Annotated in this window: 60 protein-coding genes and 5 pseudogenes (1 of these 65 only partly in view); 29 read left to right on the top strand and 36 right to left on the bottom strand. The window is 51.3% G+C overall.

Going from position 1 to position 56585, the window contains the following annotated elements; genetic code table 11:
- Positions 1–1258 carry the 3' portion of a TonB-dependent siderophore receptor gene (locus ED901_RS04760; protein ID WP_122095076.1) on the top strand. The gene continues 860 nt to the left of window position 1, outside the view, so only the last 1258 of its 2118 coding nucleotides appear in the window; its start codon lies beyond the left edge, outside the window; its stop codon occupies positions 1256–1258.
- Between the two features lie 360 nt (positions 1259–1618).
- Complete coding sequence (locus ED901_RS04755) at positions 1619–2539, top strand: L,D-transpeptidase family protein (RefSeq protein WP_056771888.1); 921 nt, start codon at positions 1619–1621, stop codon at positions 2537–2539.
- A 527-nt stretch (positions 2540–3066) separates the two neighbouring features.
- Here the strand turns inward: ED901_RS04755 and tcyN are convergent.
- The 7 genes from tcyN to ED901_RS04720 all read right to left on the bottom strand — a co-directional run bounded on the left by tcyN (position 3067) and on the right by ED901_RS04720 (position 9584).
- Positions 3067–3819 carry an L-cystine ABC transporter ATP-binding protein TcyN gene (gene tcyN / locus ED901_RS04750; protein ID WP_056769950.1) on the bottom strand — a complete coding sequence of 251 codons (753 nt, stop codon included), beginning with the start codon at positions 3817–3819 and terminating at the stop codon, positions 3067–3069.
- Entirely contained in the window at positions 3816–4484 is a 669-nt protein-coding gene (gene tcyL, locus ED901_RS04745; protein WP_056769946.1) for a cystine ABC transporter permease, read from the bottom strand. Before tcyL ends, tcyN begins: the two co-directional genes overlap by 4 nt.
- Before the next feature lie 77 nt (positions 4485–4561).
- A complete protein-coding gene (tcyJ, locus tag ED901_RS04740) occupies positions 4562–5362 on the bottom strand; it encodes a cystine ABC transporter substrate-binding protein (protein WP_122095074.1) in 801 nt (266 codons plus the stop codon).
- Between the two features lie 176 nt (positions 5363–5538).
- Positions 5539–6549 carry a D-cysteine desulfhydrase gene (locus ED901_RS04735; RefSeq protein WP_122095072.1) on the bottom strand — a complete coding sequence of 337 codons (1011 nt, stop codon included), beginning with the start codon at positions 6547–6549 and terminating at the stop codon, positions 5539–5541.
- Positions 6550–6726: 177 nt separating this feature from the next.
- Complete coding sequence (gene fliZ, locus ED901_RS04730; RefSeq protein WP_056769939.1) at positions 6727–7233, bottom strand: flagella biosynthesis regulatory protein FliZ; 507 nt, start codon at positions 7231–7233, stop codon at positions 6727–6729.
- Between the two features lie 54 nt (positions 7234–7287).
- The gene (locus ED901_RS04725) at positions 7288–8010 is read right to left on the bottom strand and encodes an RNA polymerase sigma factor FliA (protein WP_056769937.1); all 723 of its coding nucleotides are present in this window, start codon (positions 8008–8010) and stop codon (positions 7288–7290) included.
- A gap of 290 nt (positions 8011–8300) precedes the next feature.
- Positions 8301–9584 (bottom strand): FliC/FljB family flagellin, encoded by a 1284-nt coding sequence (locus ED901_RS04720; RefSeq protein ID WP_122095070.1) that lies wholly within the window; start codon positions 9582–9584, stop codon positions 8301–8303.
- A gap of 255 nt (positions 9585–9839) precedes the next feature.
- On the opposite strand from ED901_RS04720, the gene fliD reads away from it, so the two are divergent.
- The 5 genes from fliD to ED901_RS04695 all read left to right on the top strand — a co-directional run bounded on the left by fliD (position 9840) and on the right by ED901_RS04695 (position 13433).
- Positions 9840–11270, top strand: coding sequence for a flagellar filament capping protein FliD (gene fliD, locus ED901_RS04715; protein ID WP_122095068.1), 1431 nt, complete (start codon positions 9840–9842; stop codon positions 11268–11270).
- A gap of 11 nt (positions 11271–11281) precedes the next feature.
- Entirely contained in the window at positions 11282–11719 is a 438-nt protein-coding gene (gene fliS / locus ED901_RS04710; RefSeq protein ID WP_122095066.1) for a flagellar export chaperone FliS, read from the top strand.
- A complete protein-coding gene (fliT, locus tag ED901_RS04705; RefSeq protein WP_122095064.1) occupies positions 11694–12056 on the top strand; it encodes a flagella biosynthesis regulatory protein FliT in 363 nt (120 codons plus the stop codon). The genes fliS and fliT overlap by 26 nt, the downstream gene beginning before the upstream one ends.
- A gap of 353 nt (positions 12057–12409) precedes the next feature.
- Positions 12410–13114: an AraC family transcriptional regulator gene (locus ED901_RS04700; protein ID WP_238485097.1), complete on the top strand. Its 705-nt coding sequence runs from the start codon at positions 12410–12412 to the stop codon at positions 13112–13114.
- A 142-nt stretch (positions 13115–13256) separates the two neighbouring features.
- A complete protein-coding gene (locus ED901_RS04695) occupies positions 13257–13433 on the top strand; it encodes a GhoT/OrtT family toxin (protein WP_013575783.1) in 177 nt (58 codons plus the stop codon).
- Between the two features lie 66 nt (positions 13434–13499).
- Here the strand turns inward: ED901_RS04695 and ED901_RS04690 are convergent, their stop codons facing one another.
- On the bottom strand, positions 13500–13658 hold the full coding sequence (locus ED901_RS04690) for a YqaE/Pmp3 family membrane protein (RefSeq protein WP_072158030.1): 159 nt from the start codon (positions 13656–13658) through the stop codon (positions 13500–13502).
- A gap of 71 nt (positions 13659–13729) precedes the next feature.
- On the bottom strand, positions 13730–13984 hold the full coding sequence (locus ED901_RS04685) for a hypothetical protein (RefSeq protein ID WP_056769914.1): 255 nt from the start codon (positions 13982–13984) through the stop codon (positions 13730–13732).
- A 406-nt stretch (positions 13985–14390) separates the two neighbouring features.
- On the opposite strand from ED901_RS04685, the gene ED901_RS04680 reads away from it, so the two are divergent.
- Positions 14391–14666, top strand: a complete 276-nt coding sequence (locus tag ED901_RS04680; RefSeq protein WP_056769912.1) for a hypothetical protein — start codon at positions 14391–14393, stop codon at positions 14664–14666.
- A gap of 90 nt (positions 14667–14756) precedes the next feature.
- Here ED901_RS04680 and ED901_RS04675 read toward each other — a convergent pair whose 3' ends face one another.
- Complete coding sequence (locus tag ED901_RS04675; RefSeq protein WP_056769909.1) at positions 14757–15026, bottom strand: hypothetical protein; 270 nt, start codon at positions 15024–15026, stop codon at positions 14757–14759.
- Between the two features lie 142 nt (positions 15027–15168).
- On the opposite strand from ED901_RS04675, the gene ED901_RS04670 reads away from it, so the two are divergent.
- Positions 15169–15369 (top strand): hypothetical protein, encoded by a 201-nt coding sequence (locus ED901_RS04670; protein ID WP_056769906.1) that lies wholly within the window; start codon positions 15169–15171, stop codon positions 15367–15369.
- 68 nt (positions 15370–15437) lie between these two features.
- On the opposite strand, the gene ED901_RS25040 is transcribed toward ED901_RS04670, so the two are convergent.
- The gene (locus ED901_RS25040; protein WP_162997812.1) at positions 15438–15611 is read right to left on the bottom strand and encodes a hypothetical protein; all 174 of its coding nucleotides are present in this window, start codon (positions 15609–15611) and stop codon (positions 15438–15440) included.
- A gap of 329 nt (positions 15612–15940) precedes the next feature.
- On the opposite strand from ED901_RS25040, the gene ED901_RS04665 reads away from it, so the two are divergent.
- Entirely contained in the window at positions 15941–16405 is a 465-nt protein-coding gene (locus ED901_RS04665) for a GNAT family N-acetyltransferase (protein ID WP_122095616.1), read from the top strand.
- Between the two features lie 48 nt (positions 16406–16453).
- On the opposite strand, the gene ED901_RS04660 is transcribed toward ED901_RS04665, so the two are convergent.
- Both ED901_RS04660 and ED901_RS04655 read right to left on the bottom strand, forming a co-directional pair.
- Entirely contained in the window at positions 16454–16693 is a 240-nt protein-coding gene (locus ED901_RS04660) for a hypothetical protein (protein WP_056771880.1), read from the bottom strand.
- Between the two features lie 114 nt (positions 16694–16807).
- Complete coding sequence (locus ED901_RS04655) at positions 16808–17713, bottom strand: bestrophin family protein (RefSeq protein WP_122095061.1); 906 nt, start codon at positions 17711–17713, stop codon at positions 16808–16810.
- Between the two features lie 670 nt (positions 17714–18383).
- Here ED901_RS04655 and ED901_RS04650 point away from each other — a divergent pair.
- Complete coding sequence (locus ED901_RS04650) at positions 18384–20594, top strand: phosphoglycerol transferase I (RefSeq protein ID WP_122095059.1); 2211 nt, start codon at positions 18384–18386, stop codon at positions 20592–20594.
- Between the two features lie 581 nt (positions 20595–21175).
- Here the strand turns inward: ED901_RS04650 and ED901_RS04640 are convergent.
- Positions 21176–22164 (bottom strand): annotated as a pseudogene (locus ED901_RS04640) (IS3 family transposase); the annotation flags it as partial.
- Between the two features lie 371 nt (positions 22165–22535).
- Here ED901_RS04640 and ED901_RS04635 point away from each other — a divergent pair.
- Positions 22536–23633 (top strand): annotated as a pseudogene (locus tag ED901_RS04635) (IS3 family transposase).
- Between the two features lie 15 nt (positions 23634–23648).
- On the opposite strand, the pseudogene ED901_RS04630 reads toward ED901_RS04635, so the two are convergent.
- Positions 23649–23906, bottom strand: a pseudogene (locus ED901_RS04630) (DNA-packaging protein); the annotation flags it as partial.
- 170 nt (positions 23907–24076) lie between these two features.
- Between ED901_RS04630 and ED901_RS04625 the strand changes: the two are divergent.
- Positions 24077–24616: pseudogene (locus ED901_RS04625) on the top strand (integrase); the annotation flags it as partial.
- A 35-nt stretch (positions 24617–24651) separates the two neighbouring features.
- Here the strand turns inward: ED901_RS04625 and fliE are convergent.
- The gene (fliE, locus tag ED901_RS04620) at positions 24652–24966 is read right to left on the bottom strand and encodes a flagellar hook-basal body complex protein FliE (RefSeq protein WP_056769901.1); all 315 of its coding nucleotides are present in this window, start codon (positions 24964–24966) and stop codon (positions 24652–24654) included.
- 282 nt (positions 24967–25248) lie between these two features.
- Here fliE and fliF point away from each other — a divergent pair, with 282 nt between their 5' ends.
- The 14 genes from fliF to ED901_RS04550 all read left to right on the top strand — a co-directional run bounded on the left by fliF (position 25249) and on the right by ED901_RS04550 (position 37012).
- A complete protein-coding gene (gene fliF, locus ED901_RS04615) occupies positions 25249–26961 on the top strand; it encodes a flagellar basal-body MS-ring/collar protein FliF (RefSeq protein ID WP_122095053.1) in 1713 nt (570 codons plus the stop codon).
- Positions 26958–27950: a flagellar motor switch protein FliG gene (gene fliG / locus ED901_RS04610; protein WP_056769895.1), complete on the top strand. Its 993-nt coding sequence runs from the start codon at positions 26958–26960 to the stop codon at positions 27948–27950. The genes fliF and fliG overlap by 4 nt, the downstream gene beginning before the upstream one ends.
- The gene (gene fliH, locus ED901_RS04605) at positions 27943–28713 is read left to right on the top strand and encodes a flagellar assembly protein FliH (protein ID WP_122095051.1); all 771 of its coding nucleotides are present in this window, start codon (positions 27943–27945) and stop codon (positions 28711–28713) included. The genes fliG and fliH overlap by 8 nt, the downstream gene beginning before the upstream one ends.
- Positions 28710–30074: a flagellar protein export ATPase FliI gene (fliI, locus tag ED901_RS04600; RefSeq protein ID WP_122095049.1), complete on the top strand. Its 1365-nt coding sequence runs from the start codon at positions 28710–28712 to the stop codon at positions 30072–30074. Before fliH ends, fliI begins: the two co-directional genes overlap by 4 nt.
- 77 nt (positions 30075–30151) lie before the next feature.
- Positions 30152–30598: a flagellar export protein FliJ gene (fliJ, locus tag ED901_RS04595; protein ID WP_056769886.1), complete on the top strand. Its 447-nt coding sequence runs from the start codon at positions 30152–30154 to the stop codon at positions 30596–30598.
- On the top strand, positions 30595–31947 hold the full coding sequence (locus tag ED901_RS04590) for a flagellar hook-length control protein FliK (protein WP_122095047.1): 1353 nt from the start codon (positions 30595–30597) through the stop codon (positions 31945–31947). Before fliJ ends, ED901_RS04590 begins: the two co-directional genes overlap by 4 nt.
- 196 nt (positions 31948–32143) lie before the next feature.
- Complete coding sequence (gene fliL / locus ED901_RS04585; protein ID WP_056769878.1) at positions 32144–32644, top strand: flagellar basal body-associated protein FliL; 501 nt, start codon at positions 32144–32146, stop codon at positions 32642–32644.
- A gap of 7 nt (positions 32645–32651) precedes the next feature.
- Positions 32652–33668 carry a flagellar motor switch protein FliM gene (gene fliM, locus ED901_RS04580; protein WP_056769874.1) on the top strand — a complete coding sequence of 339 codons (1017 nt, stop codon included), beginning with the start codon at positions 32652–32654 and terminating at the stop codon, positions 33666–33668.
- Complete coding sequence (gene fliN, locus ED901_RS04575; protein WP_056769872.1) at positions 33661–34077, top strand: flagellar motor switch protein FliN; 417 nt, start codon at positions 33661–33663, stop codon at positions 34075–34077. Before fliM ends, fliN begins: the two co-directional genes overlap by 8 nt.
- The gene (gene fliO, locus ED901_RS04570; RefSeq protein WP_056769871.1) at positions 34077–34508 is read left to right on the top strand and encodes a flagellar biosynthetic protein FliO; all 432 of its coding nucleotides are present in this window, start codon (positions 34077–34079) and stop codon (positions 34506–34508) included. The genes fliN and fliO overlap by 1 nt, the downstream gene beginning before the upstream one ends.
- Complete coding sequence (gene fliP / locus ED901_RS04565) at positions 34505–35284, top strand: flagellar type III secretion system pore protein FliP (RefSeq protein WP_056769869.1); 780 nt, start codon at positions 34505–34507, stop codon at positions 35282–35284. Before fliO ends, fliP begins: the two co-directional genes overlap by 4 nt.
- 114 nt (positions 35285–35398) lie before the next feature.
- A complete protein-coding gene (gene fliQ, locus ED901_RS04560; RefSeq protein ID WP_056769862.1) occupies positions 35399–35668 on the top strand; it encodes a flagellar biosynthesis protein FliQ in 270 nt (89 codons plus the stop codon).
- Positions 35669–35671: 3 nt separating this feature from the next.
- The gene (gene fliR / locus ED901_RS04555; RefSeq protein WP_056769860.1) at positions 35672–36460 is read left to right on the top strand and encodes a flagellar biosynthetic protein FliR; all 789 of its coding nucleotides are present in this window, start codon (positions 35672–35674) and stop codon (positions 36458–36460) included.
- Between the two features lie 138 nt (positions 36461–36598).
- Positions 36599–37012 carry a hypothetical protein gene (locus tag ED901_RS04550; protein ID WP_122095045.1) on the top strand — a complete coding sequence of 138 codons (414 nt, stop codon included), beginning with the start codon at positions 36599–36601 and terminating at the stop codon, positions 37010–37012.
- Between the two features lie 75 nt (positions 37013–37087).
- Here ED901_RS04550 and ED901_RS04545 read toward each other — a convergent pair whose 3' ends face one another.
- The 11 genes and pseudogenes from ED901_RS04545 to nfsA all read right to left on the bottom strand — a co-directional run bounded on the left by ED901_RS04545 (position 37088) and on the right by nfsA (position 48243).
- On the bottom strand, positions 37088–37894 hold the full coding sequence (locus ED901_RS04545; protein ID WP_122095043.1) for a histidine phosphatase family protein: 807 nt from the start codon (positions 37892–37894) through the stop codon (positions 37088–37090).
- 26 nt (positions 37895–37920) lie between these two features.
- Positions 37921–39216: an OprD family outer membrane porin gene (locus tag ED901_RS04540; protein WP_162997811.1), complete on the bottom strand. Its 1296-nt coding sequence runs from the start codon at positions 39214–39216 to the stop codon at positions 37921–37923.
- A 348-nt stretch (positions 39217–39564) separates the two neighbouring features.
- Positions 39565–40722, bottom strand: a pseudogene (gene rlmC, locus ED901_RS04535) (23S rRNA (uracil(747)-C(5))-methyltransferase RlmC); the annotation flags it as partial.
- Between the two features lie 70 nt (positions 40723–40792).
- Positions 40793–41251, bottom strand: a complete 459-nt coding sequence (locus tag ED901_RS04530; protein WP_056769846.1) for a YbjO family protein — start codon at positions 41249–41251, stop codon at positions 40793–40795.
- A gap of 73 nt (positions 41252–41324) precedes the next feature.
- A complete protein-coding gene (gene potI / locus ED901_RS04525; RefSeq protein WP_056769843.1) occupies positions 41325–42170 on the bottom strand; it encodes a putrescine ABC transporter permease PotI in 846 nt (281 codons plus the stop codon).
- The gene (gene potH / locus ED901_RS04520; protein ID WP_056769840.1) at positions 42167–43120 is read right to left on the bottom strand and encodes a putrescine ABC transporter permease PotH; all 954 of its coding nucleotides are present in this window, start codon (positions 43118–43120) and stop codon (positions 42167–42169) included. Before potH ends, potI begins: the two co-directional genes overlap by 4 nt.
- A 12-nt stretch (positions 43121–43132) precedes the next feature.
- The gene (potG, locus tag ED901_RS04515; protein WP_056769838.1) at positions 43133–44266 is read right to left on the bottom strand and encodes a putrescine ABC transporter ATP-binding subunit PotG; all 1134 of its coding nucleotides are present in this window, start codon (positions 44264–44266) and stop codon (positions 43133–43135) included.
- 166 nt (positions 44267–44432) lie between these two features.
- A complete protein-coding gene (gene potF, locus ED901_RS04510; RefSeq protein ID WP_122095037.1) occupies positions 44433–45542 on the bottom strand; it encodes a spermidine/putrescine ABC transporter substrate-binding protein PotF in 1110 nt (369 codons plus the stop codon).
- 428 nt (positions 45543–45970) lie between these two features.
- Positions 45971–46456, bottom strand: a complete 486-nt coding sequence (locus tag ED901_RS04505) for a YbjN domain-containing protein (RefSeq protein ID WP_122095035.1) — start codon at positions 46454–46456, stop codon at positions 45971–45973.
- A 143-nt stretch (positions 46457–46599) separates the two neighbouring features.
- On the bottom strand, positions 46600–47502 hold the full coding sequence (rimK, locus tag ED901_RS04500) for a 30S ribosomal protein S6--L-glutamate ligase (protein WP_056769827.1): 903 nt from the start codon (positions 47500–47502) through the stop codon (positions 46600–46602).
- An 18-nt stretch (positions 47503–47520) separates the two neighbouring features.
- Entirely contained in the window at positions 47521–48243 is a 723-nt protein-coding gene (gene nfsA, locus ED901_RS04495; RefSeq protein ID WP_122095033.1) for an oxygen-insensitive NADPH nitroreductase, read from the bottom strand.
- Between the two features lie 280 nt (positions 48244–48523).
- Here nfsA and ED901_RS04490 point away from each other — a divergent pair, with 280 nt between their 5' ends.
- Positions 48524–48790 carry a GrxA family glutaredoxin gene (locus tag ED901_RS04490; protein WP_056769821.1) on the top strand — a complete coding sequence of 89 codons (267 nt, stop codon included), beginning with the start codon at positions 48524–48526 and terminating at the stop codon, positions 48788–48790.
- Positions 48791–48896: 106 nt separating this feature from the next.
- On the opposite strand, the gene ybjM is transcribed toward ED901_RS04490, so the two are convergent.
- A complete protein-coding gene (gene ybjM / locus ED901_RS04485) occupies positions 48897–49268 on the bottom strand; it encodes an inner membrane protein YbjM (RefSeq protein ID WP_056769819.1) in 372 nt (123 codons plus the stop codon).
- 327 nt (positions 49269–49595) lie between these two features.
- Here ybjM and ED901_RS04480 point away from each other — a divergent pair, with 327 nt between their 5' ends.
- Entirely contained in the window at positions 49596–51278 is a 1683-nt protein-coding gene (locus ED901_RS04480; protein ID WP_122095031.1) for an aspartate:alanine antiporter, read from the top strand.
- A 583-nt stretch (positions 51279–51861) separates the two neighbouring features.
- Here the strand turns inward: ED901_RS04480 and ED901_RS04475 are convergent.
- The 8 genes from ED901_RS04475 to ED901_RS04435 all read right to left on the bottom strand — a co-directional run.
- Positions 51862–52293: a hypothetical protein gene (locus ED901_RS04475; RefSeq protein ID WP_122095029.1), complete on the bottom strand. Its 432-nt coding sequence runs from the start codon at positions 52291–52293 to the stop codon at positions 51862–51864.
- Positions 52271–52663 (bottom strand): polymorphic toxin type 44 domain-containing protein, encoded by a 393-nt coding sequence (locus ED901_RS04470; protein ID WP_056769803.1) that lies wholly within the window; start codon positions 52661–52663, stop codon positions 52271–52273. Before ED901_RS04470 ends, ED901_RS04475 begins: the two co-directional genes overlap by 23 nt.
- An 11-nt stretch (positions 52664–52674) precedes the next feature.
- Entirely contained in the window at positions 52675–53166 is a 492-nt protein-coding gene (locus ED901_RS04465; RefSeq protein WP_122095027.1) for an Hcp family type VI secretion system effector, read from the bottom strand.
- 257 nt (positions 53167–53423) lie between these two features.
- Entirely contained in the window at positions 53424–53645 is a 222-nt protein-coding gene (locus ED901_RS04455; RefSeq protein WP_122095023.1) for a DUF6434 domain-containing protein, read from the bottom strand.
- 28 nt (positions 53646–53673) lie between these two features.
- Positions 53674–54075 carry a bleomycin resistance protein gene (locus ED901_RS04450; RefSeq protein WP_240993867.1) on the bottom strand — a complete coding sequence of 134 codons (402 nt, stop codon included), beginning with the start codon at positions 54073–54075 and terminating at the stop codon, positions 53674–53676.
- 137 nt (positions 54076–54212) lie between these two features.
- Positions 54213–55322 carry a porin OmpC gene (gene ompC / locus ED901_RS04445; RefSeq protein WP_122095019.1) on the bottom strand — a complete coding sequence of 370 codons (1110 nt, stop codon included), beginning with the start codon at positions 55320–55322 and terminating at the stop codon, positions 54213–54215.
- A gap of 600 nt (positions 55323–55922) precedes the next feature.
- Positions 55923–56210, bottom strand: a complete 288-nt coding sequence (locus ED901_RS04440) for a hypothetical protein (protein ID WP_056769791.1) — start codon at positions 56208–56210, stop codon at positions 55923–55925.
- Positions 56203–56585, bottom strand: a 383-nt coding sequence (locus tag ED901_RS04435; protein ID WP_162997810.1) for a GNAT family N-acetyltransferase, incomplete at its 5' end; no start/stop codon positions are given. The genes ED901_RS04440 and ED901_RS04435, both read right to left, overlap by 8 nt.

The following is a 56585-nucleotide window of genomic DNA, read 5'->3' as shown; positions in this document are numbered from 1 at the left end:
TCGTAACCAGTTCAAACGCTGGGAGCAGATCTACAGCTACGAATTCCAGCATGCGTTTAACGACGTCTGGTCCTTCCGCCAGAACGCCAACTACACCCATTCCAATACCGAACTGGATCAGGTGTATCAGGCTGGCTGGAACGCAGACCGCACGTTGATGAACCGCTACTATTCCGGTGAGAAATCCTCACTGGACACCTTCGCGATTGATAACCAGCTTGAAGCCGATTTCGCCACCGGCGAACTGGCGCACAAAGTGGTGCTGGGCTTCGACTATTCTCACTTCGTCAATGATCTGAAATCTGACGGCGCCATCGCAGGCACGCTCAACCCGTACACCGGTGTTGGCAGCGATGCGCTGGACTATTACAGCCTTTCTCGCGGCAAAAACCGTTACGAGCAGATGGGCACCTATCTGCAGGATGAAATGAGCTGGAACAAGTGGTTCCTGACCCTGTCCGGCCGTTACGACACGCTGAAAACCGACAGCCGCAGCTACGAAAGTATCTATGGCAAAGAAAGCAGCAGCGAGCGTAAAGACAGCCACTTCAACAGCCGCGCTTCCCTGTTGTATGCCTTTGACAGCGGGATTTCCCCGTACGTCAGCTACAGCCAGGCGATGACGCCATCGGCCCTGCCAGGCTCTGATGGCACGCTGCTCAAGCCGATGCAGAGTGAGCAGTACGAAGCGGGGATCAAATATCAGCCGGTCGGCACGTCCGATATGTACAGCGCGGCACTGTATGACCTGACGCAGGATGACGTGGGTAACCGCGTAGTGGTCGGCAGCTATTATGAACCTGCGGGTAAGATCCGTTCACAGGGCCTGGAGCTGGAAGCCAAGAAACAGGTGACCGAGCGCTTCAACGTGATGGCCGGTTATACCTACAATAAAGTGCGTATTCGCGATGCCAGCCAGAATAACGGCAACACGCCATACGTGACGCCAAAACAGATGGCGTCTATCTGGGGTCAGTACAATACGCCGGTGGGTGTGGATCTGGGCGCGGGTGTACGTTACATCGGCACACAATGGGCGGATAACGAAAATACCCGTCACATGCCTTCCGCGACGCTGGTTGATGCATCACTGCGTATGAATCTGGTGCAGTTTAATCCGCAGCTGAAAGGCGCATTCGTGCAGTTGAACGCCAATAACCTGTTCGATAAGAAATACGTCGCTGCCTGTTACGGCACCAGCTATTGCTACTGGGGTCAGGAACGTACCGTGGTCGCGACCGTGGGTTATGATTTCTGATAGCTAAACGTGTTGAAAGAACCCTGAGAAATCAGGGTTTTTTTATGCCCTGAAATCGCCTGCCACAACAGACCTGGCAAGCGTTTCTGGCCGCGCAGAACGGCTTAATTGTGAAGGAATTGTGTGAAGATCCACAAAAAATGCCTTCGGCGCAGGGAACTTTTCCAACAGCGTGAGAAAGCTTTGGCCTGTTTGAAATAAATCCTTATAATTAGCGACCCTGAAATGTGATTCGTTACACATACTGAGTCTCATTAAAGTGCCTGTGAACGTACACTGTTCCTCCGGTTGAAAGCAGGCCGGGGGGAAATCAACATCCTGACAACAACTGCCAGTGTGGCATTAACGACCAACGAAAATATGAAAATGAGCATTCGCGCGATAGTTACCCTGGTTTTGGCAGTTGCTGCATACAGCCAGGCATCTTTTGCTGTGGTTTATCCTCTTCCGGCGAACAATGGTCGTCTGATCGGTGAAAATATCACGGTCACTGTTCCACAAGGCAGCAGCCTGCCTCTGGAACATTTTGCAGCGCAATACCAGATGGGTTTGAGCAACATGCTTGAAGCTAACCCTGGCGTTGACCCGTTCCTGCCAACCCCTGGCACTGTGCTGACGATCCCACAGCAGTTAATTCTGCCGGATACGCCGCATGAAGGTGTTGTCATCAACAGCGCAGAAATGCGTTTGTACTACTACCCGAAAGGCACCAATACCGTCGTTGTTCTGCCAATCGGTATCGGCGAACTGGGTAAAGACACCCCGCTTAACTGGGTGACCACTGTTCAGCGTAAAAAAGCCGGTCCGACCTGGACACCAACGGCAAAAATGCATGAAGAATACGCGGCACGCGGCGAATTCCTGCCAGCCGTCTTCCCTGCCGGCCCGGACAACCCGATGGGTCTGTACGCGCTGTACGTGGGACGTCTGTATGCCGTTCACGGCACCAACGCTAACTTCGGTATCGGTCTGCGCGTGAGCCACGGTTGTGTGCGTCTGCGTGATGCTGACATCAAATGGCTGTACGACAACGTGCCGCAGGGCACCCGCGTTCAGTTCATTAACGAGCCGGTGAAAGCCACGGTTGAGCCAGACGGCAAGCGTTATGTTGAAATCCATAACCCGCTGTCTTCCAACCAGGAAGAATTTGATTCCCAGCAACCGATTCCAATCAGCCTGACGGGCAGTTCAAATGCCGTGGCGATGGATCCGAGTGTGAATCAGACTGTGGTTCAGCGTGCGATTGAGATGCGTGCCGGGATGCCGGTTCAAATCAACTAAGCGTAAGGCCTGGAGTGGTGTGAGAATTTGGAAAGCCCCGAAAATTTTTTCGGGGCTTTTTTTTGGGGATTTTTTGCTCCTCCACGGCAAAGGGGAGGAACTGTCCGGGTTGTTTTGAAATGATGGCAAGCTGTTTACTTTTCTCATCCTGAGCAGGTGAAGTTGTGACCTTAAAAGCCTCTGGCCGCGTTCAAAAATCACGCCGCAGGAAGAGGTGGAAAACCGCGAGGATTTTTGCGCGGGTTGTAACCCGACCGGAGGGAACCGCGCAGCGGCGGGATTTTGCGGCAATAGGAGGAGTTTCTGAAACGGAGCCTGGATGCATGGCACGTGTTTTAAAGAGCCCGGGATTCTCAAGGGTGGTGGCGACAGACCACCCTTGAGGCCAGTTTGGGCGGCAGCCCAAGGTCTTGACCTTAAGGCCGGTTTGGGTGGCAACCCAAGGTCTTGACCTTAAGGCCCGTTTGGGTGGCAACCCAAGGTCTTGACCTTAAAGCCAGTTTGGGTGGCAGCCCAAGGTTTTGAATTTAGTGGGCGAGGAACTTCTCCAGAAACTGCTTAGTTCTCGCGTGCTGCGGATTCGAGAACAACTCCTTCGCAGGCCCCTGCTCGACGATCTTCCCCTGATCCATAAAGATCGCCCGGTCCGCTACGTCTCGCGCAAAGCTCATTTCATGAGTGACGATCACCATCGTGCGGTGCTCGAGCGCCAGGGCGCGGATTGTGTTGAGCACTTCGCCAACCAGTTCCGGGTCGAGGGCTGAGGTCGGTTCGTCGAACAAAATGACTTCAGGCTCCATCGCCAGTGCACGGGCTATCGCCACACGTTGTTGCTGGCCGCCCGATAAACGGCGCGGATAAGCATCCTCTTTGCCGCTCAGGCCGACTTTCTCCAGCAGCTTGCGCGCGGCGGCTATCGCTTTCTCTTTCGGTTCACCCTTCACGATGACCGGCCCTTCAATGATGTTTTCCATCACGGAACGGTGCGGGAACAGATTAAAGTTCTGGAAGACAAACCCGACCTGCTGACGCAGTTCACGGACTTTGTTTTTTTGTTTGCTGATGGGCTTGTTGCCATCAATTTCGATGTTGCCCACTTTGATGGTGCCGCCGTCCGGCTCTTCCAGCAAATTGATACTGCGCAACAACGTGGTTTTACCGGAACCACTTGGGCCAATAATCGCCACAACTTCGCCAGCGTTGACCTGCAAATCGATACCGTGCAATACCGTTTGGCCGTTGAATTTCTTAGTCAGTTGCTTAACGTCAATGGTACTCATGAAGGCTCCTGATCCTGACGGTTAACGCGGTCTTCCAGACGGTTTTGCAGGAAGGATAATACGGTCGCCAGCACCCAGTAGATGATCGAGGCGGCCAGATACATGGTGAACACTTCCAGCGTGCGCGAGGTGACCAGTTGCGCCTGGCGGAACAGTTCCGGCACCTGAATGGTCGCCGCCAGTGAGGTGTCTTTCACCAGACCGATAAAACTGTTGCCCAGCGGCGGCAGCGCGGTGCGGGCGGCCTGCGGTAAAATCACGCGGCGCAGCGTCTGCCACGGGTTCATGCCGATACTGGCAGCAGCTTCCCACTGCCCTTTTTCGATCGACGAAATCGCCGCACGCAGGGTTTCAGAGGTGTAAGCCGCGGTATTAAGCGACAGGCCGATCATGGCAGCCGGAATAGGATCCAGCTCAATGCCAAACTGCGGCAGGCCGTAGTAAATCATAAACAGTTGCGCGATAAGCGGCGTACCACGAAACACGGACACGTAAAAACGTGACAGCCATGACAGCGGCCAGAAACGCGAAAGGCGCATCAGCGCCAGCATAAAGCCCAGTAATAACCCGAAAATCATCCCGCCGAGACTCAGCTGGAGCGTAAACAGGGTGCCCTTCAATAAAAATGGTGCTGAATCCAGCACCAGTTGAATACTTTCTTGCATCCGATAAAGACCTTCTGGATGTTCGCTCTGAATGGATCCGGGGCGGCGTTATATGCCGCCCCGGTCATAGTGAGCGATTATTTGGTGACGTCAGCCCCGAACCATTTTTCAGAAATCTTGGTCAGTGAGCCGTCTTTCTGCATATCAGCAATGGCTTTGTTAATCGCAGCCAGCAGTTCCGGGTTGTTCTTACGCAACGCCACGCCTGCTTCCAGACGGGAGAACGGCGCACCCGCAACGGCTAAGGTATTGCCGGTTTTCTTGACCAGATCCAGCGCGGCCAGACGGTCCACCAGAATGGCGTCGATACGGCCTACGCGCAGATCCTGGTATTTTGTCGGGTCATCATCATAGGTACGAATATCCACGCCCTGAACATTTTCACGCAACCACTGCTCGTAGTTACTGCCCAGACCCACGCCTACTTTCTTACCTTTCAGATCTTTAGGTTTAGCAAAATTGGCCTCATTGCCTTTTTTGGTCAGCGCCTGAATGCCGGAAACGGTGTACGGCGTGGAGAAATCATATTTCTTCTGACGCTCCGGGGAAATCGTCACCTGGTTAATCGCCACGTCGATACGTTTAGATTCCAGGGAAGCCAGCATACCGTCCCACTTGGTCGGTTGCAGCTTAGCTTTCACGCCCATGTGCTGCGCCAGCGCATCTGCAAATTCCACTTCAAAACCGGTCAGTTTGCCGTCTTCACCCTGAAAACTGAACGGAGGATAGGTGCCTTCCAGCCCGACGATCAGCGTGCCGCGCTCTTTAACTTTCTTCAGTAAACCTTCATCGGCGAAGCTGTTGCTGACCATACCGGCAGTCAGCGAGACGGCGACAGCACCCAGAAGTAAACGACGACGCAGTGTAGAAAAAATCATATTCACCTCATTTATAGTTAATTATAAAACGTTATATACCCAATGAATTTGCGCACAGTAGCACCCGCCGCAACAGTTATCAGGAATATAATTCTATAATCTTAGCTCAAAATGGAATAAGCACACGTTAAGCCATCAACACCCTCTTTTCCACCCATCACAACGATAAGTCATGCCTATACAAAAGGGTGATAAGCAAAGAGTGCCGGAGCCCCGCCGGTGTGAATAAACAGGATCGGGCCTTCGTCCGGGAACAATCCGCGCTCAATACCGTCAAGTAGCCCCGCCATCGCTTTGCCGGTGTAAACCGGATCAAGTAACATCGCTTCCTGTTCTGCCAGCAGTTTGATCGCCGCCATTCCGGCGTCATTAGGCTCACCGTAGCGCGGCGCAAAATACTCATCCCATAAAACAATCGTTGGCGATGTGTCGTCAAACTCTAAACGGGCCGCCACTTCCCGCGCAATGGCCTCGACTTTCGGACGTTGCCCATGCGCTTTACGTGACACTGTAACGCCAATCAATGCCGTGTCCGGCATCAGATGGCTGAGGGCGACTGCCAGCCCCGCGTGAGTTCCGGCGCTGCCGGATGCAACCACGACGGCGCTGAAATCCACAAAACTGGCCGAGGACTGCTCGGCGATTTCCAGCGCACACTGAACATATCCGAGCGCACCCAGCGCGTTCGAGCCGCCCACCGGCACGATGTACGGACGAAAACCCTGGGCTTCCAGACGCTCTGCCTGCTCTGCCAGCTGCGCCATCGGGTCGTGCAACGCATCGCACATCACCACTTCGACGTTAAACAGATCCAGCAACAGACGGTTGCCATTGGTCAGATAGTTAGCTTCTTGCGTGCCGATAGGATTTTCCAGCAGCGCGACGCATTTGAGGCCAAGCTTCGCTGCCACAGCGGCGGTCTGACGAACGTGGTTAGACTGAATCGCGCCTGCGGTGACTAACGTATCTGCGCCTTCTGCCAGCGCATCGGCCACCAGATATTCCAGTTTTCTCAGCTTGTTACCGCCCATCGCCAGCGGCGTGACGTCATCACGTTTGATGTAAATATCGCGCCCCAGATGTTCTGAGAGGCGGTGTAATTTCTCCAGCGGGGTGCTGTTACCCAGTAAATCGAGACGATCAAAGGCATCCAGCCGGTTTTTAAGCAATGAAATTTTAGCAGGCACAATGTTCCCCTGACGCGCAGCCGCATCGCTGAGCGAAACCGTAAATGTGGATTATTAGGATATGAAAGGAGCGTAATGATGAAGTATATAAAGAATGTATACAAACTGTAGACAAAAAAACAGGCTCCCGGAGGAACCTGTTTGTGGTGTTACTTCGTCAGTCTGTGCTGAACAGTCTCAGGCTGATTTCTGCCAGGCCAGATACTGATCGTATTTGCGCAAGGCAATACGGTAGTTATCATGCGCCGCCACCGGCAGATCACTGATGATCCGCTGGTGGATACTGTCCCCTTTCAGTTTATCGAGAGGATAGTTATTGGCAGACAGGATGTCATCCAGACGGCGGAGGCGGACAACGTATTCGCGCACCGTGCTGTGATTCATTTCAGTCTGTTCAAACAGATATTGCTTAAACGCCATAATGTCAAAATACGACGAATGGCTGTTACAGCTAATCTCACTGCAAAAACGACACAGAGCGGTCAGTTCTTGCGACAGGTTTTGCCACACGTCATCATCAATAGGCTGGTCCATCTTAGCGATGGCCTCTTTATTAATGATTTGCCCGCGAAACACCAGCGCCATCCTGTCGAGTTCTTTTGCGCACTGTGAGCAGTGAGTCTGACTGTGTTTAAAATCTTTAAGATAACGGCTTAAAGGCCTTGTTTTGATTCCCGCTGGCATAAATTTATTCCTGATAAGGGACATAAAATGTATAACCGGCCAGGAAAAAGCGGATCAGTGGTCGTTAGCCAGGCGCGTTCGCAATCGCTTAATCGCCTGACTGTGCAGCTGGCTTACGCGGGATTCCCCGACTTCCAGCACTGCCCCGATCTCTTTTAAATTCAACTCTTCCTGGTAGTAAAGCGTAAGAACTAACTTTTCCCGTTCTGGTAACGCATCGATAGCTTCCATCACCCGGTGGCGTAAATTGCCCTCCAACAGATGATGTAACGGGTTGGCCTCTTCGTGCCCTTCCATCAATGCCTCGGCTGAATCGCCGTGCTCTTCACGCCACTCGTCATAAGAAAACAACTGGCTGCTGTTCGTATCCATCAGTATTTGCCGGTATTCCTCGATGGGAATATCCAGCGCCTGCGCCACCTCTCCTTCACTCGGTGGTCGCCCTAAACGTTGTTCTGCGTGATGCATCGCCTGGGAGACTTCACGCGCATTGCGTCTGACGCTGCGCGGCACCCAGTCGCGGCTGCGCAGCTCATCGAGCATCGCCCCGCGAATTCGCTGGACGGCGTAAGTGGTAAACGCCGTACCCTGCATTGCATCAAAACGCTCAACCGCATTTAACAGGCCGATGCCCCCCGCTTGCAGTAGATCATCAAGCTCTACGCTGGCGGGAAGCCGTACCTGCAAACGCAGGGCTTCATGGCGCACCAGCGGTACATAGCGCTGCCACAAAGAATTTTTGTCTATCACGCCGTCGGCGGTATACAGATCGCTCACTGTCGTAACCTGTAAAATTAAGGGTCTGTATCATTGTGACAGTGGAAACCCTGTTCAATCGGCAGAATAAGGACAAAAAAGCGCGGCTATTTTGATTATGTCTCGAACATTGTCCTCGCGGCACCCTTTTGTACGCCGCTCACAATAGCTCATTTTGTGATCAAAACATAAAGATTATCCTAAATTATACCAGCCGGCGCGAAGAAGGGATTCAGAATAATCGTAAGTTTTGGTTAAAAAAAACCCCGCCGAGGCGGGGTTGGACTGTGTTTTTCGGGTTATCCGAAAAATTAGCCTTGCAGCAGGGTCAGTACGGACTGAGGAACCTGGTTAGCTTTAGACAATACTGAAGTACCAGCCTGTTGCAGGATCTGCGCTTTAGACATTGCAGAAACTTCAGTCGCGTAGTCAGCATCCTGAATACGGCTCTGTGCAGATGCCAGGTTAGTCGTGGTGTTGTCCAGGTTGGTGATGGCAGAATCGAAACGGTTCTGAACCGCACCCAGAGATGAACGGAAGGTGTCCACTTTAGCGATTGCAGCGTCGATTGCTTTCAGTGGGTCTGAAGTTGCAGTACCGGTATAAGCATTGGCGTTAGCAGCATCAGAGATATCACCGATGGTGCTGGCAACGTTTGCAGTACCGGTAGCGCCGCCGTCAACGATAGCAGCAGCTGCAGTTTTGTAGTCTTTACCCTGTACTGAAACATAACCCACTGCTGCGCCAGTAGCATCAGCGCCAACTTTAACCAGTTTGCCAGTCTGAGTACCTGCAGTCACACCGTTAGTCGTGTCAGTGTAAGAAACATCAGTGGTGTTCAGTGTTACAGCACCAGTAGTATCATCTACAGAAGCTGCATAGTTGTTGGTACCATCAGAAACAACGTAAGTTGCAGTCGCTGCGCCAGCTGCAGTCTGAACGTTTTTCAGAGACAGTTTGCTTGCGTCCAGGCCCAGAGAAGTTGCAGCAGAAGACAGGTTAACATCTTTCAGGGAGCCGCTTGCGCCAACCTGAGTGATAGCATCGCTGGTTTTCAGTGCGTTTTTAGAAACAGAGAAACCGTTCAGACCCAGAGTAGTGGAGTCAATTTTCTGCAGGTCGATGTCGATAGTCTGACCGTCGTTTGCGCCAACCTGGATTTTCATGGTCTGGTTAGAAGCCAATACGTTCACGCCGTTGAACTGAGTCTGACCAGATACGCGGTCGATTTCAGACAGACGGGATGTGATTTCGTCCTGGATTGAGGTCAGGTCGGAATCGGAGTTGGTGCCGTTAGCAGCCTGAACGGACAGCTCACGAATACGTTGTAAGTTGTTGTTGATTTCGCTCAGTGAACCTTCAGTGGTCTGCGCAACGGAGATACCGTCGTTGGCGTTACGTGAAGCCTGAGTCAGACCGTTGATGTTTGAAGTGAAGCGGTTAGCAATCGCCTGACCCGCTGCATCGTCTTTCGCGCTGTTGATACGCAGACCAGAAGACAGACGCTCGATTGCGGTGCTCAGTGCAGACTGGGATTTGTTCAGGTTGTTCTGAGTCATCAGAGACAGCGTGTTGGTATTGATTACTTGACCCATGAGTGTATTCCTTCAAAGTCTGGTTAAGGGGTTCGGGCTTATTGCCCACGGCGTTCATCACCGTCCAAACTTGTATCGGCGATACTCCAGCAACCTTTAGAATTATTTCTCAAAAAAGCTCACTTTCTTACTTTGAGAATTACCCCTCCTTATACCGGCTATTCACGCCATTACTTTTTGTTGCAATCCATTAAACTTTTTCTCCGTCGTGCCGATAGGGCTTAAAGACTCTTATACAACCCGTAAAGGATACATATGGCCACTATTTCTTCATTAGGCATCGGTTCAGGCTTAGACCTTAATACCCTGCTTGCTAACCTGACGACCGCAGAAAAAGCACGCCTGACCCCTATCAGCGCCGCGCAAAGCAGCTACAGCGCCAAATTAACAGCCTATGGCACGATGCAAAGCGCATTGCAGACCTTTGCTGACGCTGCGACCGCGTTGTCATCGACGAATACTTACGGCGCGACCACAGCCACATCGAACAACACAGCGGCATTCAATGCCACGACGTCCGCCGGTGCCGCCCCAGGCAAATATTCCCTGTCTGTGACCAGCCTCGCCTCGTCTCAGTCTTTAGTTTCTGCCACACAAGCCAGCAACACCACTGCGCTGGGCGCCACGACCACCGGTAACTCCCGTACACTGACCATTAGCCAGGGCGATGGCAGTAAACCGCTGAGCATTAACCTGACCGATTCACAAACCTCCCTGACCGGTGTTCGCGATGCGATCAACAAAGCCGGCGGCGGTGTAACGGCCAGTATCGTGAAAGTCACCGACAGCAGCTACAAATTAGTGCTGAGCGCGAATAACACCGGTACCAATTCAGAAATGACCGTCAGCGTGACCGGCGATGACCAGTTGAATAACATTATTGGTTATGACTCTTCCACCGGCACTGGCGCGATGACGGAGAACGCAGCCGCAGCTAATGCGAAACTGACGTTCAATGGCATCGATCTGGAACGTCAAAGCAACACCATCAGCGACGCGCAGGACGGCATTACCTTAAGTCTGACCGGTACGACCACCACGCCAGCCACACTGACGGTGACCAAAGACACCGGTACAGCCACCACCGCGATCCAGACCTTTGTTGATTCCTACAATGCGTTGCAGGATACCTTCACCAGTCTGACCAAATTCACCGCGACCGCGACTAACTCGGACACCGCGGACACCACCAACGGCGCCTTGCTGGGTGACAGCGCCCTGCGCACTATCCAGACACGTCTGAAATCCGCGCTGGGTGCGGCTTCCGGTTCCGGCACTATCACTTCCCTGTCCAATATTGGTATCACCACCGATCCGGATACCGGCAAGCTGGAAATTGACAGCGCAAAACTGAAAACCGCGCTGACCGATAACACCAGTGCTGTGCAGACGATGATGGTGGGCGACGGTAAAACCACCGGCGTGATGACCAATATCACAAACCTGAACAGCGGTTTCCTGAATGCCAGCACCGGCACCATCGCCAACGCAGAAACCGCGGTTAACGCCACGCTGAAAACGCTGACCACCCAGTACAACAAGGTCAACGACAGCATCAACACCACCATTGCCCGTTATAAAACGCAGTTCACTGCGCTTGACGTTGCGATCCAGAAGCTCAACAGCACGGCGGATTATCTGACCAAGCAGTTCGATGCAATGTCCACGTCCAGTTCAAGTTCGTAAGGAAGAAGATTATGTATAACGCTAAAGGAACCCAGGCCTACGCACAGGTAGGTTTAGAAAGTGGCGTAATGAGTGCCAGCCCACATCAGTTAGTGGTGATGTTATTTGACGGGGCGCGCAGCGCCCTTATCCGTGCCGGCATTTTTATGCAGCAGGGAAATATTGCCGATAAAGGCAAAGCGCTCTCCAAGGCCATTAATATTATCGACAGCGGACTGAAAGCCGGAATGAGCCGTGAGAAAGGCGATCCTGATTTAGTGGATAATCTGGAAGCGCTCTATTCCTATATGGTTCGTCGTTTATTACACGCTAATTTACACAACGACCAAGAAGCCATCACGGAAGTGCTGGGCTTACTTGAAAATATAGCCGATGCCTGGCGGCAAATCGGCCCAAACTATCACCCGTCGCAGGACCACTATAATGGATCAACATCAGTATCTGGTTAATGAATATCAACTGATCCTGACTTTAAGCGAGCAGATGTTGCGGCTGGCGAAAGAAGAGAAATGGGATGAGCTGGTCGAGCTCGAAGTCAGTTATCTGAAAGCCGTGGAAGCGACCACCACGTTGCCGGTATCAGAAAGCACATCAATGGTTATCCAGTATGAAGTACGCCGATATTTGCGTCAGATTCTGGACAATGAAAATACCATTAAAACGTTATTACAAGCGCGGATGAATCAACTGACCGAGCTGATTGGACAGTCGACAAGACAACAACAAGTGAATATGACTTACGGAAAGATAGATCTCCGTTCGATCGCGTTTGGCGATCGCCAATAATTATTACTTTTGTTTTATTTTATATTGTTCTATTTTATCCAATATTTCTTGTACATACTAAGGTTTCAGAGGCAGAGAGCACACAGCTGCCAGGGCTAATTCTCTCTGTCTCCTTCCCTGACTTTCGCCTCAACCGGTGACCGGTTTGTATTAGTAACAAAGTCGCGCAACGTTTGTTTATTACAGACAGCAGGTCGCCGTCGTCGTCATATTCGGGCATCATCAACATGGTACGTAAAATAAAAGTCACCCCAGGAATAGGATCGACCTCGTTGCTTATTCAGCACAGTGAACTTTTTATTCAAGATGTGTATATCGACAAACCGCAATTACTCCTGATTCAAAATGGAAGTATGACGATAACTTACCAGGATCAGGAAATTTCGCTGCAAACAGGTGAAATGCTGGTGCTCAACAGCGGGCAAACGCTGGGTCTGAAACATCAGTTATCCGATAACGGCCCGTTCAGCTGCGCCATCATGGCATGGGATCCGACGCTGCTGGCCGATGCCGGCCTGCACACTCAGGCATTTAAACCGCCGCTGATTACCGTCGATCATATGCAGGTGATCCCCCACGTCCCCAGCGCCTTCAAGCAAAGTTTCACCGATACCCATAACGCCATTTTGTGGCATCACGGCCTGCCTGCGCCGATCACCCGCCACCGGATGCTGGAACAATTATTATGGCTGTCACAACTCGGTGTGCGCTATTCCCTGCATCACAGCGAAAGCGTGACCCAGCGGGTGCGCGAATTGCTGGTGAATAATCTGCATAAAACCTTCACGGCGGCAGAGGTGGCGGAACAACTGATGATGAATGAGGTGATGCTGCGACGCCGTCTGGCGGCGGAAAACAGCGTATTGCGCAATGTGATGATAGACGTGCGTATGACGCATGCCCTGCGCCTGTTGCAGTGCACGGATCTGGCGATTTCACACATCGCGCATCAGGTCGGGTATGAAAGCGGCTCACGCTTTGCAGAACGCTTTCGCAAACGTTTCGGTTTCGCGCCTACCGCCATCCGCGGGCATTTGCGCGCCTTGTCAGTGCACTGATCCAGCACAAGTCATGTTCAATAACAATTGATGTCAAATGCTCACAACGCAAATCCATGCGTAACATCACACAATAATTGATTACCAGATGTTAACGGATTACCATACCCGCCGGTTTTTTGTGAATGGTCAGGGGTTGGTTGTGCATGTTTGGTGGGAAGTGATTAAAACGATTTACTGGGGCGGGCTGGGTATCGCCGTGCTGTTCACCCTGCTGGTGAGCCGCGATACGATTAAGATCAGATTGTTAACGTCCGGCATTATTGGATTTACCTGGCCGATGAGCCTTCCGGTGGTACTTCTCTTCTCTCTGTTCTGACCTTCCAAAAAGAAAACCCGGCATTCACCGGGTTTTCAGAAACATACTTTTTGAATCTGTGTGCTGTTATTTGCGCGTCTGAACCCAAAAACCGTGGATCAGACCCGGGAAGTAGCCCAGCAAAGTCAGTAAAATGTTCAGCAGAAATGCCCCGCCGAAACCGTTACCTATCAATACGCCTAATGGCGGCACCAGAATGGTGATCAATACTCTCCAGAATCCCATTTTTTATCTCCCTTTGGTTATCATGATGTTAATGATAGCCCAGCAAAGATATTGCAGACATAAGAAGAAACCTAATTGATCAGTTCGAGCATCACTTCCACATCACGCCGGGTCTTTTCCAAAATCTCCACATCACCCTGACGGTATTCTGCATCGCTCACCTGATGGATCTGGCGCATCTGCCATCTCACCTGATTTTTCTGCTCTTCGGTCATGCTCCGGCACATCACAATAATAAAATTGCGCAGCATCAGATGTTGCATAGCCGTTTCTTCAACGTGTTTATTGACCGACATGACCAAATCGACAACCTGATTCTCTGCCATTGCTGTTCCTGCTGGAGTGAAAGATTCAACAGCGCCACAGTAGCATGGCGGATCCCGCGGCAATGCCGGTAGCTGAGACGATTAACCCCGCTAATTCGGCGCGTAGAATTTACCGGCGATATCGAAACCCACAAGAAAAAAACCGGCAATTTCAGCAGCCTGAACGGTTTAAAACACATCACAAAAATCATCTAAAAATAAAAAAGTGATTCTCATCACATTTCGGCGTTTTTCTCGGCCCAATGCTGTGATCTACTCTATAGTTTACGTATAAAAAATAGGATGTCCGGGCGGTACGTTACGCCTCTTGTTGTCTCTCTTGTTTTGCTTTTTGGGTACGAAATTCCAGGTAGATCCCTTGTAGTCAGGACAATTACCCCATCATATTTGGGGTTCAGGAGGCAGTATGTCGGAATATCATTATTTACTGGTTGGCGGAAGCCGCGACGGACAACGGCATGTTGATGCGTGCCATCAGTTCTCGTTGTGTTTCTGGGAAGATGCATCACAGCACAGGGATCGTGAGTTTTACGGAAAGCGTAACGAACGTTACAAAGTGAATCCGGAGAAAGGCGTTGACGGAAAATGGTACCTGGTCGGTTATTGTGGCAGTTGCTCGAAAATTCCTGCCGATGAACTGACAAACCAGGCACACACCAAACACGTTAAGCCAATGATGTAACTGCGGTTATATCAGATGTGACGAGTGCAAAGTAAAATGTAAGCAGTCCCTTAAGACCCCGCCCTGAAAGCGGGGTTTTGTTTTAGGGGTTCAGGATGCAGTCCCCTGAATATTACCTGCAAAGAACGCCACCTGCCCGCCCAGCTTAAAATGCCCCTCCTCGTGCCCTTGCCGGCCAAGCGGGGCAATACGCACAATCTCCCCTTCAAATTCACCGTCCAGAATACGGGTGATCGCCACATCCAGCTGATAGCTGGCAGGATGCACGCCCACCGGGAAAGTGAGTAATTTCACACGATCACCCACCTCAAAACGGGTTAACAGCGGCAAAGGTGCCTGTTCGAATAAGTCCTGATCCATCGGTGACTCCTTGTTTTTCAGTAGGATTAATTAGAGGATAGGCCATGTTGCGTCGTTTTGCAGAAACCCGGCGTGAGGCACTTCTCTCTTTTAACAACTTTTCAGAAAACGCTTTTCAGACACTCAGCGTAAGGAACGTAACGTGACCAAATTGACACCCCAGCAATGCATCATCCTGACCGGTTTTACCGGCATTCTGCACGGAGAGTTTGAATGGTTTCACGAGGATCTGGAAAAACGTCTGGGTCGCGATGTACAGACCTCAGAACTGGGTTATCCGGAGTTTATTCAGGAATGCCGGGAATTGTACGAGGAAGATTTTAACGCGCTGATGCCGGACTGACGGCGGTAACGCAGAACGTCGGTGAGAGGCCGGGCGGGCAGCAACGTGCGCCCTGCCCGGCCATGCAGTTAAGGTTTTATTATCCCGCGAATATAGTTCTCATTCACTTTGATAACATTACCTGTTTCCACATTCATCACCTGATATTGCACGGGTGATACCTCAGTCAAAATTGCGACAACTTCAAACAAACCTGGTGTAAAAGTAAGCGTGACAAAAACGCCAACAGGATAGACGGTCATGATTTTATCCTTTATTCAAACACTTATAACGTGTTTCATTTATCTCACAGCGCCATTTTAACGTGAATTACTCACCGTGAGTTATTGCATTATATCCGTTTATTACAGTGGAAGAATATGAGGTAAAAGAGACGGGTAAGACAGATAAAATGCTCATGATTTGATCAATTCAGATAACTCTGACAGACGTGGCGAAGAGTTCCTCATATATGACCGTTTTCTTACATTACCCTGTCCTGCACTCAGGCTGCTGCCCTGCCAGTCCCTTGTTTTCGGTGCGATTTCAGTTAAGAATATAAATCCATAATGTTGCAATGAGAGCCCACGCCGTGAGTGCCCAGATTTTCGAAACCGATGTCGCCCACCCGCATTTAGCCCGTCTTATCGCCGAACTGGATGCTTACCAGTACCCGCTCTACCCGCCGGAATCCTTTTACGGGGTCAACATCACGGAGCTCAGTGAAGGGGAAATCACCTGTTTTATGGCGCGCGTCGATGATGACTGGGCGGGTTGCGCCTGTCTGTACATCTCCAAAAATAGCATTGCGGAAATGAAACGGGTGTACGTGAATCCGCTGTTTCGCGGGCAAGGTGTTGCCTCGTTGCTGATCGAGGCCATGGAGAAAAAGCTCAAAACGCTGGGGCATAAAGATCTGTATTTAGAAACCGGCGTGTTTCAGGAAAAAGCCATCACGCTGTATGAGAAACTCGGGTATGCACGCACGGAGGCATTTGGCGACTACCGGCAGGCACCGGATCCGCTCAGCGTGTTTATGATGAAAACGGTGGCGTAGCAAAGTGCTCCATAACACTGTCAGCATGGCAGTGTTATGGAGACTGTATCACATCAGTACGTTGCTTTTGGTGGCAGGCAGGTCATTGGAGGGAATGACCCATTTCTTGAGTGTGATAATAAAAAAATTCTTACCCTTGGTGATTTTGGCACCGCGGTCGCCGCATTCCAGCGCGAGTTTAAAAAACTCATCACTGTTAATACTAAAAGCCAGTTCGACTTTTTTTACCATACCGGAATTCAGCAGGTCTTCGGCTTCGTGCAGGGATTTGGCCTGAATGACTGACATAAATACCTCGAGATAGCTGACGGACATTGTGAAGTTGCCCGTCTACGCTATTTCATTTTTGTTGCGTATTTATGACAGTCTTATGAATATTGGCAGAACCGTGACACAGACAAATTATGTCAGACGGTAATGCGCATCCGGCATCGGCGTGTCCGGCAGCTGCGTCTGGTTATTCATCTCAAGTAAATTGATTTCAATGTTGGTGCACATCGCGTCCATCGGCAGATGGTTATTGGCGTAACCAAACGGCATCTCCAGCTCTTCGGCCAGCGTATCAAGAGAAAGGAACGTGTAGGAGATAAAGCCGGACACCAGCAGCGTCATGTAATGTAAGTCCACCACCAGCGCGAACGGCAGCAAACTGCAGAACAGATACACCGTGCGGTGCAATAGCAGGCCGTAAGCAAAAGGGATCGGCATACTGACAATACGCTCGCAGCCGCCGACGACCTGAGAAAGCTGTAACAGCGTGGTATCCATATGCGCATACACCACATCCGACATATCCCCGCTGCGCCGACGCTCCGCCAGCCACTGCGACAACCGCAATTGCACCATATTGGTCGGTGCGCGCCGTGAAAGAATATCCTCGGCATCCTCCCCGAGCAGACGCTCCAGATCGGGGCGGGGATCGCTGTGCCGCAGCTGATGTTTGAGGCTGTAGCAGAAAGCCAGCAGCAGCGCGGTAACCCGCGGCGCTTCACCCGGACACACTGCCATCATCTGACTTTGCAGTGTGCGACAGGCAATCAGTAACCCGCCCCACAGCTGACGCGCTTCGATATAACGCGAGTACGCTACACTATTTCTGAACCCCAAAAAGATCGCAATCGACACGCCGAGCAGGCTGAAAGGGGCAAGCGTCAGCTTCACGCCCAGCGTCTCATACCAGGGCAGGCAGAGAATGGCGGCCAGTGACATCAGCAGATTTAAACTCAGGCGGAACATAATGCTGGGCAGCACGGAGCCGTGCCAGACGAACAAACGCAGGAACCAGTGACGCGGTGGACGGATTATCATGTTAGACAGGTGCTTTTTGCAGGTGGGACCATTTTTTTGCGATTTTGGCAAATAAACCTGCACAAGCAAAGGACAATTTTGTGACACAGGTAACATATTTTCTTGAATGGTCTAACAATCCATTACATTGAAATAATAACGCAACTAAATAATTTGCAACAATTCTTCACGGCAACTCAAGTTTTGCTCTGATATTGTCGATAATACAGGTGTGTAATTATTCTTAACCAAATGTTTTTACGTTCGTCTGTAACATTCGAACAATAGTCTATGAACAGCAACCGAGAACTCATAGAAAAATTTCAACATTCTAGAAAGGAAATGAGCTTTGATATACCTAGTCCTCATCATAGCTTTTGTCGTTTTCATAGTTTGGTACGTACTGAGAGCGGCAGTGAAAGACATCGATAACGATTATTGATAGTTCTTGCATTGAACGCCCTTTGCTGTCGGTGCAATGTGGTTTGTCAGCACTCATTTATGCTTTTCAGTTTTTTCCATTCAGCCCCCCCTTTCTTCCCTTCTAAATTTGTAAGTTTCTAATACAGATTCCCTATGTATCTGAAAAATTCACATGCTTAAAATCTGCACAAATAATGCTTAACATTTATTTGATAAACAAAGTTGTGGCATACTGTCATAATTCCTTAACAAATGTTGAACCGCTAGAATGACTTACTCACTATTAGCTCTACTGATTTTATTTACAATTTCATCACCAAAACTCATAGTTACCAAAACAACTGTGACGATAGTCGCACTACTGGCCTTCGCCTTTTGGTATATATCAAATATGTTCACAGGCAACGGTGTTAATGACGCTGTCTTTTACCATTTACAAAACAGTTCAGAAGGTGTTTCAGTAGATGATCTCATCCCCAAAATTAAAGTTGCCTCTTTTTTTATAGTTATAATTTTAGTCCTTACAATCTACTGCATCCTTACCAAGCTTAAAAAAATAAAATCGCTAAATCTGCCAATGTCGTCCTTTTTGTATTTGGTGGCACTTGCTTCTATTTTTTCCTCGTCATTTTCAATAAATATCTACAACGCAACGAAGGAATCTTTCTTAAGCAAGGGCAACCCAGAAGCAGTTAAAAACGAATATATTACCCCAGATAAAAGTCTGGATAAAAAATATAACTATGTTTTCATCTATGCTGAAAGTTTAGAACGTACATTTCGTGATTTAGAAGGTGAAAATTACCTGCCAAACCTCAGTGCTCTGGCTGACAATTATGCAGACTTCACCAATATAATCCAACCAGCCAACAGGGGTTTTGGCTGGACAATGGCCGGCATGGTCAATACTCAGTGTGGTATACCCTTAGTCATGGCACAAGGAAATGCTGGGGGGAATTTATCAGAGTTTCTGAATAAAGCTAACTGTGTGGCGACATGGTTAACGAACCAGGGATATAACACAGAATTTCTTAGAGGTAGTGATAAGGAATTTGCAGGCGGTGATAAGTTCTTTTCGCAACATGGCTGGAACAGACAGGACGATCTTAATTACTTTGTCAGTAATGGTCTGGCGTCATCTGAACAGATAAGTAGTTGGGGGGTTCATGATGATGTTCTCCTTAATCATGCATGGATGGAATTTAATCGTCTGTCCAAATCCCAGCAACCCTTCCTTTTATCATTTCTGACTGTAAATACACACTCACCTGATGGCTTGTTCCTTTCCGACTGCAAAGATAAAGTTGGGATCAAGACAGACTACGCGATGTTATCTGCAGTTCAATGCTCTGACTATTTGCTTTCTGATTTCATAAAAAAAATAATCAACAGCCCATCTTTTGACAATACGATTATTGTTCTCGTATCAGACCATCTTATGATGGAAAATGATGCGAGCGCACTGCTCGATAAAAATAAAGACCTGAGAAGAAACAATTTCATCATCATTAAAAAGGGGCTTAAATCCTTAAAAAACAATACGGCCGGTACTTTGATGGATGTATGGCCTACGGTACTCGATATTTCTGGATCTGACACCAAATCTCTTGGCTTCGGCAGGAGCCTAAATGAAAATGAAGAAAACCAATATGTAGCTGATTATAAATCAGGGAAGAATGCGGACTACTTAGCCTTTGCTTCAAAATTATGGGGTGTAACATCCCTCAAAGACAAGACACTCCAATCTGGGGATAAGCTTCAGATAGGGTCGCAAAAGTTTTCACTACCCATTTATTCTCCGATAAGTGAGGGCAAACTCAATTCATTGTGGTTTGAAGCCTTCGCAAAAAATATATTTAAAATAACCTCAGAAGACAACTCATTTTTCTATGCAAACGCCTGCAAAAACATAGGAATAGATGATAATGCCATATGTGGATACGTTGTTTCGCCAGAAAATATCATAAAACTAAGAATCACCCCACAGGGCATAGTCTCGAGTAAACAGTCGAATTATCAGTCTATATTTTTCAAACGGGATATTGAAGGGATATCTTCAGCGCCTTACTTTATAGAAAGCGGCTTCTCCGCTTCCGACACTAACAATAGTCTTCCAAGCGGAATCAATTTTCTCTCTCCGCAGGGATTATCTTTCAAAGTCGAACAAAATTATCAGACTTGCACTGGTGCTGTAGTTGATGATAGTGCGGTACAAAATATTATTAGAAAAAATAAAATTTCGATAATTGCTTCAAGTGATTCCATTGTCTGTAGTAATGACAATGGTTATATAAGTCTTAATGGCGTATTAAAGAGCGATGTATTTACGTCAGTACAATTTAGACAGCAAATTATCGGAGTGGTTAAGGATGGTAAAAGCGAATTCATCAAAGGTTTACCTGGTATTCCTTTAGATGCTTTTATTGATACAGATAAAGGTCATCTGATAAGCGTATGCAAAGCGTTTGATGACTGCTGACACAGTGAATTAGCTTAATGGCCAACAAAAAGTTGGCCATTGCTATCAATGAGTAAAATTAAGACAATCATAAATCATTATTCAAAAAAACTGATTAATGAGAAATACAATCCCCATCACAGATAAAGGGGTGTTGTTCCATGCATGCCTGAAAGAATAAAAATCAAAGCATTTATTTAAAACAACCAACTCCCCACTTGCACCGACACCTTCATCATATGAGGCTTAATATTCTGAAAATAAAGAATAACTGTTAAGAGCAGATAACATGCTGATAAGTAACCCAAACCAAAATTCGTTGCAGGATGGAGAATGTAAGTTCGCGTTGATTTTTTGCCTCAACCATGCCCCATCACATTTTCACTCACTCTTCAGCATGAAGTTATTCAGACTGTTATCGAACCGCTCGATGTCTTTATGCTGACCCGCAACTGTCTTCAACACCTCCATGCCATATCTGAGAGATACCGGTTCCTCGATCACGAAGTTGAACCAGTTATCGTAAAACTGACCTAGCCAGTAGTCGCCACCGTGTTCTTTGAGTCGTTGGAAGAACACGTACTTATGTAAGTATCCCAGCTTTAGTTCCACACACTTTTTGAGATTTCCGTGTTCTCGGCCATCAGACGGTATTCTTCCGGCGTCAGGTTATTCAGGGATTCATGGGGCCGCTCACTGTTGTATTCATTCAGCCAACGTTCCGTTATTTCCCGTGCTTCATTCAGCGTTCTGAACAGATAAAAATCCAGTATTTCGGTCCGGTACGTTCGGTTAAACCGTTCGATAAACGCGTTCTGCGTCGGCTTACCCGGCTTGATAAATTCCAGCATCACACCATGATCTTCAGCCCATTGCGCCAGAGCCAGTGATATCAGTTCCGGCCCGTTATCCATCCGCATTTTCAGCGGATATCCACGGTTTGCCACTATTTTGTCCAGCACCCTTACAACCCGTTGGGCCGGGATATTCAGGTCAATTTCGATGGCCAGAGCCTCGCGGTTAAAATCATCCACGACGTTGAAGGTCCTAAAACGTCGCCCACATGTCAGGGCATCGTGCATAAAATCAATCGACCAGCTTTGGTTGAGTGCTTCAGGCGTTGCCAGCGGAGCCGGATCGCGCATCGGCAGGCGTTGTTTACCCTTACGACGAAAATTCAGTTTTGACAGACAGTAAATCCGGTGTACCCGCTTGTGATTCCAGACGTGCCCCTGCCTGCGAAGCACCTGAAAAAGCTTCTTAAAACCGTAGCGGGGATAGCGTTCAGCTGCCTCAGTCAGCCTCTGGATCACCGGTTCATCACGTCGCATATCCGGTTGATAACGAAACACCGTCCTGCTCAGCGATAACGTCCTGCATGCCTGGCGTATGCTCATCGTAAACTGCGTGGTCAGATAGTTGGCGAGCTCACGTTTTATCGCTGGTTTTAAAGTTTTTTTTCGATGACGTCTTTCAGCGCCAGGCATTCCAGACTCAGATCGGCAAACATCTGCTTCAGACGACGATTCTCGTCCTCAAGATCTTTGATTTTTTTGATATCAGCGGCTTCTATATCGGTGAATCGGATCTTACGCATAGCGATCTCCTCAGGTGACATAATCAGTATGTCGGAAGATCTCTAAAAGTGAATGGTGCGGATTACAGGGATACTTACATGCAGAGCCGCATATACCAGCACTCATTGTCATGCCGTTCATTGCACCGCATACATATTTAAAAATCAGACCAACAAATTCTGATGCAAATTACGATGTCGGGGTAAAAGGTATAGTGAGGAAATATGCAGTACTACCAGAAGGCTCTACAATTTGAATGCCATTTGCTATGGTAGAAAATGCACACTCAGATACTTTGTAGTTAACCTGTAAGTATCCCACTAAAACTGCCCGTTCACTTTTGAGATCTTCCGACATACTGATTATGTAACCTGAGGAGATCGCTATGCGTAAGATCCGATTCACTGAGCACCAGATCATCGCCGTCCTGAAATCAGTCGAGTCTGGCAGGACCGTCAAAGATGTCTGTCGCGATGCCTCTATTTCCGAAGCCAGCTACTACAACTGGAAGGCAAAATATGGCGGGATGGAAGCCGCTGATATTAAAAAAATCAAAGATCTTGAGGACGAGAATCGTCGTCTGAAGCAGATGTTTGCCGATCTGAGTCTTGAATGCCGGGCGCTGAAATACGCCATCGAAAAAAAGCTTTAAAACCAGCGATAAAGCGTAAGCTCGTCAGCTATTTGACGACACAGTTTACGATGAGCATACGCCAGGCATGCAGGACATTATCGCTGAGCAGGACTGTGTTTCGTTATCAACAGGATACGCTACGTGATGAGGCGGTGATCCAGAGCCTGACTGAGGTGGCCGAATGTTATCCGCGCTATGGATTTAAAAAGCTTTTTTAGGTCCTTCGCAGGCAGGGGCACGTCTGGAACCACAAGCGCGTACACCGGGTTTATTGTCTGCTGAAACTGTATTTTCGTCGCAAGGGTAAACAACGTCTGCCAGTACGCAACCCGGTTCCGCTGGCAACGCCGGAAGCTCTCAATCAGAGTTGGTCTATCGATTTTATGCACGATGCGCTGGTATGCGGTCGACGTTTTCGAACCTTCAACGTCGTGGATGATTTTAACCGCGAGGCTCTGGTCATCGAGATTGACTTGAATATCCCTCCGGGTGCTGGACAGGATAGTAGCAAACCGTGGATATCCGCTGAAAATGCGGATGGATAATGGGCCGGAACTGATATCACAGGGTCTGGCGCAATGGGCTGAAGACCATGGTGTGATGCTGGAATTTATCAAGCTGGGTAAGCCGACGCAGAACGCGTTTATCGAACGTTTTAGCAGGACATACCAGACAAAAATACTGGATTTTTATCTGTTCAGAACACTGAATGAAGCACGGAAAATAACGGAGCGCTGGCTGAATGAATATAACAGTGAGCGGCCTCATTAATCACTTAATAACCTGACGCCGGAAGAATATGGCCTGATGGCTGAGAAACTGGAAATCTCAAAAAGTGCGTGGAACTAAAGCTGAGATACTTACATTAAGGGCTAGCCCTCTACCCATCATATTGATTGTTGCTAATTCTGTTTTGGTATAGACAGGCGGAACACTGATGATTAGTCGAGTTATCTCTAAGTCGACAACCCTGTCTAATGTCCTTTGTATGACCTTATGATGCGGCGCTACAATCATCTTGCCGCCAGTTCTTTGCTTAAAGAAATACCGAGAGAAATATAGGCCATCAAGTTCACACTCAAGTTTTCTTGCTTGAGTCATCAGATCATCAGCAGTCGTCATTCTCCAACATCTCCTGCCGCGCTTTGACGTAATCCTCTTTGGTCATATTTGTTACCTGTATAGGACCGCCATCTTTACCGATGTGCTCTAAAGCCCAGTGAGTTTAGCCTTACTCATTGTCGCTGTTACAGCCGCAGAAGCCTGGGAAGTCTCGGCATCCAAAGCGTCTAGCTGGAAGTATCAAAGTTAAACGAAACCTGACAGCGGTTCACGAGTTTACTCCGCCAAAGACCAATGCCGGAACGAGAGAAATTCATCTCATTCAGCCAGCGATAGATGTTTTGCGAGTTCAGGCAGAGATGACCAGGATGGCAGCGAAAACGAGCATTGAAGTTGTACGGCGCGAGTACGAGATAAAGGATATCGAAGATTGCACCTTCGTTTTTAATCCTCAGGTAAGCGCCGTGAATCATCGCAGCGGCACCTATTATTCCGTTTCGTCTATCGGTCAGTCTTGGAATTCTGCTTTGCGAAGGGCTGCAATCAGACACAGGAAGGCATATCAGTCTCGCCATACTTATGCGTGCTGGTCACTGTCTGCTGGAGCTAACCCTAACTTCATAGCAAGTCAAATGGGTCATACATCAGCCCAGATGGTTTACTCGGTTTATGGAACCTGGATGAACGACAACAATGGAGAGCAGATTGCAATGCTCAACCAGAAATTAGGAGACTTTGCCCCATCCATGCCCCACAAGAAGACTGACTAACCTGATTATTTATTTAAATCAAACACCTATACCACCTACACCGACATATTCATCACATCCTGATACGCCGCCACCAGTTTATTTCTGACCTGCACGCCCAGCTGTAATGAAATAGAGGATTTTTGCAGATCGACCATCACATCGTTGAGGCTGACGCCCGGCACGCCCATCTCGAGTTTTTCAGCCTGCAGTTTGGCGCTGTTTTGCGTCTCACTGATCTTGCCTAATGCCGCTTTCAGTTCGCTGGCAAAACCGGCTTCTGACGTGGTGTCGGTCTGCTTAACCGCGCCTGCCTGCACTGCAGTGGCCTGCATTTGCTGTAAAACACTCTCAATGCCTTGAATTGACATGCTTTCTCCGCTTAACGCTCTTTCGGTGACCAATGGGGTTCTTTCATGGAATGACACCCTATCACATCAGTTTTTTCCTAAACGCCATAATTGACCGCAAAAACCATGGCTTATCGGGCCATTAACTTTGCCCTGCGCGACAAATAATGGCTCACCTAGAAAATAGGCCTGCCTGTGTGGGGGTTTGAAAAATGTCACGCTTCACCGATTGCGCACCTGGGAGTCTGTTTTGTTAAGAGACAACATGAACACCACCGTCCAACAGCTAAATAGGGATCTTGTATGAGTTCCGCAATAGCCGGCGCAGAAAACCCTGGAAGCGGTTTCACTGCTCTGCTTAATCGCCTGCGCGCCAACCCAAAAGTTCCTATCGCCATTGCTGCTGCGGCAGCCGTGGCTATTGTTGTTGTTATGATGTTGTGGGCTAAGCAGCCTACTTATAAGGTGCTGTTTAGCAACCTCAACGACAAAGATGGTGGCGCGGTCGTCACCCAACTGACGCAAATGAATATCCCTTATCAGTTTTCTGATAACGGTGGCGCAGTCCTCATTCCCGCTGACAAAGTGTATGAAACCCGTCTGAAACTGGCTGCGGCCGGTTTGCCGAAAGGCGGCGCCGTCGGTTTTGAACTGATGGATCAGGAGAAATTTGGGATCAGCCAGTTCAGCGAGCAGATCAACTATCAGCGCGCACTGGAAGGTGAACTCTCCCGCACCATCGAAACGCTGGGCCCGGTCTCGAGCGCCCGCGTGCATTTAGCCATTCCGAAACCTTCTTTATTTGTACGCGAACAGAAAAACCCTTCCGCTTCCGTCACCCTGAATCTGCAACCGGGCCGCGCCCTTGATGATGGCCAGATCAACGCCATCGTTTATATGGTGTCGAGCAGCGTTTCCGGTTTACCCCCGGCCAACGTCACCGTGGTCGATCAGAGCGGACACTTACTGACGCAGTCCGACAGCAATGGCCGCGACCTCAATGCGTCACAGCTGAAATACGCCAACGAAGTGGAAGGCCGCCTGCAGCGCCGCATCGAAGCGATTCTGCAACCGGTGGTCGGCAACGGCAACGTGCACGCACAAATCACCGCGCAGATCGATTACGCCACCCGTGAACAAACTGACGAAAATTACCAGCCGAACGGTGCTGCGGATAAAGCCGCCGTACGTTCCCGCCAGCTCAGCACCAGCGATCAGATTGGTGGCTCTTCAGTGGGCGGCGTACCGGGTGCGCTGAGCAATCAGCCCGCGCCGGCAGCGACTGCACCGGTGACCACACCGCCTGCGGCCAACACAGCTCAGAATCAGAATCAGGCTGGCAACGCTCAGAATGGCGCACAAAACAGCACGGCGAACCGTTCAACGGTGCCATCGAACAGCCGTCGTGATGAAACCACTAACTATGAAGTGGATCGCACCATCACCCACACCCAGCACAGCGCCGGTGCGGTACAGCGCCTGTCTGCGGCAGTGGTCGTCAACTATCAGGTGGGAACGGATGGCAAATCCAAACCGCTGACCGATGAACAGTTGAAGAAGATCGACGATCTGGTTCGCGAAGCGATGGGCTTCTCTACCGAACGTGGCGATACGCTGAACGTGGTGAATACACCGTTCAACGAAGCCGCGGATGACACCGCAGAGTTGCCGTTCTGGAAACAACAGGCGTTCTTCGACCAACTGATCGATGCCGGTCGCTGGTTACTGGTGCTGATTGTGGCCTGGATACTGTGGCGCAAGATTGTTCGTCCGATGCTGCGCAAACAGCAGGCCGAGAAAGAAGCCATTGCCGCCGCTGCCCTTGCCGCTTCCATGCCACAACCTGAAGGCAGCAAACCGGTCAAACTCAGCACCGACGAGCTGGAGAAACGTAAACGTTCACAGCAGCGCGTCAGCGTCGAAGTACAGACTCAACGAGTACAGGAGCTGGCCGATAAAGATCCGCGTATCGTCGCCCTGGTTATCCGCCAATGGATGAGTACCGAACAACCATGACTATGACCGGAACTGAAAAAAGCGCCATTTTGATGATAACCCTGGGCGAAGACCGTGCGGTGGAGGTGTTCAAACACCTCTCCCCGCGTGAAGTTCAGCAAATCAGTGGCGCGATGGCGAATATCCATCAGATCTCCAACAAGCAGTTGGCCGAGGTCCTGAATGAATTCGAGGACGAATCCGAGCAGTATGCTGCGCTGAGTGTGAACACCAGCGAATACCTGCGTTCAGTGCTGACCAAGGCGCTGGGCGAAGAGCGTGCCTCGAGCTTGCTGGAAGACATTCTCGAATCGCGCGAAACCACCAGCGGCATGGAAACGCTCAACTTCATGGAGCCGGTGATTGCCGCCGATCTGATCCGCGACGAACATCCGCAGATCATCGCCACTATCCTGGTGCACCTGAAACGGGGTCAGGCGGCCGATATTCTGGCGCTGTTCGACGAGCGTCTGCGCAACGACGTCATGCTGCGTATCGCCACCTTCGGCGGTGTCCAGCCAGCGGCGCTGGCCGAGCTGACCGAAGTGCTGAACAACCTGCTCGACGGCCAGAACCTCAAACGTTCGAAGATGGGCGGTGTTCGTACAGCAGCAGAAATCATCAACCTGATGAAAACTCAGCAGGAAGAAGCGGTTATCGAAGCGGTGCGTGGTTACGACGGCGAACTGGCACAAAAAATTATCGACGAGATGTTCCTGTTCGAAAACCTGGTGGACGTGGACGACCGCAGTATCCAGCGCCTGTTGCAGGAAATCGAAGGCGAATCGCTACTGGTGGCATTGAAAGGTGCCGAGCAGCCACTGCGCGAGAAGTTCCTGCGCAACATGTCGCAGCGTGCTGCCGACATCCTGCGCGACGATCTGGCAAACCGTGGCCCGATGCGTATGTCTCTGGTCGAGAACGAACAGAAAGCCATCCTGCAAACGGTTCGCCGTCTGGCAGAGTCTGGCGAAATGGTAGTCGGCGGCGGCGAGGATTCTTATGTCTGATCCAATGAATGACCAGCCGGTGCCGGAAAAGAAAACCGCTGAAGAGCGGCAGACCGAGCGTCTTAACGCCCTGCCGTGGCAGCCGTGGCGGCCGGGCGATCTGGCGATGCCCTCTTTCGCCAGCCCGCTTGAGCCCTTGTTTCAGGAAGGTGAAGAAGAGCAGGACGACGGCCAGCCCAAGGTGCAGGTCGATCAGAATGAGCTGCTGAACCTGCAACGCCGCGCTGAACAGCAGGGTTTTCAGCAAGGTCTTGAAGCCGGTCAGAAACAGGGTTATGCCGCCGGATTTCAGTCCGGTCAGGAAGCCGGGCAACAGCAGGGTTTACTGGAAGGTCAGCAACAGCAGGCCGTTCTCACTGAACACTGGCAGCTTCTGGTGGCCGATTTCCAGCAAACGCTCGACGCGCTGGACAGCGTGATCGCCTCGCGCCTGATGCAAATGGCGCTGACCGCTGCCAAACAGATTTTAGGTCAGGCCCCGATTTGTGACGGTTCCGCCCTGCTCACACAGATCCAGCAGCTGATCCAGCTGGAGCCGATGTTTAAAGGCAAACCGCAGCTGCGCGTTAACCCGGCTGATTTCGAGCGGGTCGAACTGCAACTCGGCGCCAGCCTCAGTATGCACGGCTGGCGTTTGCTGGCAGATAATCAGATCCACAGCGGTGGCTGTAAAGTCAGTGCGGAAGATGGCGATATGGATGCCTCGATTGCCACGCGCTGGCATGAACTGTGCCGCCTCGCCGCGCCGGGAGATCTCGGATGACCGCCCGCCTGAGCCGCCTGCTGAAATCCCTCGACGATGCCGAAAAACGCATGAGCCGCACGCCGACCGTGCGCCGTTATGGCCGCCTGACCCGCGCGACGGGGCTGATCCTCGAAGCCACCGGCTTGCAGATGCCGCTCGGCGCCACCTGTCTGATTGAACGTCATGACGGCAAAGTGGTGCAGGAAGTAGAAAGCGAAGTGGTGGGTTTTAACGGCCAGAATCTGTTTCTGATGCCACTGGAAGAAGTCGAAGGTATTTTGCCGGGCGCCCGCGTTTACGCGCGTATTTCTCCCGACGGCCACATGGCCGGCAAGCAGCTTCCGCTCGGGCCGCAACTGCTGGGCCGCGTGCTTGACGGCAGCGCCAAACCGCTGGATGGCTTACCGCCACCGGACACCGGCTATCGCGCCGCGCTTATCACTCCGCCGTTTAACCCGTTGCAACGTACGCCGATCACCGACGTACTGGACGTCGGCGTGCGGGCCATCAACGCACTGCTGACCGTCGGTCGCGGTCAGCGTATGGGGCTGTTTGCCGGTTCCGGCGTGGGTAAATCCGTTCTGCTCGGCATGATGGCCCGCTACACCCAGGCCGATGTGATCGTGGTCGGGCTGATTGGTGAACGTGGACGTGAAGTCAAAGACTTCATCGAGAACATTTTAGGTGACGAAGGCCGCGCCCGTTCCGTGGTCATCGCAGCACCGGCCGACGTCTCGCCGCTGCTGCGTATGCAGGGAGCTGCTTACGCCACGCGCATTGCAGAAGATTTCCGTGACCGGGGGCAGCACGTTCTGCTGATCATGGATTCCCTGACCCGCTACGCCATGGCCCAGCGTGAAATCGCCCTTGCCATCGGTGAGCCACCGGCAACCAAAGGTTATCCGCCTTCCGTTTTCGCCAAACTGCCTGCGCTGGTTGAACGCGCAGGGAACGGCATCAGCGGCGGCGGTTCGATTACCGCCTTCTATACCGTGCTGACCGAAGGGGATGACCAGCAGGATCCGATCGCCGACGCCGCCCGCGCCATTCTTGATGGCCACGTGGTGTTATCGCGCCGTCTGGCTGAGTCCGGCCACTATCCGGCCATTGATATTGAAGCGTCGATCAGCCGTGCCATGACATCGCTTATCGACGACAACCAGTATTCCCGTGTACGAAATTTCAAACAACTGTTGTCCAGCTACCAGCGTAACCGTGATCTGGTCAGCGTCGGTGCCTACGCGGCAGGCAGCGATCCGATGCTCGATCGCGCCATCCGCTTGTACCCGCAAATGGAGAACTTTCTCCAGCAGGACATCATGGAACGCAGCACGTATGAAGACGCCTGTCTGGAACTGAACATGCTGTTCCCTGGCTAAGACATTACACACAGAACTATATCCATCAACGTGCGCGCCGTATCAGGGCAAACAATGAAGGGTATGAGGAATATCGAATGGAAAGTTCATCACCATTGATCACCCTTTGTTCTCTGGCGCAAAAAGCGCTGGATCAGGCGACCAATCATTTGGGGCAAATCCGGCAATCGCATTCTCAGGCTCAGGAACAGCTCACCATGCTGCTCAACTATCAGCGTGAGTACCGCGAAAAACTGAACACCACCATGACCGGCGGAATTGCGGCCAATACCTGGCAGAACTACCAGCAATTTATCGGCACGCTGGAAGTGGCGATTGAACAGCATCGCAAGCAGTTGCAGCAATGGGATCAGCGGCTCAATGCCGCCGTCAATCAGTGGCAGGATAAACAACAGCGACTGAATGCCTATCAGACCCTGCAAACCCGTGCCAGTGAACAGCAGCGTTCGCATGAGAACAAGATGGATCAAAAGCAGAACGATGAATTTGCCCAACGCAGCGCTTACAGGAAAAAAACGCTATGAATCTGAATATCTTGCCTGCGGCCGTCACCTCGGCGAAAACCACCGTTTCCGCCGCCTCCGCCAGCACGGCGTCGGATGCTGTCGCCACCGGTGATGTTTCCACGACCGGCGCCACCGCAGATTTTGCCAGCCAGTTGCAGGCGCAGCTGGGCGAAAAACTCGATCCTAAACTCGCCAGCCAGTTATCTCAGCTCGGCCAGAAAATCAGTGCCAAAGGCCAGATCCTGGACAAAGCCACGCTGACTCAGGCCGTGACCACCGGCGAAGAAGACGGCAGCCTGGCGCTGGACGACAGCGACCTGAGCAAAATGATTGCGGCGATCCAGTTGTTGCCCAACGGCAGCCTGAAAGGCACCGATCCTTCTGCGGTCAAAAATACCGCGCTCACCGATAAAGACAAAGACACTCAGGCTGACGATGCCACCTCCCTGCCGGTGCAGGCGCTGTTTGCCCAGCTCGCCGCGCAACAGCAACCGGCGCAGCCACTGACCACCGCGACCGCGGCTTCGGCGCAGTCCGCCCTGTCCTCAGACACCGCCGATGCCGATAAAAAGAGTGCATTACTTGCCGGGCTGACCACCACCGCCTCTTCACTGCTGGCCGATGACGGTAAAACCGCCGTGACCGACAGCAGCGCACCAGCCACGGCCAGTACCGCCACCGCGCACGCGGCAGGCAAAAATACCTCCGCCGCCAGCCCTGATTTCTCCAGCGCGCTGGCCGCGATGACCGCGGCTAACGGCAATGTCGCCGTGGCGGCACAGACTGACAGCCGGACGCCGGACAGCGCCCTGAACCTGGTGAACAACGCCGCGGTGGCCGTCTCTTCTGCGCCGGTGTCAGCCACGCCGACCACCACCAGCGCCGTGACCGCGCCGTCCACGCCGTTGCTCAACGCGCAGCTGGGGACGCCGGAGTGGCAACAGCAACTCGGTCAGCAGGTGATGATGTTCAACCGTCAGGGGCAGCAGACCGCCGAGTTGCGCCTGCATCCGCAGGATCTGGGTTCCATCCAGATCAGTATGAAGATTGAAAACAACCAGGCGCAGTTGCACTTTGTCTCAGGCCACAGTGCGGTGCGTTCCGCCATTGAAGCCGCGATGCCCGATCTGAAAACGGCGCTGGCGGATAACGGCATCAGCCTCGGCCAGAGCAGCGTCGGCAGCGACAGCTCGCAGTGGCAACAGGCGCAACAGCAAAGTTCACAATCCGGTTCGCAGCAGGGGAACGCCTCAAGCTGGGCGGCCTTTAATGCCGGTGGCGTGAATGCCGCGGCAGACGCCCTGCCGGTGCCGGTGTCGCTCGCGCAGCGTCTTGGCGGGAACAACAGCGTCGATATCTTTGCGTAATTGTTCGCAAAATTGTTTCAGGTAGTTGCTGACGGTCAGTGTTCACTTAATTCAAACGGCAGAGCTGACCTTATTTTTCCCGCCTATTCTGACTATTGAACAACAGGATAAGCGGGATAATCATTTTCAGAATTGATCCGGCAGGTTGGGCTTCCCTCAGCTTATCTGCCCATACTTACAGGAAATCGCCTCATCCATGTCTGACTCCGCTCTCTCGGCCTCGCGCAAAAAAAAGCGACCGCTTTTAATGATTCTGCTTTTACTGGTGGCCCTTGGTGCTTGTGGTGCGGCGGGTTACGCCTGGTGGATGTTGCACAAACAGCAGTCAGCACCGGGTTCGCAGACCGCTGAAGTGAAAAAGAATGAGCCGCCGGTGCCGCCGATTTTCCTGGCGCTGGACACCTTCACCGTCAACCTGCAAACACCGGATAACGATCCTGACCGTGTGCTTTACATCGGCCTGACCCTGCGTCTGCCGGATGAAAAAAACCGCGCCATCCTGAATGAGTATCTGCCTGAAGTCCGCAGCCGCTTGCTGCTGTTACTTTCACGCCAGAAAACGTCGGATTTAGTCAGTGAAACCGGCAAGCAGCAACTGGTGCAGGAAATCAAACAAGTTCTGGACGTGCCACTGGTCAAAGGTCAGCCTCCACAGGCGATCAACGACGTGCTTTTCACTGCTTTCATACTGCGATAAACAAATTATGGGCGACAGCATTCTTTCACAGGCCGAGATCGACGCACTGCTCAACGGTGACAGCAGCGACAGCGCGGCTGAAACCACAAAAGCGAAAACGCTGGCGTCCGACGACGGCGTTAAACCTTTTGACCCCACGACTCAGCGCCGCGTTGTCCGCGAGCGTCTGCAGGCGCTGGAAATCATTAACGAGCGTTTTGCCCGTCATTTCCGTATGGGGCTATTTAACCTGTTGCGCCGCAGCCCGGACATCACCGTCGGGCCGATCAAAATTCAGCCTTATCATGATTTTGCCCGCAACCTGCCGGTTCCGACCAACCTCAACCTGATCCACCTCAAACCCTTGCGCGGCACGGCCTTATTTGTGTTCGCCCCGAGCCTGGTGTTTATCGCGGTGGATAACCTGTTTGGCGGCGATGGCCGTTTCCCGACCAAAGTAGAAGGTCGTGAATTCACCCACACCGAACAGCGCGTGATTAAACGCATGCTGACGCTGGCGCTGGATGCTTATGAAGATGCCTGGAGCGGCGTTTACAAACTGAGCGTCGAGTACGTCCGTGCGGAATTGCAGATCAAATTCACCAACATCACCTCTTCCCCAAACGATATCGTGATCACGACGCCGTTCCACGTGGAAATCGGTGCGCTGAGCGGTGATTTCAACATCTGTATTCCCTTTAGCATGATTGAACCGATCCGTGAGTTGCTGACCAATCCGCCGGTCGAGAACTCCCGTCATGAAGAAAGCCAGTGGCGCGAAAATCTGGTGACCCAGGTTCAGCAGTCCGAACTGGAACTGGTGGCAAACTTCGTCGAAATTCCGCTGCGTTTATCTCAGATCCTGAAACTGCAACCGGGCGATGTGCTGCCGATTGAAAAGCCGGATCGCCTGATTGCCCACGTCGACGGCGTGCCGGTCCTGACCAGCAAATACGGCACCTTAAACGAACAATACGCTCTGCGCGTTGAACATTTGATCAACCCAATTTTAAATTCTCTAGATGAGGAACAGCCCCATGAGTGACACCAATAAACCGTCTGACGCCGGATCGGATAACGTTGACGATTTATGGGCTGATGCGTTTAACGAACAACAATCTGCGGGCAGCGCCAAAGCGTCAACCGAGGGTGTTTTCGCCGCGCTGGGCGCCCAGGAAGGAGCAGGCAGTTTGCAGGATATCGATATGATCCTCGATATTCCGGTCAAGCTGACCGTGGAGTTAGGCCGCACCAAGATGACCATTAAAGAGCTGCTGCGCCTGTCGCAGGGTTCCGTGGTTTCTCTTGACGGTCTGGCCGGTGAGCCGCTGGATATTCTGATCAACGGTTATCTGATTGCTCAGGGTGAAGTGGTGGTCGTGGCCGATAAATACGGCGTGCGCATCACCGATATCATCACGCCATCAGAACGTATGCGTCGTCTGAGCCGCTGATGAGCCAGACTGCCGCCACGGATTCCCCGTACCTTTCCGGGGCGGTGACGCCCGCCACTGCCCATGCCTCTGCGCCGGTGGTGCCCGCCAGTTCCGTGCTGACGCAAGTCAGCTCCGTGCTCGGCGGTATTCTGCTGCTGATTCTGTTTATCGGCTGGGTAGCGAAACGGACCGGTCTGGCACCGCAGGCAAAAAATAACAAGCTGCTGAAAATCACGTCCAGCTGTCAGGTCGGGCGCAGTGAAAAAGTGGTGATTGTGGAAGTGGACAATACCTGGCTGGTGCTGGGCGTGACCGCCCACAACATCACACCGCTGCATACCCTGAGCGCGCCACCGGCCGATATCACGCCGGGCGCTGCTGCCGACAAGCCCGCTGATTTTCGTCAGCTGATGCAAAAAATGTTGAAACGTCCGGGAAAGCAGGCATGACCTTCTTGAGTTCCGTAGTTAACGCTGTCCGTCAGCGTCCTGTTCGCTTGCTTACCCGTTGTCTGCCGCTGCTGCTGCTCGCCAGCCCCGCCGCGTTTGCGCAATTGCCGGGCATCATCAGCCAGCAAATGGCGAACGGTGCGCAAAACTGGTCATTGCCGATCCAGACGCTGGTCTTCATCACCACGCTGACCCTGCTGCCCGCGATGCTGCTGATGTGTACCAGCTTTACCCGCATTATCATCGTGCTGGGTTTACTGCGAAACGCCCTCGGCACGCCGTCTGCACCGCCGAACCAGGTTCTGCTCGGCCTCGGGCTGTTTCTGACCTTCTTCGTCATGGCGCCGGTTTTCGACAAGATTTACACCGACGCTTATCAGCCGTTCACTGAAAACAAAATCAGCATGCAGGATGCCATGGATAAAGGCGCTCAGCCGTTGCGTGAATTCATGCTGCGCCAGACCCGTGAAAGTGACCTCGCGCTGTACGCCCGCCTCGCCAACCTGCCGCCGCTGGCTGGCCCGGAAGCGGTGCCGATGCGTATTTTGTTACCGGCTTACGTCACCAGCGAACTGAAAACGGCGTTCCAGATTGGCTTCACGGTCTTTATCCCGTTCATGATTATCGATCTGGTGGTGGCCAGCGTGCTGATGGCGCTGGGGATGATGATGGTGCCACCTGCCACTATCTCACTGCCCTTCAAACTGATGCTGTTCGTGCTGGTCGATGGCTGGCAGTTGCTGCTCGGATCCCTGGCGCAGAGTTTCTATAGTTAATTCATGCCGTTGCCTGATTTTATAGGCGTCAGCGTCGTCGCCAGTGCGGGCACTGCCGGCGGACAAAATGACACGTAAGCCCGCCCACGCAGGTTCACATTTAAAGAGAGATCTATGACTCCTGAATCGGTAATGGCGATTGGCAATGAAGCGATGAAAGTCGCACTTGCGGTCGCTGCCCCGCTGCTGCTGGCTGCGCTGGTCACCGGTCTTATCGTCAGCCTGTTGCAGGCGGCGACGCAAATCAACGAACAAACGCTGTCCTTCATTCCAAAGATCCTGGCGGTGGTGGCGACCATCGTCATCGCGGGTCCGTGGATGCTCAATCTGCTGCTTGATTACATGCGCACGCTGTTTTCCAGCCTGCCGTACATCATCGGTTAACCTATGGTTTCTTTTGACAGCACCCAGTTAGCCGGATGGCTGAGCATGTATTTCTGGCCGATGCTGCGCATTCTGGCGCTGATCAGCACCGCGCCGATCACCAGCGAAAAACAGGTGCCAAAAAAGGTTAAAATTGGCCTCGCGGCGATGATCACCTTTCTGATCGCCCCGGCACTGCCGGTTGTCGATACCCCGATTTTCTCCACGCCTGCGCTGTGGCTGACCATGCAGCAAATCATGATTGGTACCGCGCTCGGCCTGACCATGCAACTGGCGTTCGCCGCGATCCGCATGGCCGGTGAAATCATGGGCCTGCAAATGGGCATCTCCTTCGCCACGTTCTACGACCCAAGCAACCGCCTGAACTCTCCGCTGCTGGCACAATTTCTCAACCTGCTGGCGGTATTGCTGTTTCTGAGTTTCAACGGTCATCTGTGGCTGATTTCCCTGCTCGCCGACAGTTTCCACACCTTGCCGATAAGCCCCAATCCGGTGAATGCTCAGGGATTTATGGCCGTTGCTCAGGCGGGCAGCATCGTGTTCAGCGGCGGCCTGATGCTCGCCTTGCCAATTGTCACCCTGCTGCTGACCCTCAACATGGCGCTCGGCATACTCAACCGCGTGGCGCCGCAGCTTTCTGTTTTCGTTATCGGTTTCCCGCTGACACTCAGCATCGGTATTCTCTCCATCGGTATGATGATGCCGCTGCTTGCGCCATTCAGTGAGCATTTGTTCAGTGAAGTGTTCGATAAACTGGTGTTAGTCATGAACCAGCTGGCGACCGGACGTTAATATGTCTCTCCCGATGTCCGCGGGTGCTGAGGGTGTATTTATAAAGATTTGCAGCGTATATTCATGTGCCGGGTCATTTCGTGCCCATGACTTACTTATTTAATTAATATTAAAAGAAAATACAGGGATCAATTTTCTATGACGACTGAAATGGAAAATGACTTCACCTCAACGAATAAAGCCCTGCACTTTTACCGTGATGACGAAATGGACACGCTTAAGCTCGGTAAATTTTTAACGTCCCTGAATGCCAGCATTAAAATGCCGCTCCTCAGAGCAGAAGACGTATTATTTTACTTTGATGATACGGTGTTTGGCAGTGGCGCTCGCGGTGTTGTTATTACCCGGAGTGAAATGATTTGTGACTTAGGAAAAGCATACAAATGTTTCCGTCTTGAATTAAGCGATATAAAAGCGCTGTCGATAAGCGGTAGCCTGAATAAGACCATTAAAATTTTGACGCATGATTCAGCACAGCATAAGTTTACCCTGACTCAGTCCAATAAAGGCGCTGAAAAACTTTTCTATGTGTTGAACACGCTGATCCCATAATCGAAATAAGCGCAACAGAGTCCTCCCTGTTGCGCGTTATTTCATCTGACGTTACATCAGGCAAACGGTTTCAACCTAATTCCCTTTCCCTTTCTCCACGTAATGCATGTCCCCGATCTTACCTACCGTAAACTGACCGTCTTTATACGTAATCACCGTGACGCTGGCGTTCTGTAATGGCGCACGCAGGTTTTCTTCAGGCGTCATCCCTTCGAGCATCGCCAGAATAGCCATGCCGTGAGAGACGATCAGCACATTGCCGCCGCCCTGCGTGCTGACTTTGCGGGCGATATCTGTCAGTGCGGCCTGCATACGCTGATGGACCTGCGCCGCGTTTTCGGTGGTGTGCGACGGGTCAACCTCAGCCAGCGTATTCATCATGGTTTTCAGCGTCACCTGACCGTTATTCAGCGCCTGCGTCAGGGCAGCGAAGTCTTTATAGCCGAGTTTTTTCGCCACCGGCTCCCACATCAGTAATTCATGTTCCCCTTCAAACGGGCCGAAGAAGGTTTCGCGCAGGCGCTGATCTTCGCTGACCGGCAGGGGTTGCCCGGCAGAAGCTAAGGCAATTTTTGCCGTCTGGCGCGCACGGCCAGCATCACTGGAAAAGGCTGCGGCAAAGTGAATGTCTTTCAGGCCGCGGCCAAGTTGCTCAGCCACTTCCACCCCGGCGGAGGTCAGCGGCGTGTCGGACCAGCCCTGCGCCCGGTGCGCGGCGTTGAACAAGGTTTTACCATGACGGGTAACGTAAAAAGTCACTTCCCCCTTTTCACCGGCGGCCTGAACCTCAGGCGCAGCCGCCGACACCGTTACGCTGCTCAGGAACAGCGGCAGGCTGAAAGCCAATAAAGAGAACAGCGTTTTCGTTAAGCTATTTTTCATAACAGCATCCTTATCGTTGAGGTTAATTAAAAGATTTTGAATTTGTAGTCCAGACGGAATTCCGCTGCAAAACTGTCGGTATCTTTAATATTGCCGTGGTGATCGACAATCGGCGCGGTGCCTTTATGTTCATACGTCCGGCCAGGGCCAATCAGAACGAAGAGAGACAAATCTTTCAGCTTTTTCGATGCCGGTTTCCAGACGGAATACAGGTTGAATTCCCCCTCCTGCACCGACTGCCCCTGATAATCGAAGAAACCGTAGTGGGTATTAATGCCGACTAACACCTCCGGAGTGAGGTTGTAACCGACGTCCAGCGACAGCACTTTTTCTTCGTCACGCATGTAATCGAGCCCCGCAGTGGTCATCGAATTAAAAGTGCCGCGTGAATTTTTGCTCATGTGCCTCGGATACATGCCGATACCGCCGTCTTTATTGGCGTCGGTATAGGCCAGCCCGCCTTTGGTGACCCAGCCGTTGTGTTTCCAGGTCACGTCGGTGGCGTAGTGATTCGCACGGGTGTCGAAATCTTTTTTGCTGTTCGCCATGCTGTTCCATTTATCCAGCCCTTCGGTCATGTATATCTGCACGCCATAAGACAGCGCTTTATTTTGTGTTATTTTCAGCTCAAGGCCATTTCTGCGCAGATAATCTTCACTCTCGCCATAGAAATACAGCGCGGTCAGATTGTCGGTTTTGACCTGAATATCACCGGTATAAATGGCGTTTATCGACTTTGAATCGCTGGTCTGAAAATCCACTTTATCCGGTGAATCACGGTTTGATGACCGGGTGACGTAACCCAGACGTAACCGGTAGGCGTCGTAGGTAATATCCCCGCTCCAGCCCTGATACGTATTAGGCGCAGCACGCATCGATGTGGTTAATACGCCAAGTTTAAGCAGTTTCCAGCCGCCGTAGAGATTGGCATCCACTCCGCCTTCGGATAATTTTGCCTTGCCATAAATCTGACCGAGTTTATTGAAACCTTTCGCCTTACCTTCGTCGTTATACAAAATACCTCTCGACGCGAAATTATCGGCGGCGGCGAGTTTGATTACGCCATAATAAGAGGCATCGACACCGATAACGTCGGAGAGATATCCCGACGTGTAATCCAGTGACAGCCCCTGCCCCCATGCCGAGTGAACGTAGCGTTTATCCGTTTCGCCTTCATTCAGGTATTTCCAGATATTGTGCGTACCGAATTCCAGCGAACTTTTTTTGATAAAATCCGTTTCTGCAATATCGTCGATCCCGGCACATGCCAGTGCGGGAACACAGAGAAGCCCCAATGCCAGTGCCCGTGCGTGCTTTTCCATAGCCTGTTTTTCCATTGTGTCATAACCCGAGGTAGAGTGATTTTTCTGGGTGCATTTATGACAGGCAAAAAAAAACCTGAACAGAAATCCCCCGAGGCGCGCGAGATTTCAGTTCAGGTTTTGCCTGCTGATGCAGTAACAATCCGGAGGCAAACATAGCGGGTTTACGAAACTAAAAACATGAAGACAATCCGCTTTTACGGATTAAAAAAAGGATTTGTGAACTCAGTCATGATTATTCCCCCCGTGTTAAATCAATAACCTCTCTGCCGGTAACACGCAAGTAACCGATATATTTATACGTTCTTTTACCCGGGGCGGGAATAACACCTGACGCGGTCAGGTTAATTACCGTGAAGCGTCATGACGAATTAATAACGCCATCACTTCATAGTGCGCGGTGTGCGGGAACATGTCGAAAAGCTGGACGCGTGCGATGCGGTATTCCGGCAGCAGCGCCAGATCTTTCGCCATCGTCTGCGCGTTGCAGCTGGAGTAAAGCACGGTGGCGGGCGCCATGCGGCTCAGGTAATCACACAAGGTTTTACCGATACCGCGACGCGGCGGGTTCACCAGCACCAGATCAGGCACCTCGCCCTTTCCGGTGGCGAAACCGGTGGAATCGAGCGCCTGAAACTCAACATTTTGCAGCCCCAGCCGCGCCGCCGATTCTTTCGCGCAGGAAATGGCTTCAGCGCTGATTTCAATACCGGTCAGTTTCATCTGCGGCGTCGCGCAGTGCAGCCCGAAACCGCCCACACCGCAGAATAAATCCCACATGCTGGCGATGTTACCGCGCTCGCGCACCCAGTCGCGCGCCGTGGCATAGAGTTTTTCGGCCACCTGCGGATTGGTCTGGAAGAAACTTTGCGGGCGGATAAACAGCGGCACCTGGTTGAAATCCTCTTCCAGCCGCTGAACGTCGGTCAGCGCTATTTCCGTGTCGCCTTCGAGAATAGCCATGTGCACCGGCTGAAGATTGGCAGATATCACTTTCAGCTGCGGCAGTTGCTGTTGCAGCCACGGCAGTGCGGCCCGCAGTTGCGCCAGTTTGGTGTCCGAGCGCAGAACAAAACGCAGCATCATGCCGCCGTCTTTCTGGCTTTCTGTCAGTAACAGGAATTTCAGTTCGCCGCGCTTACGGGCGACGTTATACGGCGTCAGCCCGGCGCGGGCGATAAAGGTTTTGAGAACGGAAAACACCGCCGGAAAACTGGCCGGATAGAGGGGGCAATCGCATAAATCGACCGGCGTGCCGTCGCGGTGCAGCATGCCAAGCAACGGACGTTCAACGCTGCCGCTGACCACCATTTTGGCTTTATTTCGAAAAGCGCGCTCTTCTCCGGTCACCGGTTCACACCATTCGCCCACCGGCAGCCCGCTCAGCAGATTGTGCAGATCTTGCTGTTTGTCAGCCAGCTGGCGGGAATAGGGTTTGTCGAGCCACTGGCAGGAACGGCAGGTTCCTGCGGTGTAGAGTGCGCAATGCATGAAAGAAGTCCGGTCATCAGATGCTGAAAAAAACTGGCGCGCAGTGTACCACCACGCGGCCCGAAAGGCTCACTGGCAGCCGGACTTATTTATTTTCAGCCTTACGTCTGGAAAAGTAGCGCCGGCTGCTGGCAGGCAGAAAGAGCAACAACAGGATCGCCATATCGGGGATTTTTTGCTCCAGCAGCGCTAACAAGAATTCGCCCTGCGTTTCAACGTTAAAACGAAAGATACGTGGCCCGAACCAGTCAAATGACGCCAGCAACATATAGCTGACCACGATGGCCTGACAGCCGATAAACGCCCAGCGCCCCCAGCGGCGTGCACGCATCATGGCGTAAGCGGCACGGCATTCCACCAGAATAATCACCAGGCTGGCGAGCATGATGAAGCAATTGAGCCAGGATTCGGCGCTGACTTCGATAAAACTCATCAGCCCTGAAAAGCCCATGGCATCGAGTAACAGAATGAATTCCAGGCAGCGCGTCGCCACAATGGCCGACGCGCCTATCATTACCGGAACGGGGATAAAAGAGAGTCTCATACTTCCTTGTTGTTTCCTTTTCTTATGGTATTCAACTGCTAATCCCCTGAATCATGGGTGTTGCGTCAAGGCGTTAACCTCGCGCAGCGCGCTGGATCTCCTTCACTCTCTGCTTTTCAGCCCGCGACATAAACCACCAGGCAATCATGCCGATGATGCCAACCACCAGCAGGATCAGCGTCGCCAGTGCGTTGATTTCAGGGTTGACGCCCATGCGCACGCTGGCAAAGACCAGCATCGGCAAGGTGGTCGCGCCCGGCCCGGCGACGAAACTGGCGATCACCAGATCGTCGAGCGACAGCGTAAACGCCAGCAGCCAGCCGGAAATCAGCGCCGGAAGGATCATCGGCAAGGTGATGATGAAAAACACCTTCAGCGGCGTTGCCCCTAAATCCATCGCGGCTTCTTCGATTGAGCGGTCCAGCTCGCGCAAGCGCGCAGACACCACCACGGCGACGTAAGCGCTACAAAACGTCACGTGCGCCAGCCAGATGGTGAACATGCCGCGCTCGGCGGGCCAGCCAAAGGCGTGCCCCATCGCCACAAACAGCAGCAGCAGCGCCAGCCCGGTGATCACATCCGGCATAACCAGCGGTGCGGTCAGCATAAAAGCAAAGCCGGTCGAACCGCGAAAACGCCTGAAACGCACCATCACCACCGCCGCCAGTGTGCCGACAATCACCGCCATCGTGGCCGCTGCCGTGGCAATCGTCAGGCTCATGCCCACGGCGTTGATCATCGCGGTGTCATGGAAAAGCTGAGTATACCAGCGGGTAGACCAGCCCGCCCAGACCGTCACGAGCTTGGAGCTGTTGAACGAGTAAATAACCAGCATCAGCATCGGTGCGTACAAAAACGTAAAGCCGATGATCAGAATAAGAATTCGCCACGGCGAACGGACAACCGGTAACTTATTCATTCTTTGTCTCCCAGCTCTTTGTTTTGATATTTGTGGAACCACAGGATCGGCATGATCAGCAGTAACAGCATGATCACCGCCACCGCAGAGGCCACCGGCCAGTCGCGGTTATTAAAGAATTCCTGCCACAAAATGCGGCCGATCATGATGCTGTCCGGCCCGCCAAGCAGTTCAGGGATCACGTACTCACCAACCGCCGGGATAAACACCAACATCGAACCGGCAATAATCCCGCCTTTGGTCAGCGGCATGATCACTTTAAAGAAGGTTTTCAGCGGACGCGCCCCAAGATCCAGCGACGCTTCCACCAGCGAATAATCCATGCGGGTCAGCGCCGTGTAAATCGGCAACACCATAAACGGCAGATAGGAATACACAATGCCGATGTACACCGCCAGATTGGTGTGCAGGATCACCAGCGGCTGATCGATAACGTGCAGCCACATCAGCACGTTGTTCAGCACGCCGTTGTCTTTCAGAATGCCCATCCAGGCATACACGCGGATCAGGAACGACGTCCATGAGGGCAGGATCACCAGCAACAGCAGAATGTTGCGCGTCGAGACTTTACTGTGCGCCACCGCCCACGCCAGCGGGTAGCCAATCACCAGACATAACGCCGTGGACACCGCCGCGACCTGAATGGATTGCAGATAAGCTTCGATATACAGCGGATCGTCGGTAAGCGAAATGTAATTGCCGATGTTGAGCGCGATATCCAGCATACCGTCCGAAAAAGTCACCAGATCGGTATACGGCGGAATGGCGCGCGCCATTTCGGCAAAACTGATTTTAAAGACTATCAGAAACGGCAGTAAAAACAGCAGCAGGAACCACACCAGCGGCAGCAGGATCACCAGTTTGCGGCCATGACGCTGTTGCAGACGGCCCATCAGCGCGTTAAAGCCACCCGGAGGTTTACTGACCGGTTGTTCAGAGATTACAGACATATTCAGCCCCTCTTAAACGGTCAGCACGACGCAGCTGTCGGCTTCCCAGCACAGGCGCACTTCATCGCCCCAGGTTGGCATGCCTTTGCGGAAACGGTGGCCGTTTTGCAACTGCGCGGTAATCATCTGTCCGCTGTGTAATCTGACGTGATAAATCGACAGATCCCCCAGATACGCGATGTTCACCACTTCGCCGACCGCAAAGTTGCTGCCATCTTCCGGCACCTCTTCACAGAGCATGATTTTTTCAGGACGCAGCGCCACATACACGGGTACGCCGTCGGTCACCGACACATCCACGTCCACTTTCAGCGGATGCACCAGCCCCGGAGAGGTCAGGATCAACGCATCGTCCAGACGCTCTTTGAGTACGCCTTCGAACACGTTGACCGAGCCGATAAACTCCGCGCTGAAACGGCTGGTCGGATGCTCATAAATCTCTTCCGGCTCGCCGATTTGCACGAACTTACCGCGGTTCATGATGGCGATTCGCCCGGCCATGGTCATGGCTTCTTCCTGATCGTGCGTGACCATGACGCAGGTCGCGCCCACGCGCTCAAGAATATCCACCACTTCCAGCTGCATCCGGTCGCGCAATTTTTTATCCAGCGCGCCCATCGGTTCATCGAGCAGCAATAATTTCGGACGCTTCGCCAGGCTGCGGGCCAGTGCCACACGCTGACGCTGACCGCCGGAAAGCTGATGCGGCTTACGTTTGGCAAATTCCTGCATGTGTACCAGCGTCAGCATTTCTGCCACACGGCTTTTGATTTCCGCCGAGGGTAATTTGTCCTGCTTGAGCCCGAACGCAATGTTTTGTTCCACGGTCATGTGCGGGAACAATGCGTACGACTGGAACATCATGTTGATCGGTCGCTGATAAGGCGGCACCTGCGAGAGATCCACGCCATCCAGGACAATCTGCCCCTGCGTCGGCTGCTCGAAGCCGGCCAGCATGCGCAGCAGCGTCGATTTGCCACAGCCGGATGCGCCCAGCAGAGCAAAAATCTCGCCTTTGTAGATGGTCAGACTGACATCATCCACAGCGGCCTGGCCGTCAAAAGACTTGGTTAAATTGCGGATCTCCAGTAAAGGCGTGAAACCTTTCTGGGACTTAGGCTGCGGGCGGGGAATAGCGTCGTTCACTCAGAGAAATCTCCGGTATCAGGATAAAGCAGATTCAAATAAGCATAACAGTCAGGGGAAAAAGTGCCTGACCGCTACGCCCAAAATAGGGCCGGAAGCAAAACGTCAGCGGCCCCGCCATGAACAGGCGGAGCCGCTGAGAAGTCTTCCTGACTTTTAAACGGTATTATTTGCCCGTCTTAACCTTTGTCCATGATCTTGTGATCACGCGGTCAATCTTCGGATCCTGAACTTTCAGGCTGAAGAGTTTGGCCTGCACATCCGCTGGCGGATAAATGCCTGGGTTATTACGCACATCTTCGTTAACCAGCGGTGTCGCCGCTTTGTTGCCACTCGCGTAATACACGGTGTTACTGATTTGCGCGATGACTTTCGGCTCCATCAGGTAGTTGAGGAACTGATAGGCTTCGTCAAGATTTTTCGCATCAGCAGGAATTGCAAACACGTCGAAGAAGGCCAGCGCCCCCTCTTTCGGAATGCTGTACGCCACGTTCACGCCATTTTTAGCCTCTTTCGCGCGGTTAGACGCCTGCATCACATCGCCAGCCCAGCCAATCGCCACACAAATGTCGCCGTTCGCCAGATCGTTAATGTATTGAGAAGAGTGGAAATAACGGATGTTAGGACGCAATTTCAGCAACAGATCGTTCGCCGCACCGGTGTAATCAGAGGCTTTGGTGCTGTTCGGATCCAGATGCAGGTAATTGAGCACTGTGGCATAAATTTCTGCCGGGGCGTCTAAGAAGGAGACACCGCAGCTTTTCAGCTTCTCTAAGTTTTCTGGTTTGAGCACCAGATCCCAGCTGTCCACCGGCGCATCTTTACCCAGCACCGCTTTCACTTTTTCGACGTTATAACCGATACCGGTGGTCGCCCACAGGTAAGGAATCGCGTACTTGTTACCCGGATCGTGTTGCGCGACCATTTTCAACAAGTCAGGATCGAGGTTTTTATAGTTAGGCAGTTTGCTTTTATCCAGCGGCTGGAACACGCCCGCCGTCAGCTGGCGCTCAAGGAAACTGGCTGAAGGCACCACTAAATCAAAACCGGTGCTGCCTGCCATCAGTTTGCCTTCCAGCACTTCGTTGGAATCAAAGACGTCGTAAACCACTTTAATGCCGGTTTCCTTCTGGAAATCAGGCACGGTGTTTGGCGCGATATAATCGGACCAGTTATAGATATGCAGCGTTTTCTCTTCCGCAGACGCTGTGACGGACGCGGCCATTACCAGACCGGCGACAACACCCGATAACCACTTTTTACGCAGGGTGAACATCCGTTACTACCTCCAAGCCAGGGGAATATGTCATTGAATTTGCATCACTGAAATGGATACAAAACCCTTCACTACCAAGCCAACTGCCGGGCACGAAAATATGCATAGGCATTCAATGTTGGCGAATACGCTGCCTGCGAATTAACCGTTTGGTTTTACGACGTAATCACGCTTGATGCAGAGTCAGAAGCATAGCGCCTGCAACCCGCGTGTACCAGCCTCCTGAGACAAAACCGGCGTTTATCGATTAATTATGCAAATTTGATGTACAGCGTCTGGCATTTTAGCCATTAACAAAGTGAAATATAGGGCAACATCGGGTAAACAGCAGCATAACTTATCGCGAAAGCGAATAAAGGCAGCGGAGCCGTGGTTGTTACGGCTCGCAGGAAAGGATCTTTAAAGGAGAGAAAAAATTAAAAAAGGGATCAGTGCAGTAACGGCAGAGTGACCGACGTGGCAGGTGCGCCGTCTTCTTCTTCATCACCGATAAACAGCAAGTCATTGGCATGAGCTTCGAGAATGATCATCGACATCTGCTCTTCTGCCTGTTGCAGGAAGAAGGAGAACTGCTCATGGGTCACGCCTACTGCTATTGTCAGCGACTGACAAACAATCAGCTTCGGTAAATTATCGTCCTGAATATCCACGAAGGCTTTGATGGTCAGCGAGCTGGCATTGATCGAGCTTAAATCAGCCACCAGCGGGATCAGCGCCGTCGGCTTCACTTCGGCCAGCGCCGAGAACAAAATCACGTTGTCCACAATGTCGAGCTTGGCATCAAAAATGCCATCGAAATTCTGCATATGCGGCAGATGGAGAGCCTGACAGGAATCACACTCGAAAAAAGAAATGCCCAGCTGATCAAGCCAGCGCCGCAACAGCGCTAAATCAGGGACGATGAGCGAATCCATAGAATGCCTCACGAGTTCAACAACGAAAATAACCCCTTCCGTAATGCGCAGGGCCTTACGAAGGGGCGATAGCTTACGGAATTATGCCGGCCAGCGCTACGATCAAAACCGCCTTGATCAACATTAGGCCGATCAATTGAGAATTAGCCGCCGGATTTTAAGCGAAAACCCGGTTTCGCACGCTGTTCGATGTAATCGATCATCATCCCGGCGATGTCCAGACCGGTGGTCGTCTCGATACCTTCCAGCCCCGGTGATGCGTTGACTTCCATCACCAGCGGCCCGCGATGTGCCCGCAGAATATCCACCCCGGCGATATCCAGCCCCAGCGTCTGCGCGGCTTTCACCGCAATGTCTTTCTCCTGCGGGGTAATTTTGACTTTTTTCGCCGTGCCGCCGCGATGAAGATTGGAACGGAAATCACCCGGTTTGGCCTGACGCTCAATGGCCGCAACCACGCGCTTTCCTATGACCAGACAACGAATGTCCCGCCCTTCTGCTTCGCGGATATATTCCTGCACCAGAATATGCGCATTCAGCCCGCGAAACGCGTCAATCACGCTTTCTGCTGCCTGACGGGTTTCCGCCAGCACCACGCCGATCCCCTGCGTGCCTTCCACCAGTTTCACCACCAGCGGCGCACCGCCGACCAGCGCGATGAGATCTGAGGTGTCGTCCGGCGCATTGGCAAAGCCGGTGATCGGCAGATCAATGCCTTCGCGCGCGAGGATCTGCATTGAGCGCAATTTGTCGCGCGCCCGGGTGATCGCCACCGATTCATTGAGCGGAAAACTGCCGAGCATTTCAAACTGACGCAGCACGGCGGTGCCGTAGAAGGTGATCGCCGAGCCGATGCGCGGGATCACGGCCTGGTAAATATCGAGCTGCCGTCCGCGATAATGCACGCTGGGCGCGGCGGGATTAATGTTCATATAACAAGACAAAGGATCGATGATATCGATCTCATGCCCCCTGCTCTGCGCCGCTTCCCGCAGGCGTTTGCACGAATACAAAGACCCGTCACGGGAAAGAATAGCAATCTTCATCCGACACTCCGTCGCCGTTTAGCGCGTTGCCCAACCTTGCTTATGCAATGCGTCCAGCATAAACGGACGCTGTTCCTTTTTCAGGGTACGAACGATCAAATCACTCCAGGTATCACGGCGTGCATTGCTGTCACGCTGCAAATAATACTGACTCAGCGCTTCGTCATATTCCGCCAGCACCTCTTTGTCCAGCGGCTGATAGCTGTTTTCATGCACCAGCATTGACTGCGGCATACGCGGCTTCACCTGATGATCCTGCGCCGGTGTACCGATGCAAAAACCAAACAGCGGCATGACAAATTTAGGCAGTTCCAGCAGCGCCACAACGTCTTCAACCTGATTACGAATGCCGCCGATAAACACGCCGCCCAGCCCGAGTGACTCAGCCGCCGTCATCGCATTTTGCGCCATCAGCGCGGTATCCACACACCCCAGCAGCAGTTGCTCGGCAAGGCCGAGCTCAGCCTGCGGATTGATTTGCTGGTTACGGTTGAAATCAGCGCAGAACACCCAAAATTCAGCAGCGCTGGCAACGTATTTCTGACCGCCGGTATAGCCCACCAGCTTTTCACGAAGTACCGGATCGGTGATACGAATAATTGAAGAGCACTGCAAAAAGCTGGATGTCGATGCGCCCTGTGCCGCCGCAATGATGGCTTCACGCTGTTCATCTGACACAGGCTGATCGGTAAAAGCACGGATGGAACGGTGGGAACGCAGGAGATCGATAGTCGGTGTCATGAAAAATCCTTGGACTGAAAAATAATATACATCAGCGCTCAATGATTGATGCTGCTCACGCCCTTTGCAAGTCTGGCGGCATCAATTGCTTTAACAATGTGCTGTCGTAAAAATGGCTTTCTGTTCATTTGGATAGGTCAAAGGTATCGGACTGACAGGTAATTCCTGCTTTTTTTTATGGTTTGCAACAGGCATAGTAGCGACATCAAAAAGGTGATGTAGTTAACAAAACGAATCGTTTCCTTTTCATTCATTTTTAAAATCAAACAAAGGAGTCTCCATGTTTGCAGTAATTTTCGGGCGTCCTGGCTGTCCTTATTGTGTCCGTGCAAAAGAGTTGGCTGAAAAACTGACTGAAGAACGTGATGATTTCAACTTCCGCTACATCGATATCCATGCAGAAGGCATCACCAAAGCCGATCTGGAAAAAACTGTCGGCAAACCGGTTGAAACGGTTCCACAGATCTTCCTCGACCAGCAACACATTGGCGGCTTCACTGATTTCGAAGCTTATGCGAAAGAGCATCTGGCATTGTTCAGCAACTGATCCGGCGTTAACAGACGATCAGTCAAAAAAAATAAGATGACACACAGCATAAAGGCGCTCACTGAGCGCCTTTTCTTTTGGCTTTTGGCTTTTACTTACCGTCAGCTCAGGAATGTCTGAACTGGCGGTAAGCCGTCATCAGCAAATGGATCAGCATCGCACCCAGCACGCACCAGAAAATGGCGCTGGTGGCATAAGCCAGTTCCTGCACCGGCGGGCGTATGCGGGGGAAGAACGCCCAGCGAAGCAGAAAACATAAAGGTATAGAAGTCAGTCCGCCGACAAAAGACGAAAATATCGGCGACTCCCTGGCGATCATTGCCGTTAACATGCCGGGCAGCAAAAATAAAAGCAGGCCGTATTCAGGACCAGGCCCGGTGTTTCTGACCACGATCCAGCTGTTTTTTAAAGAAATAAAAATCACGATAAAACAGAGACAACACAGAACCGGGGCTCTGACCTTGCGCCAAAGTGCCATTTTACTTCCTCCATAAAGTTGGCGAGTTTTCACAGGCTTTGATGAATTGCATTTGATGCGGTTTTTTACCTGACAGAGCCTTCTGGCTCACTTCCCTGACGCGCCACGCAATCCCGCGTAACACAAATTAGGCGTTTACATCATTTTATCCGGGCTTTTCTCTGGCTGAAGAGACGTTCTATGATTAAAATGACGCCCGAACCCTGCTTTTCCCCGTCGTCTGCACTGCGCACACGCGGAGTAAACACGCAGGAATGTTCTCTTTCTGAATTTATCCTTTACATTCTCCCATATCAAGAATTTGTTGGTAAACAATAAGTTATCCTTGTGAATATAAACGTCGCTAGTTTGTTAAACGGGAATTACATCCTGTTATTATTTGTAGTTTTGGCACTCGGTCTGTGCCTCGGAAAAGTGCGTCTGGGCTCCGTTCAGCTGGGAAATTCTATTGGCGTATTAGTGGTTTCCCTGCTTTTAGGCCAGCAGCATTTCAGCATTAACACCGAAGCGCTCAATCTTGGTTTTATGTTGTTTATTTTCTGCGTGGGCGTCGAAGCCGGACCCAACTTTTTTTCGATTTTCTTTCGCGACGGCAAAAATTATTTCATGCTGGCGCTGGTAATGGTCGGCACCGCGATGCTACTTGCGCTCGGCCTTGGACGGCTGTTTGGCTGGGACATCGGCCTTACCGCCGGTATGCTCGCCGGCTCCATGACCTCCACGCCGGTGCTGGTGGGTGCGGGAGACACGCTGCGCAATACCATGGGCGGTAACAAAATGCTCGGCCCGGAACTCGACAATCTGAGCCTTGGCTATGCACTGACTTATCTCATCGGGCTGGTCAGCCTGATTTTCGGCGCACGCTATCTGCCAAAACTGCAACATCAGGATTTACCGACCAGCGCGCAGCAAATCGCCCGCGAACGCGGTCTGGATACTGACAGCAAACGCAAAGTGTATTTACCGGTAATCCGTGCCTATCGCGTCGGGCAGGAGCTGGTGGCCTGGGCGGATGGCAAAAATCTGCGTGAACTGGGGATCTACCGCCAGACTGGTTGCTATATCGAGCGTATCCGTCGTAACGGGATTTTGGCGACACCTGACGGCGACGCGGTATTGCAGGTCGGCGATGAAATCTCACTGGTCGGCTACCCTGACGCGCATTCCCGGCTCGATCCGAGTTTCAGAAACGGCAAAGAAGTCTTCGACCGCGATCTGCTGGATATGCGCATCGTGACCGAAGAAGTGGTGGTGAAAAATAACCACGCGGTCGGTAAACGCCTCAGTCAGCTCAATCTGACCGATCAGGGATGTTTCCTGAACCGCGTCATCCGTAGCCAGATAGAAATGCCGATCGACGACAGCATTGTGCTTAACAAGGGCGACGTGTTGCAGGTTAGCGGCGATGCGCGCCGTGTGAAGAGCGTGGCAGACCGCATCGGGTTTATCTCGGTACACAGTCAGGTCACGGATTTGCTGGCCTTCTGTGCATTCTTTATTGTCGGCCTGATGATTGGCCTGATCACTTTCCAGTTTAAGAACTTCACCTTTGGTATCGGTAACGCGGCAGGTCTGCTGTTCGCCGGGATCCTGCTCGGCTTCCTGCGCGCCAACCACCCGACTTTCGGCTACATCCCGCAGGGGGCGCTGAACATGGTGAAAGAGTTTGGCCTGATGGTGTTTATGGCAGGCGTCGGCCTGAGCGCAGGCGCGGGCATCAACAACGGTCTGGGGGCTATCGGCGGGCAGATGCTGATTTCGGGGCTGATCGTCAGCCTGGTACCGGTGATTATCTGCTTTATCTTTGGTGCGTATGTTCTGCGCATGAACCGCGCATTGCTGTTCGGCGCAATCATGGGGGCGCGAACCTGCGCGCCTGCGATGGAAATCATCAGCGACACCGCCCGCAGCAACATTCCTGCACTGGGTTACGCCGGAACCTATGCTATCGCTAACGTATTACTGACGCTGGCCGGGACGCTGATTGTTATCATCTGGCCGGGAGCGTGACGTAATTTACTGATGTGTAATGTGGAAAAAGAAAATCAATAATTTTTTTAAATTTTTGCCACATGAAACGAACTTTTATAGTGGGAAGCAGTCTTAATTAGTGCCACTGCTTTTCTTTGAAGTCCCCAAATTTGGAGAGCCCGTCAATCCCGCCTCGTTAGGTTCAAGATTGATGGGTTTTTTCTTTTCTGCTTTAAAATCAATCACTACCCATCAGATAAAGCCCTGCTTCGTTGCCCTGGGGACAGGTAAACTTCGCCTTTCAGGCGTTTCTATAACGGCCCGTCGCTCAGTCATATCCCTCTTTTACCATTGAGATAAGCCACACCCTCTCTCCTCCCTATCGGCCAGATTGGAGACACTGGAATACCCTGCTGTACAAAATCCTTTTTCATGTTGAGGCTTACACTCTCGTCATGAAATAGATCACCGCACTGCAAATTTTCAACGAACGAATAAAATCCGTCTTTGGCAGCTTCTGCTCTGCCATCGATAAATCTACACAGCGCTGCGTGCGACTAACGCGGGTTAGTGTAGGCAAAAAAAACGGCTTCCAGTCGCGGAAACCGTACGTTGTTAAGCTCTAAGTATGGCTATACGCAAACAATTCGATAGAGGGGATATATTCGATCCCATCAGAGGTATATAAGACTGAATTTGTAAAATCGTAAATTCTTCCAGTGATTCTTACGGTTACCAGACGGCCAATTTTAGTCACTTTTGCTTCGCTGCTATCTGATGTAAGAAACGGAGACATTTCACCCAAGGCTTTTAAGGGATTCTCAGCTATCTTTCCCGACAAGTAGTAGCGATATACTTCGGAAACGGTAGCACCTCCACCCTGATATTTCGTTACGTAGAGCCACGTATTTTCGTTTAATTTCTGCGATTTAAATAGTGCATCGTCATAGGGCGGACCAGTGTAATGCTGATAAGCCACATAGCTTGCCACTAGCAGTAATAAAACAACGGTTACTACACGATGAACCCATTTAATAACCATGCTGTTTGGCATAATCAATACCTTGTTTAATCCATCTTTGATCAACCGGATCATCTCCATATGGCGCTACGCCATGCCAACTGCTCCATTCTTTTCTGGAGGTACCCGCCATACTTTGTGCAAATCCACCGCCCATTAGTAAAATATCTGGCGGGATACCTGCAACATATCCTGTAGCGCCATAATTAAAATTACCAAAATCAGACAGTTTTCTGTTCTGTTGCTTATAGTCCCATGGACCTCGGTTTCTTACCTTTTGATAAAACCAGTAATAAGTTGCCGGGGTTGCCATTCCCTTGCTCATGCCACGCGCTTTTGCTTCCATAATATTTTTATTCAGAAGACTAAACCCAGCATTTGGCATTATAGGAATAATAGCCATAAAGAGTTTCCCTACGCTGTTTTACGCTCATTCCATGAGTCAGAAAAAATGAGATTTCCGTCGCAGTGTTTCCATGTGATTTTTTCGTAACGGAATTCTATCTGCTCTAAGTGATTTTGATGGAGAGTAGCAGGGTCTTTACAATCGTGCATCACGGGTGCAACTGATACCACGCGGACATTTTCTAACAGCATGTTGAAGTATTCGACCTCCTGTCCTGCATCATTGATGTTGTACCATTTGAGTTCCGCAGATTTAAGCGTCTGACCGGTAGCAACAGCCTTATACAAATATGTTGAGGAACTATCAAAACCCTTTTCAAGAATAAATGCACCATGAATTCGATTGCCTGTTATTTTTCCCGTATTATTATCAGTCGGGGTATATAGCCGATGACTGAATGCAATCACCTCTACGCTACCTTCTCGCCCAACGACATCTACAGACCCTTTAATACGTGCTCCGCCATCATCTTTCAAAAACAAATAAGCTGGAATAGCCATTATAGAACATCCTTTTTCATTTAAAAAACTGTGGTTATTGTAAATCCAATTTAATGAGTTTTAAAACTTTCGAGGGAAAAATAAACTGCCGCGCGCCAATCAGCAGAGCACTCACTGAACAGAGAGTCGTAAGAAGGGAGAGCTGTTATGAGCGAAGGGTTTTTATTTTTCTGTTCTGAATCACCCGAAATCAATTTCTGAATACCTGGCAGCCGGTTAAATGGCGGCAGAAAAATGCCGCATTTCATCTCTTTCCGTCAGCCGTTCTTTGGCTCACTATGTCGCCGCGTCCATTCATCCGCCACGTCACCCAGGCTTTTGGGTGTGTCATTACGGATCCACGCCATAAAATCCCGATCAAAGGTAAAATCCTCACCGCATTCCTTTTTTAGAAAGCGTCTGACATTTTGGGTGTTTTTATAGCTCTCATTCACGCGAGTCTGACGCGTTAATGGCTCACTGTGCCAGTCAAATACCATGCTTGTCTCCTGCAGGAGTTGCCTCCTCTCAATTCTCGATCACCCTGATAAGTGAACCGTCGATATCAATCATTACGCCCATTTTCATGCCCCATGACTGGGTTTCTGGCAGATGAACGCACGGGCGTGAATGAGGATCTTCGCCAATACCGGCAGCCTTAAAAGCAGCAAACATTTCATCGACATTATCCACACGCAGGCAGCAACTGAACCAGCTGGTTTGCGGATCAAGATCGGTATGCAGGAAAAATTCCAGCGTGATGCCGCCGCGAACCATGATAAGCCAGCTGTCATCGACGTAGGTCGTAGTAAAACCCACACTGCCGTAAAATTGTTGGGTGTGTTCGAAGTTACGGGAAGGAAGATTGGGTGTCGCGTGATCGGTCATGACGGCCTCGGCTAATGACAGGTTTATCAAAGGATAAGCCATGATGCCTCAGGTAGCGCGGGAATTAAACGCTTAAAAGAAACGCTGAATGCCATAAAACAAAAAACCCTTCCCGACCGGGAAGGGAATCAGACACAGCAGACTAACAGGCCCGAATTAAATCTGGGCAAAAGGGTTTATCAGAACTGATAAACCAAACCTACCGCCACAATGTCATCGGTGTTGATGCCAGCGTTGCGGGTAAAGCGGGTGTCATCCATCAGGTTGATTTTGTAATCAACGTAAGTGAGCATATTTTTGTTGAAGAAGTAAGACGCGCCGACATCAACATATTTGGTCAGGTTCTGGTTGCCATAACCCTGGATGTCTTTGGCGTGAGACTGCACGTATGCCAGGGACGGACGCAGACCGAAATCAAACTGGTACTGTGCAACGGCTTCGAAGTTCTGCGCTTTGTCTGCATAACCGTAAGCGGTGCTGCCTGCTTTACCAAAACGGTTGGCGTTGTAGCTCTGGGTGTACATCGCTGCCAGATAAACGTTGTTGGCATCGTATTTCAGGCCGCCGCTGTAAGCCGTTGCTTTATCGCCGTCACCGAGGATCGCCGGGTTGTTACGGCCATTTTGTTCGTTGGTACGGTCTGACGCCATCATTGCTGCAGCAGCACTGAAGCCTTCGCCCAGATCATAGGTCACGGACATGCCGTAGCCGTCGCCGTTTTGTGCCAGTACGTCACGGCCATTGTTGGTTTCAGTCGCGCTGCCGTTTTTACCCTGATATTGCACTGCAACATCCAGGCCATCGACCAGGCCGAAGAAGTTCTGGTTACGGTAAGTCAGCACACCGTTCGCACGCTGGAACATGAAGTTGTCTGCGCCGTAGGTATCGCCGCCGAATTCTGGCAGAACGTCAGTCCATGCTGCAACGTCATACATCACGCCGTAGTTGCGGCCATAATCCAGTGAACCAAACTCGGCGAATTTCAGACCCGCGAAGCCGACACGTGTGTAGTTATTAGCATCTTCACTTTCTGCTTTGTTCAGTGCAGCCTGATATTCCCACTGGCCGTAACCGGTCAGTTCGTTGTTAATTTGTGTCTCACCACGCAGACCAAAACGCATATAAGACTGGTCACCGTCTGAGCCATTATCGCTGGAGAAATAGTGCAGGCCATCAATTTTGCCGTAAAGGTCAAGTTTGTTGCCGTCTTTATTATAAATCTCTGCAGCGCCTGCAGTGCCGGCCATCATCAGAGCGGGAACGACCAGAGAAAGTACGCGTAATTTCATCATCAATATCCTTGATTAATTTATAAACTATAATTTTTGCCATCGGGCAGTATTAATTACTCGCTACTGTGAAGATTTATATCTTCTTCAGGTCCTGAGCAGATGGACGTCAAATTAAACGAGGATAAGTTCCGTTGCAACCAGAAAATATTTGAAATAAATTCCGTTTAGGAATGATTTAAAAATATAACGACCGACCTCAATGTTATTAACATCGGCTGTTATATGAGTGGATAATTTATATAAGACTTTTCCAAACCACCCATTAAAACACTTTACTATCAGTGAGATACAACAAAATAAGCCCCTCTTTTTTATTATTACATTTTGCAAACACCTGGCGAAATAAATGCTAATTATCTTAATCAGATTATTATTACCTGCCACAAGTATTGTCAGGCAACTTATTAGAAGTGTAAGTTTTTGTATAGATCCGGGGCTGACCTTAACGTTATTATTGCGATTCAAACTAAAATAATTTACCAAAATGAATACAGTGATCCGGTGAAATAATCATTATTCACTTTCAATGCCAGGGTTACGGAATTAAAAAAACCACCTTGCCGGTGGTTTTTTAGACTCTTTCTGCCCTGTCAGAGATTACATAATACGAACGAGGTGCTTATCTTTGCCCCCTAAACGTCCGTCAGTCTGATTCCATTCTTTTTCATACGCCTGATAGGCAAATACAAAAGCCTGATGTCCGTCTTCAAAATTCTGATCGGGACGTTTGTGCCAGCCAGAATAAGCGTCGTAGCGTAAAATTTCATACACGCCTTCCACCGGACGAATAAGGTAGGTGTAATGCTCACAAAACTCCGGCGCATAGGGAATATCTTCCCCTGCTTCCAGAGTGATGAACAGACCGCCGAGACGTAACTTAATCATTGATTTCCTTTTTCATGATCCACAACCGGGTGGTTTGCGTGGCGGTCACATAGGTATTCTCCGTCACCTGATGCATCCCCTGACGCTGATAAAACCCGATAGCGGGCAGATTGCTTTGCAATACATCCAGCCACAATACCGGCTGCCGGTGCGCTCTGGCAGCGGCTTCTGCCGCGGCAAAAAGCTGGCTACCGAGTCCACGCGAACGGCTGTCCGGGGTGAAATAGAGTTTGCAGAGTTTCGCTCCCCGGCCTTCTGCCTGATCCAGCGGCTGATCGAAATGCAGTTTCGCAAAACCTGCAACGACACCCTTTTCCACCGCCATAAGCCAGCAGTAACCGGGGTCGTCTAAACTGCCCAGCATCTCTTCATCGC

This window comes from Rahnella sp. Larv3_ips, from assembly GCF_003697865.1.
Lineage (GTDB): Bacteria > Pseudomonadota > Gammaproteobacteria > Enterobacterales > Enterobacteriaceae > Rahnella > Rahnella rivi.
Note: the sequence above shows the minus strand (reverse complement) of the source record. Positions and strands in the feature narration are given on the sequence as shown.

What these genes read in the sequence shown, in the direction of transcription:
- ED901_RS04755 (WP_056771888.1), top strand. Translation starts at nt 1,619, where the DNA reads ATGAAAATGAGCATTCGCGCGATAGTTACCCTGGTTTTGGCAGTTGCT.
- tcyN (WP_056769950.1), bottom strand. Translation starts at nt 3,819, where the DNA reads ATGAGTACCATTGACGTTAAGCAACTGACTAAGAAATTCAACGGCCAA.
- tcyL (WP_056769946.1), bottom strand. Translation starts at nt 4,484, where the DNA reads ATGCAAGAAAGTATTCAACTGGTGCTGGATTCAGCACCATTTTTATTG.
- tcyJ (WP_122095074.1), bottom strand. Translation starts at nt 5,362, where the DNA reads ATGATTTTTTCTACACTGCGTCGTCGTTTACTTCTGGGTGCTGTCGCC.
- fliZ (WP_056769939.1), bottom strand. Translation starts at nt 7,233, where the DNA reads ATGCCAGCGGGAATCAAAACAAGGCCTTTAAGCCGTTATCTTAAAGAT.
- ED901_RS04720 (WP_122095070.1), bottom strand. Translation starts at nt 9,584, where the DNA reads ATGGGTCAAGTAATCAATACCAACACGCTGTCTCTGATGACTCAGAAC.
- fliD (WP_122095068.1), top strand. Translation starts at nt 9,840, where the DNA reads ATGGCCACTATTTCTTCATTAGGCATCGGTTCAGGCTTAGACCTTAAT.
- fliS (WP_122095066.1), top strand. Translation starts at nt 11,282, where the DNA reads ATGTATAACGCTAAAGGAACCCAGGCCTACGCACAGGTAGGTTTAGAA.
- fliT (WP_122095064.1), top strand. Translation starts at nt 11,694, where the DNA reads ATGGATCAACATCAGTATCTGGTTAATGAATATCAACTGATCCTGACT.
- ED901_RS04700 (WP_238485097.1), top strand. Translation starts at nt 12,410, where the DNA reads ATGACGATAACTTACCAGGATCAGGAAATTTCGCTGCAAACAGGTGAA.
- ED901_RS04690 (WP_072158030.1), bottom strand. Translation starts at nt 13,658, where the DNA reads ATGGGATTCTGGAGAGTATTGATCACCATTCTGGTGCCGCCATTAGGC.
- ED901_RS04685 (WP_056769914.1), bottom strand. Translation starts at nt 13,984, where the DNA reads ATGGCAGAGAATCAGGTTGTCGATTTGGTCATGTCGGTCAATAAACAC.
- ED901_RS04680 (WP_056769912.1), top strand. Translation starts at nt 14,391, where the DNA reads ATGTCGGAATATCATTATTTACTGGTTGGCGGAAGCCGCGACGGACAA.
- ED901_RS04675 (WP_056769909.1), bottom strand. Translation starts at nt 15,026, where the DNA reads ATGGATCAGGACTTATTCGAACAGGCACCTTTGCCGCTGTTAACCCGT.
- ED901_RS25040 (WP_162997812.1), bottom strand. Translation starts at nt 15,611, where the DNA reads ATGACCGTCTATCCTGTTGGCGTTTTTGTCACGCTTACTTTTACACCA.
- ED901_RS04660 (WP_056771880.1), bottom strand. Translation starts at nt 16,693, where the DNA reads ATGTCAGTCATTCAGGCCAAATCCCTGCACGAAGCCGAAGACCTGCTG.
- ED901_RS04655 (WP_122095061.1), bottom strand. Translation starts at nt 17,713, where the DNA reads ATGATAATCCGTCCACCGCGTCACTGGTTCCTGCGTTTGTTCGTCTGG.
- ED901_RS04650 (WP_122095059.1), top strand. Translation starts at nt 18,384, where the DNA reads ATGACTTACTCACTATTAGCTCTACTGATTTTATTTACAATTTCATCA.
- fliE (WP_056769901.1), bottom strand. Translation starts at nt 24,966, where the DNA reads ATGTCAATTCAAGGCATTGAGAGTGTTTTACAGCAAATGCAGGCCACT.
- fliF (WP_122095053.1), top strand. Translation starts at nt 25,249, where the DNA reads ATGAGTTCCGCAATAGCCGGCGCAGAAAACCCTGGAAGCGGTTTCACT.
- fliG (WP_056769895.1), top strand. Translation starts at nt 26,958, where the DNA reads ATGACTATGACCGGAACTGAAAAAAGCGCCATTTTGATGATAACCCTG.
- fliH (WP_122095051.1), top strand. Translation starts at nt 27,943, where the DNA reads ATGTCTGATCCAATGAATGACCAGCCGGTGCCGGAAAAGAAAACCGCT.
- fliI (WP_122095049.1), top strand. Translation starts at nt 28,710, where the DNA reads ATGACCGCCCGCCTGAGCCGCCTGCTGAAATCCCTCGACGATGCCGAA.
- fliJ (WP_056769886.1), top strand. Translation starts at nt 30,152, where the DNA reads ATGGAAAGTTCATCACCATTGATCACCCTTTGTTCTCTGGCGCAAAAA.
- ED901_RS04590 (WP_122095047.1), top strand. Translation starts at nt 30,595, where the DNA reads ATGAATCTGAATATCTTGCCTGCGGCCGTCACCTCGGCGAAAACCACC.
- fliL (WP_056769878.1), top strand. Translation starts at nt 32,144, where the DNA reads ATGTCTGACTCCGCTCTCTCGGCCTCGCGCAAAAAAAAGCGACCGCTT.
- fliM (WP_056769874.1), top strand. Translation starts at nt 32,652, where the DNA reads ATGGGCGACAGCATTCTTTCACAGGCCGAGATCGACGCACTGCTCAAC.
- fliN (WP_056769872.1), top strand. Translation starts at nt 33,661, where the DNA reads ATGAGTGACACCAATAAACCGTCTGACGCCGGATCGGATAACGTTGAC.
- fliO (WP_056769871.1), top strand. Translation starts at nt 34,077, where the DNA reads ATGAGCCAGACTGCCGCCACGGATTCCCCGTACCTTTCCGGGGCGGTG.
- fliP (WP_056769869.1), top strand. Translation starts at nt 34,505, where the DNA reads ATGACCTTCTTGAGTTCCGTAGTTAACGCTGTCCGTCAGCGTCCTGTT.
- fliQ (WP_056769862.1), top strand. Translation starts at nt 35,399, where the DNA reads ATGACTCCTGAATCGGTAATGGCGATTGGCAATGAAGCGATGAAAGTC.
- fliR (WP_056769860.1), top strand. Translation starts at nt 35,672, where the DNA reads ATGGTTTCTTTTGACAGCACCCAGTTAGCCGGATGGCTGAGCATGTAT.
- ED901_RS04550 (WP_122095045.1), top strand. Translation starts at nt 36,599, where the DNA reads ATGACGACTGAAATGGAAAATGACTTCACCTCAACGAATAAAGCCCTG.
- ED901_RS04545 (WP_122095043.1), bottom strand. Translation starts at nt 37,894, where the DNA reads ATGAAAAATAGCTTAACGAAAACGCTGTTCTCTTTATTGGCTTTCAGC.
- ED901_RS04540 (WP_162997811.1), bottom strand. Translation starts at nt 39,216, where the DNA reads ATGGAAAAGCACGCACGGGCACTGGCATTGGGGCTTCTCTGTGTTCCC.
- ED901_RS04530 (WP_056769846.1), bottom strand. Translation starts at nt 41,251, where the DNA reads ATGAGACTCTCTTTTATCCCCGTTCCGGTAATGATAGGCGCGTCGGCC.
- potI (WP_056769843.1), bottom strand. Translation starts at nt 42,170, where the DNA reads ATGAATAAGTTACCGGTTGTCCGTTCGCCGTGGCGAATTCTTATTCTG.
- potH (WP_056769840.1), bottom strand. Translation starts at nt 43,120, where the DNA reads ATGTCTGTAATCTCTGAACAACCGGTCAGTAAACCTCCGGGTGGCTTT.
- potF (WP_122095037.1), bottom strand. Translation starts at nt 45,542, where the DNA reads ATGTTCACCCTGCGTAAAAAGTGGTTATCGGGTGTTGTCGCCGGTCTG.
- ED901_RS04505 (WP_122095035.1), bottom strand. Translation starts at nt 46,456, where the DNA reads ATGGATTCGCTCATCGTCCCTGATTTAGCGCTGTTGCGGCGCTGGCTT.
- rimK (WP_056769827.1), bottom strand. Translation starts at nt 47,502, where the DNA reads ATGAAGATTGCTATTCTTTCCCGTGACGGGTCTTTGTATTCGTGCAAA.
- nfsA (WP_122095033.1), bottom strand. Translation starts at nt 48,243, where the DNA reads ATGACACCGACTATCGATCTCCTGCGTTCCCACCGTTCCATCCGTGCT.
- ED901_RS04490 (WP_056769821.1), top strand. Translation starts at nt 48,524, where the DNA reads ATGTTTGCAGTAATTTTCGGGCGTCCTGGCTGTCCTTATTGTGTCCGT.
- ybjM (WP_056769819.1), bottom strand. Translation starts at nt 49,268, where the DNA reads ATGGCACTTTGGCGCAAGGTCAGAGCCCCGGTTCTGTGTTGTCTCTGT.
- ED901_RS04475 (WP_122095029.1), bottom strand. Translation starts at nt 52,293, where the DNA reads ATGCCAAACAGCATGGTTATTAAATGGGTTCATCGTGTAGTAACCGTT.
- ED901_RS04470 (WP_056769803.1), bottom strand. Translation starts at nt 52,663, where the DNA reads ATGGCTATTATTCCTATAATGCCAAATGCTGGGTTTAGTCTTCTGAAT.
- ED901_RS04465 (WP_122095027.1), bottom strand. Translation starts at nt 53,166, where the DNA reads ATGGCTATTCCAGCTTATTTGTTTTTGAAAGATGATGGCGGAGCACGT.
- ED901_RS04455 (WP_122095023.1), bottom strand. Translation starts at nt 53,645, where the DNA reads ATGGTATTTGACTGGCACAGTGAGCCATTAACGCGTCAGACTCGCGTG.
- ED901_RS04450 (WP_240993867.1), bottom strand. Translation starts at nt 54,075, where the DNA reads ATGGCTTATCCTTTGATAAACCTGTCATTAGCCGAGGCCGTCATGACC.
- ompC (WP_122095019.1), bottom strand. Translation starts at nt 55,322, where the DNA reads ATGAAATTACGCGTACTTTCTCTGGTCGTTCCCGCTCTGATGATGGCC.
- ED901_RS04440 (WP_056769791.1), bottom strand. Translation starts at nt 56,210, where the DNA reads ATGATTAAGTTACGTCTCGGCGGTCTGTTCATCACTCTGGAAGCAGGG.